The 53,554-nt window shown below is 36.4% G+C and carries 76 protein-coding genes; 17 read left to right on the forward strand and 59 right to left on the reverse strand.

The window, feature by feature from the left end; translation table 11 throughout:
* The first annotated feature begins 286 nt into the window (after positions 1–286).
* Positions 287–1,168, forward strand: a complete 882-nt coding sequence (locus tag OPU68_RS06450; protein ID WP_498473189.1) for a polysaccharide deacetylase family protein — start codon at positions 287–289, stop codon at positions 1,166–1,168.
* 388 nt (positions 1,169–1,556) lie between these two features.
* Here OPU68_RS06450 and OPU68_RS06455 read toward each other — a convergent pair whose 3' ends face one another.
* From OPU68_RS06455 to OPU68_RS06470, 4 genes are all read right to left on the reverse strand, one after another.
* Positions 1,557–2,327 carry a TIGR02757 family protein gene (locus tag OPU68_RS06455; protein WP_498473190.1) on the reverse strand — a complete coding sequence of 257 codons (771 nt, stop codon included), beginning with the start codon at positions 2,325–2,327 and terminating at the stop codon, positions 1,557–1,559.
* A 156-nt stretch (positions 2,328–2,483) separates the two neighbouring features.
* Complete coding sequence (pafA, locus tag OPU68_RS06460) at positions 2,484–4,130, reverse strand: alkaline phosphatase PafA (protein ID WP_498473191.1); 1,647 nt, start codon at positions 4,128–4,130, stop codon at positions 2,484–2,486.
* A gap of 71 nt (positions 4,131–4,201) precedes the next feature.
* A complete protein-coding gene (locus OPU68_RS06465; RefSeq protein ID WP_498473192.1) occupies positions 4,202–4,426 on the reverse strand; it encodes a hypothetical protein in 225 nt (74 codons plus the stop codon).
* Positions 4,395–6,587: an outer membrane beta-barrel protein gene (locus tag OPU68_RS06470; protein ID WP_498473193.1), complete on the reverse strand. Its 2,193-nt coding sequence runs from the start codon at positions 6,585–6,587 to the stop codon at positions 4,395–4,397. The genes OPU68_RS06465 and OPU68_RS06470 overlap by 32 nt, the downstream gene beginning before the upstream one ends.
* A 130-nt stretch (positions 6,588–6,717) precedes the next feature.
* Here OPU68_RS06470 and OPU68_RS06475 point away from each other — a divergent pair, with 130 nt between their 5' ends.
* Positions 6,718–7,275, forward strand: coding sequence for a DUF4256 domain-containing protein (locus OPU68_RS06475; RefSeq protein WP_498473194.1), 558 nt, complete (start codon positions 6,718–6,720; stop codon positions 7,273–7,275).
* A 3-nt stretch (positions 7,276–7,278) separates the two neighbouring features.
* Positions 7,279–7,656 (forward strand): hypothetical protein, encoded by a 378-nt coding sequence (locus OPU68_RS06480; protein ID WP_498473195.1) that lies wholly within the window; start codon positions 7,279–7,281, stop codon positions 7,654–7,656.
* Between the two features lie 4 nt (positions 7,657–7,660).
* Here OPU68_RS06480 and OPU68_RS06485 read toward each other — a convergent pair whose 3' ends face one another.
* Entirely contained in the window at positions 7,661–8,035 is a 375-nt protein-coding gene (locus tag OPU68_RS06485) for a Fur family transcriptional regulator (RefSeq protein ID WP_498473196.1), read from the reverse strand.
* 123 nt (positions 8,036–8,158) lie between these two features.
* Between OPU68_RS06485 and OPU68_RS06490 the strand changes: the two genes are divergently transcribed.
* Complete coding sequence (locus tag OPU68_RS06490) at positions 8,159–9,067, forward strand: NAD(P)/FAD-dependent oxidoreductase (protein ID WP_498473197.1); 909 nt, start codon at positions 8,159–8,161, stop codon at positions 9,065–9,067.
* 64 nt (positions 9,068–9,131) lie between these two features.
* Here OPU68_RS06490 and OPU68_RS06495 read toward each other — a convergent pair whose 3' ends face one another.
* Positions 9,132–10,058 (reverse strand): malate dehydrogenase, encoded by a 927-nt coding sequence (locus OPU68_RS06495; protein ID WP_498473198.1) that lies wholly within the window; start codon positions 10,056–10,058, stop codon positions 9,132–9,134.
* 249 nt (positions 10,059–10,307) lie between these two features.
* On the opposite strand from OPU68_RS06495, the gene pfkA reads away from it, so the two are divergent.
* The 4 genes from pfkA to recA all read left to right on the forward strand — a co-directional run bounded on the left by pfkA (position 10,308) and on the right by recA (position 14,763).
* Positions 10,308–11,294 (forward strand): 6-phosphofructokinase, encoded by a 987-nt coding sequence (gene pfkA, locus OPU68_RS06500; protein WP_498473199.1) that lies wholly within the window; start codon positions 10,308–10,310, stop codon positions 11,292–11,294.
* 57 nt (positions 11,295–11,351) lie between these two features.
* A complete protein-coding gene (gene gap / locus OPU68_RS06505) occupies positions 11,352–12,356 on the forward strand; it encodes a type I glyceraldehyde-3-phosphate dehydrogenase (RefSeq protein WP_498473200.1) in 1,005 nt (334 codons plus the stop codon).
* Positions 12,357–12,473: 117 nt separating this feature from the next.
* The gene (locus OPU68_RS06510; RefSeq protein ID WP_498473201.1) at positions 12,474–13,670 is read left to right on the forward strand and encodes an oxygenase MpaB family protein; all 1,197 of its coding nucleotides are present in this window, start codon (positions 12,474–12,476) and stop codon (positions 13,668–13,670) included.
* Positions 13,671–13,761: 91 nt separating this feature from the next.
* Positions 13,762–14,763: a recombinase RecA gene (gene recA / locus OPU68_RS06515; RefSeq protein ID WP_498473202.1), complete on the forward strand. Its 1,002-nt coding sequence runs from the start codon at positions 13,762–13,764 to the stop codon at positions 14,761–14,763.
* Between the two features lie 69 nt (positions 14,764–14,832).
* Here the strand turns inward: recA and OPU68_RS06520 are convergent, their stop codons facing one another.
* From OPU68_RS06520 to OPU68_RS06630, 23 genes are all read right to left on the reverse strand, one after another.
* A complete protein-coding gene (locus OPU68_RS06520) occupies positions 14,833–15,597 on the reverse strand; it encodes a TatD family hydrolase (protein WP_498473203.1) in 765 nt (254 codons plus the stop codon).
* 109 nt (positions 15,598–15,706) lie between these two features.
* Positions 15,707–16,084: a hypothetical protein gene (locus OPU68_RS06525; RefSeq protein ID WP_498473204.1), complete on the reverse strand. Its 378-nt coding sequence runs from the start codon at positions 16,082–16,084 to the stop codon at positions 15,707–15,709.
* Between the two features lie 9 nt (positions 16,085–16,093).
* Entirely contained in the window at positions 16,094–16,510 is a 417-nt protein-coding gene (locus OPU68_RS06530; RefSeq protein ID WP_498473205.1) for a hypothetical protein, read from the reverse strand.
* Between the two features lie 14 nt (positions 16,511–16,524).
* The gene (locus OPU68_RS06535; protein WP_498473206.1) at positions 16,525–17,553 is read right to left on the reverse strand and encodes a hypothetical protein; all 1,029 of its coding nucleotides are present in this window, start codon (positions 17,551–17,553) and stop codon (positions 16,525–16,527) included.
* Between the two features lies 1 nt (position 17,554).
* On the reverse strand, positions 17,555–19,144 hold the full coding sequence (locus tag OPU68_RS06540) for a hypothetical protein (RefSeq protein ID WP_498473207.1): 1,590 nt from the start codon (positions 19,142–19,144) through the stop codon (positions 17,555–17,557).
* Positions 19,145–19,153: 9 nt separating this feature from the next.
* Positions 19,154–19,945 carry a phage baseplate protein gene (locus tag OPU68_RS06545; RefSeq protein WP_498473208.1) on the reverse strand — a complete coding sequence of 264 codons (792 nt, stop codon included), beginning with the start codon at positions 19,943–19,945 and terminating at the stop codon, positions 19,154–19,156.
* Position 19,946: 1 nt separating this feature from the next.
* Entirely contained in the window at positions 19,947–20,408 is a 462-nt protein-coding gene (locus OPU68_RS06550; RefSeq protein ID WP_498473209.1) for a hypothetical protein, read from the reverse strand.
* Positions 20,398–21,240 (reverse strand): nucleotidyltransferase, encoded by an 843-nt coding sequence (locus tag OPU68_RS06555; RefSeq protein ID WP_498473210.1) that lies wholly within the window; start codon positions 21,238–21,240, stop codon positions 20,398–20,400. The genes OPU68_RS06550 and OPU68_RS06555 overlap by 11 nt, the downstream gene beginning before the upstream one ends.
* A gap of 2 nt (positions 21,241–21,242) precedes the next feature.
* Entirely contained in the window at positions 21,243–21,533 is a 291-nt protein-coding gene (locus OPU68_RS06560) for a LysM peptidoglycan-binding domain-containing protein (protein ID WP_498473211.1), read from the reverse strand.
* Positions 21,514–21,813 carry an oxidase gene (locus tag OPU68_RS06565; protein ID WP_498473212.1) on the reverse strand — a complete coding sequence of 100 codons (300 nt, stop codon included), beginning with the start codon at positions 21,811–21,813 and terminating at the stop codon, positions 21,514–21,516. The genes OPU68_RS06560 and OPU68_RS06565 overlap by 20 nt, the downstream gene beginning before the upstream one ends.
* Positions 21,810–22,025, reverse strand: a complete 216-nt coding sequence (locus OPU68_RS06570; protein ID WP_498473213.1) for a hypothetical protein — start codon at positions 22,023–22,025, stop codon at positions 21,810–21,812. The genes OPU68_RS06565 and OPU68_RS06570 overlap by 4 nt, the downstream gene beginning before the upstream one ends.
* A complete protein-coding gene (locus OPU68_RS06575) occupies positions 22,022–22,525 on the reverse strand; it encodes a hypothetical protein (protein ID WP_498473214.1) in 504 nt (167 codons plus the stop codon). Before OPU68_RS06575 ends, OPU68_RS06570 begins: the two co-directional genes overlap by 4 nt.
* Positions 22,522–23,562: a hypothetical protein gene (locus tag OPU68_RS06580; protein WP_498473215.1), complete on the reverse strand. Its 1,041-nt coding sequence runs from the start codon at positions 23,560–23,562 to the stop codon at positions 22,522–22,524. The genes OPU68_RS06575 and OPU68_RS06580 overlap by 4 nt, the downstream gene beginning before the upstream one ends.
* Entirely contained in the window at positions 23,546–24,235 is a 690-nt protein-coding gene (locus tag OPU68_RS06585; RefSeq protein ID WP_498473216.1) for a DUF6046 domain-containing protein, read from the reverse strand. Before OPU68_RS06585 ends, OPU68_RS06580 begins: the two co-directional genes overlap by 17 nt.
* Complete coding sequence (locus tag OPU68_RS06590) at positions 24,232–26,484, reverse strand: phage tail tape measure protein (protein ID WP_498473217.1); 2,253 nt, start codon at positions 26,482–26,484, stop codon at positions 24,232–24,234. The genes OPU68_RS06585 and OPU68_RS06590 overlap by 4 nt, the downstream gene beginning before the upstream one ends.
* Positions 26,485–26,653: 169 nt before the next feature.
* Entirely contained in the window at positions 26,654–26,977 is a 324-nt protein-coding gene (locus OPU68_RS06595) for a hypothetical protein (RefSeq protein ID WP_498473218.1), read from the reverse strand.
* Position 26,978: 1 nt separating this feature from the next.
* Positions 26,979–27,389: a hypothetical protein gene (locus tag OPU68_RS06600; RefSeq protein ID WP_498473219.1), complete on the reverse strand. Its 411-nt coding sequence runs from the start codon at positions 27,387–27,389 to the stop codon at positions 26,979–26,981.
* 1 nt (position 27,390) lies between these two features.
* Positions 27,391–28,608 (reverse strand): DUF2586 family protein, encoded by a 1,218-nt coding sequence (locus OPU68_RS06605; RefSeq protein ID WP_498473220.1) that lies wholly within the window; start codon positions 28,606–28,608, stop codon positions 27,391–27,393.
* A gap of 3 nt (positions 28,609–28,611) precedes the next feature.
* A complete protein-coding gene (locus tag OPU68_RS06610; protein ID WP_498473221.1) occupies positions 28,612–29,265 on the reverse strand; it encodes a hypothetical protein in 654 nt (217 codons plus the stop codon).
* A gap of 11 nt (positions 29,266–29,276) precedes the next feature.
* Complete coding sequence (locus OPU68_RS06615) at positions 29,277–29,765, reverse strand: hypothetical protein (protein ID WP_498473222.1); 489 nt, start codon at positions 29,763–29,765, stop codon at positions 29,277–29,279.
* A complete protein-coding gene (locus OPU68_RS06620; RefSeq protein WP_498473223.1) occupies positions 29,762–30,172 on the reverse strand; it encodes an N-acetylmuramoyl-L-alanine amidase in 411 nt (136 codons plus the stop codon). Before OPU68_RS06620 ends, OPU68_RS06615 begins: the two co-directional genes overlap by 4 nt.
* Before the next feature lie 3 nt (positions 30,173–30,175).
* Positions 30,176–31,099: a phage major capsid protein gene (locus OPU68_RS06625; RefSeq protein WP_498473224.1), complete on the reverse strand. Its 924-nt coding sequence runs from the start codon at positions 31,097–31,099 to the stop codon at positions 30,176–30,178.
* 18 nt (positions 31,100–31,117) lie between these two features.
* Positions 31,118–32,107 (reverse strand): HK97 family phage prohead protease, encoded by a 990-nt coding sequence (locus OPU68_RS06630; RefSeq protein ID WP_498473225.1) that lies wholly within the window; start codon positions 32,105–32,107, stop codon positions 31,118–31,120.
* A gap of 284 nt (positions 32,108–32,391) precedes the next feature.
* Here OPU68_RS06630 and OPU68_RS06635 point away from each other — a divergent pair, with 284 nt between their 5' ends.
* The 6 genes from OPU68_RS06635 (at position 32,392) to OPU68_RS06660 (ending at position 37,763) form a co-directional block, all read left to right on the forward strand.
* Entirely contained in the window at positions 32,392–32,682 is a 291-nt protein-coding gene (locus OPU68_RS06635; protein ID WP_498473226.1) for a hypothetical protein, read from the forward strand.
* The gene (locus OPU68_RS06640) at positions 32,664–32,957 is read left to right on the forward strand and encodes a hypothetical protein (RefSeq protein ID WP_498473227.1); all 294 of its coding nucleotides are present in this window, start codon (positions 32,664–32,666) and stop codon (positions 32,955–32,957) included. Before OPU68_RS06635 ends, OPU68_RS06640 begins: the two co-directional genes overlap by 19 nt.
* Positions 32,958–34,487: a hypothetical protein gene (locus OPU68_RS06645; RefSeq protein ID WP_498473228.1), complete on the forward strand. Its 1,530-nt coding sequence runs from the start codon at positions 32,958–32,960 to the stop codon at positions 34,485–34,487.
* Positions 34,488–34,491: 4 nt separating this feature from the next.
* Positions 34,492–34,953 carry a phage protein Gp36 family protein gene (locus tag OPU68_RS06650; RefSeq protein WP_498473229.1) on the forward strand — a complete coding sequence of 154 codons (462 nt, stop codon included), beginning with the start codon at positions 34,492–34,494 and terminating at the stop codon, positions 34,951–34,953.
* A 3-nt stretch (positions 34,954–34,956) separates the two neighbouring features.
* Positions 34,957–36,162, forward strand: a complete 1,206-nt coding sequence (locus OPU68_RS06655) for a phage portal protein family protein (RefSeq protein WP_498473230.1) — start codon at positions 34,957–34,959, stop codon at positions 36,160–36,162.
* 239 nt (positions 36,163–36,401) lie between these two features.
* Positions 36,402–37,763 carry a phage head morphogenesis protein gene (locus OPU68_RS06660; protein ID WP_498473231.1) on the forward strand — a complete coding sequence of 454 codons (1,362 nt, stop codon included), beginning with the start codon at positions 36,402–36,404 and terminating at the stop codon, positions 37,761–37,763.
* Here the strand turns inward: OPU68_RS06660 and OPU68_RS06665 are convergent.
* Positions 37,746–37,979: a hypothetical protein gene (locus OPU68_RS06665; protein ID WP_498473232.1), complete on the reverse strand. Its 234-nt coding sequence runs from the start codon at positions 37,977–37,979 to the stop codon at positions 37,746–37,748. The genes OPU68_RS06660 and OPU68_RS06665 overlap by 18 nt on opposite strands.
* Before the next feature lie 28 nt (positions 37,980–38,007).
* Between OPU68_RS06665 and OPU68_RS06670 the strand changes: the two genes are divergently transcribed.
* Together OPU68_RS06670 and OPU68_RS06675 are read left to right on the forward strand one after the other, a co-directional pair.
* Positions 38,008–38,499, forward strand: coding sequence for a phage virion morphogenesis family protein (locus tag OPU68_RS06670; protein ID WP_498473233.1), 492 nt, complete (start codon positions 38,008–38,010; stop codon positions 38,497–38,499).
* On the forward strand, positions 38,499–38,948 hold the full coding sequence (locus tag OPU68_RS06675; protein WP_498473234.1) for a hypothetical protein: 450 nt from the start codon (positions 38,499–38,501) through the stop codon (positions 38,946–38,948). Before OPU68_RS06670 ends, OPU68_RS06675 begins: the two co-directional genes overlap by 1 nt.
* Here the strand turns inward: OPU68_RS06675 and OPU68_RS06680 are convergent.
* From OPU68_RS06680 to OPU68_RS06805, 26 genes are all read right to left on the reverse strand, one after another.
* A complete protein-coding gene (locus OPU68_RS06680; protein ID WP_498473235.1) occupies positions 38,945–39,175 on the reverse strand; it encodes a hypothetical protein in 231 nt (76 codons plus the stop codon). The genes OPU68_RS06675 and OPU68_RS06680 overlap by 4 nt on opposite strands.
* Before the next feature lie 55 nt (positions 39,176–39,230).
* On the reverse strand, positions 39,231–39,635 hold the full coding sequence (locus OPU68_RS06685; protein ID WP_498473236.1) for a hypothetical protein: 405 nt from the start codon (positions 39,633–39,635) through the stop codon (positions 39,231–39,233).
* The gene (locus OPU68_RS06690; RefSeq protein WP_498473237.1) at positions 39,635–39,928 is read right to left on the reverse strand and encodes a hypothetical protein; all 294 of its coding nucleotides are present in this window, start codon (positions 39,926–39,928) and stop codon (positions 39,635–39,637) included. Before OPU68_RS06690 ends, OPU68_RS06685 begins: the two co-directional genes overlap by 1 nt.
* A 24-nt stretch (positions 39,929–39,952) precedes the next feature.
* A complete protein-coding gene (locus OPU68_RS06695; RefSeq protein WP_498473238.1) occupies positions 39,953–40,153 on the reverse strand; it encodes a hypothetical protein in 201 nt (66 codons plus the stop codon).
* 50 nt (positions 40,154–40,203) lie between these two features.
* On the reverse strand, positions 40,204–40,440 hold the full coding sequence (locus OPU68_RS06700) for a hypothetical protein (protein ID WP_498473239.1): 237 nt from the start codon (positions 40,438–40,440) through the stop codon (positions 40,204–40,206).
* Positions 40,441–40,472: 32 nt separating this feature from the next.
* The gene (locus OPU68_RS06705) at positions 40,473–40,616 is read right to left on the reverse strand and encodes a hypothetical protein (RefSeq protein WP_498473240.1); all 144 of its coding nucleotides are present in this window, start codon (positions 40,614–40,616) and stop codon (positions 40,473–40,475) included.
* A complete protein-coding gene (locus OPU68_RS06710) occupies positions 40,616–41,032 on the reverse strand; it encodes an LvrA C-terminal domain-related protein (protein WP_498473241.1) in 417 nt (138 codons plus the stop codon). Before OPU68_RS06710 ends, OPU68_RS06705 begins: the two co-directional genes overlap by 1 nt.
* Positions 41,029–41,238, reverse strand: a complete 210-nt coding sequence (locus OPU68_RS06715; protein WP_498473242.1) for a hypothetical protein — start codon at positions 41,236–41,238, stop codon at positions 41,029–41,031. The genes OPU68_RS06710 and OPU68_RS06715 overlap by 4 nt, the downstream gene beginning before the upstream one ends.
* Positions 41,239–41,260: 22 nt before the next feature.
* Positions 41,261–41,488: a hypothetical protein gene (locus OPU68_RS06720; protein ID WP_498473243.1), complete on the reverse strand. Its 228-nt coding sequence runs from the start codon at positions 41,486–41,488 to the stop codon at positions 41,261–41,263.
* A 1-nt stretch (position 41,489) separates the two neighbouring features.
* Positions 41,490–41,987 carry a hypothetical protein gene (locus OPU68_RS06725; RefSeq protein ID WP_498473244.1) on the reverse strand — a complete coding sequence of 166 codons (498 nt, stop codon included), beginning with the start codon at positions 41,985–41,987 and terminating at the stop codon, positions 41,490–41,492.
* Positions 41,984–42,265, reverse strand: a complete 282-nt coding sequence (locus OPU68_RS06730) for a hypothetical protein (protein WP_498473245.1) — start codon at positions 42,263–42,265, stop codon at positions 41,984–41,986. Before OPU68_RS06730 ends, OPU68_RS06725 begins: the two co-directional genes overlap by 4 nt.
* An 11-nt stretch (positions 42,266–42,276) precedes the next feature.
* The gene (locus tag OPU68_RS06735) at positions 42,277–42,693 is read right to left on the reverse strand and encodes a hypothetical protein (RefSeq protein WP_498473246.1); all 417 of its coding nucleotides are present in this window, start codon (positions 42,691–42,693) and stop codon (positions 42,277–42,279) included.
* A 1-nt stretch (position 42,694) separates the two neighbouring features.
* Positions 42,695–43,312, reverse strand: coding sequence for a DUF2786 domain-containing protein (locus tag OPU68_RS06740; protein WP_498473247.1), 618 nt, complete (start codon positions 43,310–43,312; stop codon positions 42,695–42,697).
* Between the two features lie 58 nt (positions 43,313–43,370).
* The gene (locus tag OPU68_RS06745) at positions 43,371–43,643 is read right to left on the reverse strand and encodes a hypothetical protein (RefSeq protein WP_498473248.1); all 273 of its coding nucleotides are present in this window, start codon (positions 43,641–43,643) and stop codon (positions 43,371–43,373) included.
* 4 nt (positions 43,644–43,647) lie between these two features.
* Positions 43,648–43,935 (reverse strand): hypothetical protein, encoded by a 288-nt coding sequence (locus tag OPU68_RS06750; RefSeq protein ID WP_498473249.1) that lies wholly within the window; start codon positions 43,933–43,935, stop codon positions 43,648–43,650.
* A 4-nt stretch (positions 43,936–43,939) separates the two neighbouring features.
* A complete protein-coding gene (locus OPU68_RS06755) occupies positions 43,940–44,638 on the reverse strand; it encodes a hypothetical protein (protein ID WP_498473250.1) in 699 nt (232 codons plus the stop codon).
* Complete coding sequence (locus OPU68_RS06760) at positions 44,635–44,802, reverse strand: hypothetical protein (protein ID WP_498473251.1); 168 nt, start codon at positions 44,800–44,802, stop codon at positions 44,635–44,637. The genes OPU68_RS06755 and OPU68_RS06760 overlap by 4 nt, the downstream gene beginning before the upstream one ends.
* The gene (locus tag OPU68_RS06765; protein WP_498473252.1) at positions 44,802–44,984 is read right to left on the reverse strand and encodes a hypothetical protein; all 183 of its coding nucleotides are present in this window, start codon (positions 44,982–44,984) and stop codon (positions 44,802–44,804) included. The genes OPU68_RS06760 and OPU68_RS06765 overlap by 1 nt, the downstream gene beginning before the upstream one ends.
* The gene (locus tag OPU68_RS06770) at positions 44,984–45,193 is read right to left on the reverse strand and encodes a hypothetical protein (protein WP_498473253.1); all 210 of its coding nucleotides are present in this window, start codon (positions 45,191–45,193) and stop codon (positions 44,984–44,986) included. The genes OPU68_RS06765 and OPU68_RS06770 overlap by 1 nt, the downstream gene beginning before the upstream one ends.
* A 19-nt stretch (positions 45,194–45,212) precedes the next feature.
* Positions 45,213–45,845, reverse strand: coding sequence for a hypothetical protein (locus tag OPU68_RS06775; protein ID WP_498473254.1), 633 nt, complete (start codon positions 45,843–45,845; stop codon positions 45,213–45,215).
* A gap of 1 nt (position 45,846) precedes the next feature.
* Entirely contained in the window at positions 45,847–46,278 is a 432-nt protein-coding gene (locus OPU68_RS06780; RefSeq protein ID WP_498473255.1) for a hypothetical protein, read from the reverse strand.
* Positions 46,278–47,138: an AAA family ATPase gene (locus tag OPU68_RS06785; RefSeq protein WP_498473256.1), complete on the reverse strand. Its 861-nt coding sequence runs from the start codon at positions 47,136–47,138 to the stop codon at positions 46,278–46,280. The genes OPU68_RS06780 and OPU68_RS06785 overlap by 1 nt, the downstream gene beginning before the upstream one ends.
* Positions 47,139–47,140: 2 nt before the next feature.
* Entirely contained in the window at positions 47,141–49,165 is a 2,025-nt protein-coding gene (locus OPU68_RS06790) for a transposase family protein (protein WP_498473257.1), read from the reverse strand.
* Positions 49,166–49,241: 76 nt separating this feature from the next.
* Entirely contained in the window at positions 49,242–49,490 is a 249-nt protein-coding gene (locus OPU68_RS06795; RefSeq protein WP_498473258.1) for a hypothetical protein, read from the reverse strand.
* Position 49,491: 1 nt separating this feature from the next.
* Complete coding sequence (locus tag OPU68_RS06800) at positions 49,492–49,626, reverse strand: hypothetical protein (protein WP_498473259.1); 135 nt, start codon at positions 49,624–49,626, stop codon at positions 49,492–49,494.
* Between the two features lie 2 nt (positions 49,627–49,628).
* A complete protein-coding gene (locus tag OPU68_RS06805; RefSeq protein WP_498473260.1) occupies positions 49,629–49,907 on the reverse strand; it encodes a hypothetical protein in 279 nt (92 codons plus the stop codon).
* Positions 49,908–50,004: 97 nt separating this feature from the next.
* On the opposite strand from OPU68_RS06805, the gene OPU68_RS06810 reads away from it, so the two are divergent.
* Positions 50,005–50,715 (forward strand): S24 family peptidase, encoded by a 711-nt coding sequence (locus OPU68_RS06810; protein ID WP_498473261.1) that lies wholly within the window; start codon positions 50,005–50,007, stop codon positions 50,713–50,715.
* 495 nt (positions 50,716–51,210) lie between these two features.
* On the opposite strand, the gene OPU68_RS06815 is transcribed toward OPU68_RS06810, so the two are convergent.
* The 3 genes from OPU68_RS06815 to OPU68_RS06825 are packed head-to-tail and all read right to left on the reverse strand — an operon-like array spanning position 51,211 to position 53,448.
* Positions 51,211–51,480: a hypothetical protein gene (locus OPU68_RS06815; RefSeq protein WP_498473262.1), complete on the reverse strand. Its 270-nt coding sequence runs from the start codon at positions 51,478–51,480 to the stop codon at positions 51,211–51,213.
* Complete coding sequence (locus tag OPU68_RS06820) at positions 51,477–52,433, reverse strand: GSCFA domain-containing protein (protein WP_498473263.1); 957 nt, start codon at positions 52,431–52,433, stop codon at positions 51,477–51,479. Before OPU68_RS06820 ends, OPU68_RS06815 begins: the two co-directional genes overlap by 4 nt.
* A gap of 43 nt (positions 52,434–52,476) precedes the next feature.
* Positions 52,477–53,448 (reverse strand): polyprenyl synthetase family protein, encoded by a 972-nt coding sequence (locus OPU68_RS06825; RefSeq protein WP_498473264.1) that lies wholly within the window; start codon positions 53,446–53,448, stop codon positions 52,477–52,479.
* Between the last annotated feature and the right edge of the window lie 106 nt (positions 53,449–53,554).

Below are 53,554 nucleotides of genomic sequence, written 5' to 3' on the forward strand. Positions count from 1 at the left end.
TGCGGTCATCAATTCGGGCAGACATTATGAAAAAAACTACCAAAATAATTTGGTTTGTCCATAGAAATCAAGTCGGGGCGCGTAAGATTCCACATGTTACAACACTTCAAATTTTAACACAATTTCAAAATATCAATAAAAAGTAAATACAAAAACATAAATAGTTGATTATCAATTAATATTTATTTTTAAAAACAGTCTAAACTAAAGGATTTCGGCATCGAGTTTGATTCTAAATTTTAACTTAATTAACATTTTTTAACAACTTTAAATTCCATTATTTACAATGAAAAAAACTTTTGCGGAAAAATCAAATCTGTTGGTTTTTCTTGGGACTGCTGCCTTTATCACAACAGCAGTATTTTTTTTGAAATCCTGTAACAAAAAATCAGAAAAAGAACAGGCACAACTTTCAAAAGACATCAATTCAGAAGAAATCGTCCCCAACTCAGCAAAAGTTATCTCCGCAAAACCTGACGTTCCCGACGACCCGAACAAACGTTATATTTACCTCACATTCGATGACGGACCAAACAGAGGAACGAGCAACCTTTTAAAAATCACCGAGAAATATCAAATTCCCATCACAGCTTTTGTCGTTGGAAAACATGCGTATGACAGCAAAACCCAGTCAAAAGAATTGAAGGAACTGGAAAACAACAGACTCGTTGAGATTGCCAATCACAGCTACACACACGCCTTGAACCGATATTCTGAATTCTACAAAAATCCCGAAAATGTAATTCACGATTTTGACAAAGCTAGAGACAGCCTGAAATTCAAAAACAAATACGCCAGAACACCCGGACGAAACATCTGGAGAACAGCAAACATCAATAATACCGACATCAAAACTTCAAAATTGGCGGCAGACGAATTACAACAAGCCGGCTATGTTTTGGTTGGCTGGGATTTGGAATGGAAACCAACTAATGCGATGAAACTGAAAGGCACTCACAAAGAAATGACAAAACGTGTGGACAGCATCTTCTTCAACGACTTAGAAAAGACTTCCCGGCATTTGGTTTTCCTGACGCACGACCAATATCTTCAGGACGATGATTCGGTTCGGGAACTAGATTTGTTCATTTCAGATTTGCAGAACAGAAACCGTTTTGAGTTCCGAAAAATCTCGGAATATCCTAATATTAATGATATTTTGAAGTAAGCAATAAAAAGCACTTCGACTCCGCTCAGTGTGACACCTCTCAAAAGACATAAAAATTTGTGCGATGTCAGTCTGAGCGGAGTCGAAGACCTAATTCATAATAAAAGAACTTTATATAAAAAATCTCCCAGTTTTAATGAACTAGGAGATTTTCACTTTTAACCTGAGTTTGACTATTTTAAATTTCAAAATCATAGATAATCCATACTGATTTGAAACTAATTCAATAGCGTTGGGCTTTAGCCCAATGATAGAATGAACGGAATCCTGGCTTTAGCCGAAAATTAGAGCAAATTTTGGCTAAAGCCAATTAGAAATTCATTTCTTCAGACGGGCTGAAGCCCGTCCCTATTGATATTTTAATAATTTATAAATCGAACTCAGGTTTTTAATCAAACTCTTTAGAAACACCCAATCCAAACAAAGCAAAATCGTAAATCGCAGGGTCAGCCGAATTATATTTTCGAAGTATCAAATCCAATTCTTCCACAGCTTTCCAGTCGTTTTGTTTTCGGGTTAATATTCCTAATTTTCTAGAGATATTCGCGGTATGAACATCCAATGGAACAGACAAGAATCTTGCATCGATATTTTGCCAAATCCCAAAATCAACACCTTTCTTATCTTTCCGAACCATCCAACGCAAAAACATTATCAATCGTTTTGAAGCCGAATTTTTGTAAGGTGAACTCACGTGTTTCTGCCCACGGTGTTGTTCGGAAACGAATTGGTTTCGGAAACGTTCAATCGAATGATAGAAATTGGTTTCATCTTCGTTGATGAGAAACGCGTCTTCGAGACTTTCAAACTGAAAATAAATACGTCTGAAATTCCTTAGAAAGAAAATAAAATCTTCGTGGTTGAAAGTCCTGTGAATTGCCTTCTGTGGAATTTTATCCAAATCACTTTCTGTGAAATTCATTACAAAATCGTACGGCGAATTTCCCATCAATTCCATCATTTTATTCGCGTCATTGATGATTGATTTTCGGTTTCCCCAAGCGATACTTGCGGATAAAAAACCAGCAATCTCAATATCCTGCTTCAAAGAAAAACGATGCGGAATCTGGATTGGGTCATCAGTTATAAAATCCGGTGAATTGTAGAGTTCTGCTTTTTCATTGAGCAAATCGAAGATGTCTTTTTCTTTCAAATTCATTCTACAAAAATACGGATTAGTTTTATCGCAAAGTCGTAAGAATTGATTGATAAAAACACAAAAAAAGTCGCAAACTTTCCGATTTGAAAACATTTGCGACTTAAAACAATACTTTTTAAAAATAAATGCGCCTTTGCGATAAATATTTAAACAAAATTATCTTCCAATCACTTCTGTAATAGGATTTCCGATGTTTCCACTTGAAAATTCGATGTGAAGTAAAGCAGAAATGGTTGGTGCAATATCGGTCATATTATAATCCTTGTTGCTTTCGCCGTGCTTGATTCCCCAACCCATAAAAATCAATGGAATGTGAGAATCGTAGGAATTCCAAACGCTGTGTGTGGTTCCTTTTTTGGCGTAAGTTGGTAGCATTCCGTCGTGCGAAACGATTTGGATATCGCCACTTCTTTGCCAGTTGTAACCATTGATTGCTCTCGATTTGATTGGCTCTGGTATTGCGGACGAACCGATTTTCTTCAAATCAACGGCGTACAAAACTCTTGGGTCTTTGTTCAGGCTGTTGATAATTGTGGTTTTGATATCGTCTTCATCTAGTTTTTTCTCCTTAATCAAACTTTGATTTAGGTAAATCTGATAATTATCAATACCCAAAATCACTTTAGAATTCGCATATTTCTTTTCTAATTCTGCACCAAGGTTTTTTTCCAATCCGTCATCATAGAAACCACCTAAGATTTTGTTGGCTCTCAGGAAACCTTCTGCATTGGCACCGCCGTGGTCAGCTGAAAGAAAAACCAGATAATTGTTTTTGCCCACTTTTTCATCCAACATTTTGAAAAATGCAGCCAAATCCTTATCCAATCTGATGTAAGTATCTTCCACCTCTATGGAATTTGGTCCGTAAGAATGTCCAACGTAATCCGTTGAAGCCAGATTAATGGCAAGGAAGTCCGTCTCAGTTCCTTTTCCTAAAGTATAATTATCCAAAGCCGCTTCAGCAAACTTCAAAGTCAAAGTATTTCCGAAAGGCGTAGTTCTGATGACACCCTTTTTCGTCGCATAATCAGTCAATAGATTTTTGTAAGGAAAAACCGGGTCTTTCGCTGTCCCAACAGGATATTCCCACTCTACATTATCTGCTGTGCTTTCTGTGTATTCAGAAATTGGTAGGCTGGTTTCCCAGCCGTTTGCCAACAGTTTCTCAGGAACTTTTTGACCATTAAAATCCGTAACCCATTTCGGAAGTTCATTCATATAATAAGAACTTGTAATGAAGTTCCCGGATGAATCATCAAACCAAAAAGCGCCCGTCGGATTGTGGCCAGCCGGCAAAATCGAAGCACGATCTTTCAAAGAAACGCCGACAACTTTTGATTTGAAGTTGCTTGCAATTCTCAATTGGTCTGTCATTGTGGTTGACCAAAGATTTTTCGGAGAATGGCTTCCGATTTTTTTATCCGTTGTTCCAACAGGATTCACGCTGTCATCTGATGTGCAATAGACATTTTTTCCGGTTTCTTTGTCGGTCCAATCGTTTCCGGCAATCCCGTGAATCGATGGAACCGAACCTGTATAAATGGAAGTATGTCCAATAGCAGTAACCGTCGGAATGTATGGAATATGAACATTATTAAGAGAATAACCTTCGCCCAAAAGTCTTTTGAATCCGCCTTTCCCGAATTTTTTCTCAAAGCGGTAAAGGTAATCCCAACGCATCTGGTCAACGACTAATCCGACAACCAGTTTTGGTCTTTCTCCTGAATTGATTTTTGTTTTCTGAGCATTTACATTTCCGAATGTAGCCACTGCCAAAACGAAAATCTGAATTTTTCTGAACATTGAATTTTACTTTTTATTGAGCCCAAATTTACGGCTTTCAAAAGTTTTGGGATGTGAAATTTTATTAAAGTTTAGTTATAAAAAATTTTGAAAGCAAAGCGCGCAAGGATTTTTTTGAGTTTATTGAAAATATCTTTAAGGTTCGCAAAGGCGTAAAACTCATCAAAGATTAAAATTTTAGTTATAAAAAAAGAACGAGCAATTGCCCGTTCTGATTTTAGAAAATATTTTAAAAAGCTAACTGCCAAAAGCCATTGCCAATCGCTATTTGCTTCCGCCGGAGTTTTTCTCGACATCGGTTTTGGTATTTTCTTTCACTTTTTGATTTCCGAAACGTTTTACGAATGTCAGAGAAACGCCGTACCAATCCCATTTGTTGTAGTTTTGGAATGTTCCAATCTGGCTGTAAGTGGTCGTGTTCATACTTGGTCTTTTGAAAATATTCATAAACTGCAAGCTGGTTTCGATTTGGGAAACAGGGAATATCTTGGTGATGGAAAGGTTATGGAAATAATTGTATTGATTTGCCACAGAGTTCCCATTGTTCTGATTATCAACACTCATCCACGCACTAAGATTGATGTTCTTATTAAACAAATTGGTGTAAGACAAGTTAGTAGAACCTGAAAAATAACTGATATAATTATTGTCCGGACTCAATTTGTTTCTTGAATTGAAATCGCTGTTATCAATATAATACCAGCCAACTCCGAAATTCACATTCAATTTATTTTTGAAAAGATTCTGATTGGTGTTGGCGAAAAGGTAAAACTTCTCCACTTTTCCTTTGAAGTTATCCGGGAAAACAATGGTTTTAATTCCTGTTTCTTCTGTTCCTTCCTGTTTATAATTTTCCCAATAATCCTGATCGGTAAACATATATCTTGCAGAGATGAAATATTTTTTATGGATCCCAAACTTCAGCACAATCCTGTCACTCGGATTTGGCAAAAGATCCATATTTCCGCGGTAATAGATTCCATTGTTATTCGGTACTTCGAACGGATTGAACTCGGAATACCAAGGTCTCCAAAGATTGTGGTTGTAAGTCAGGCTCAAATCATAGTTTGGCGAGAAAGAATATTTCACCAATAGATTGGGCAAAAACGTTCCGTAAGAATCGTTTCTTCCCTTGTTACTCACATTTTCCCTGATTTTATAATTGATGTATTCATAACGCAATCCTATTCTGGTTTCCAGCTTTTCAAAAAACGTCTTGCTGTAATTGAAATAAAGTGAATTGATATTCTCGGTATAATGGAAATCGCTGTTCAGATTGTTGTTAATATTAATCAAATCCAGATACGTGTTCGGAATGACATTGTTATTGAAATTCGCTTTTCCGCCAACTTCCAGATTTCCACCATTTTTCCCAAGTGGCGTTGTAAAGTCAACTTTTACAAAATAATTTCTGTTCTGAGTATCAGAATTAATGAGCGTTTGCTGAGAAACCGGAATACTTTTCCATTTTTCAGGATCTTCCAAAAGTTCTTTTGCCGAACTTTGAAGCGTTCTTCCAGTTGAACCTTTGTCCGTATCATAATTGACGCCGAGATTAATATCTAAGATTTTATTTTTCTCCTTGTCATAATATTTATAGAACAAATTAGTTCCCAAAACGCCGTTCGTATTGGAACTGTTCAATTTCTGAAAATTGTGTTTTAGGAAATTTCCATCATTGTAAAACCTTGTGAAAGAATCGGAATCAGAACCTCTTTTTCCATTAAAATATTCCATCACGAGACCGATGTTATTTTTGTCATTCAGTTCAAATTCTGAAGTTGACGAAAAAGACGGATTTTTGTTTGTGTAAGCACTGTTGGAGTTGATGAGCTGTCGATTTTTATTTTCATAATAAGAATAATCACTTGAGTTCTCCGTGATGAAAACATTATCGCTGTAACTTCCTGTGAAAGTCTGCGTGAAATTCTTTTTATGATAATTCAGGTTCAAACTTCCGTATTGGTTGTTCTTCGTATTTTGAGTATTTGTGAGCGAAATGCTTCCTTTCAGACCTTCGTCATCACGCTTTTTCAACACGATATTAATGACTGCTCCGGTTGCTTCATAACGAGAAGAAGGACTTGTGATGACCTCTATTTTCATTAGGTTGTCCGCCGGAATTGTTTTAAGATATTCCTTCAGTTCCTTACCTGTAAAAACCGATTTTCTGTCATTAATGTAAACCGTCACAGATTCACCTTCCGCTTTTACATTATCATTGTTATCGATGCTTACCAAAGGTGTCATTCTCACAATGTCCCAGGTAGTATTTCCCGCAAGGATGGAACTGTTTGCGACATTGAAAACCGTTCTGTCCGCTTTGCTTTCGACGGTTGGTTTTCTGGCAATTAATGTTACAGATTCTATTTCCTTGGACTTGATGGTGTCAGCTGTCGTTTGCGCGATAAATAAGGTTCCCGACAATAATCCCAATGAGGATAAGAGTAATTTCATTAGCTAGTTTTTATATAAGACAACTAAACGCTTACAATTGTTACATCCAAAATTTTATTTTTATCTGTGAGACTCTCATTTTTTATTAAATTTGAAAGAATGTTTTGAAAACTAAATCATTACCAATTTTATGAAAAACAAATTATCATCAGAACAGCAAGAGGAATTAATTAAAACTCTGAAAACACGCTTCGAAAAAAATCCAACCCGGCACGAAAATATCAAATGGGAAGATATTCAGAAAAAACTGGAATTTAATCCTGAAAAACTCTGGTCACTCCACGAAATGGAAAAAACCGAAGGCGAACCAGATGTTGTTGCTTATGATAAAAATACAGAAGAATATCTCTTCTTCGATTGTTCCGCAGAAAGCCCTAAAGGCAGAAGAAGCCTTTGCTATGACCGAAAAGCTTTGGATTCCAGAAAGGAAAATAAACCAGCGAACAGCGCCATAGATTTGGCCAACGAAATCGGAATCGAGATTTTGGATGAAGAACAATATCGACATTTGCAAACGCTCGGAAACTTCGATCTGAAGACATCAAGTTGGGTGAAAACGCCTGATGAAATCAGAAAGTTAGGTGGTGCAGTTTTTTGCGACAAACGCTACAATACGATTTTTCTTTATCACAACGGTGCAGAATCTTATTACGCTGCGAGAGGTTTTCGCGGTGTTTTGAAAGTTTGATTGATGAAAAAAGCAATCAATTTCAATTATTCCGATTTTGACTTCGTGAAGAATATTGCACTTTCATTTCCTGACACGGAGGAAAGTATTTCTCACGAAGAAACGCCCTCAGTAAAAGTCCGTGGAAAACTAATGTGCCGGCTTCACGACAATGGCGAATTTATCCCCATCAGAATTGGTATTGAATCGAGAGATTATTATTTGGAAAATTATCCTGAAGTTTTTCACTTACCAGACCATTTCAAAAATTATCCTTACATCTGTATGTGGAAAGATTGTCACGACCGAAAATTGGTGACAAAAGTTTTGGAAATAGCCTGGCGTTCTTTGGCGACGAAAAAGCAGATTAAGGATTTCGAGGCTCGAAATTATTTAGATTAAGTTACTAAGCGCAATCCTTGCAAACGCCCGTCAAAACACAATTCACACTTTCCACCCGATAACCTGTTGGAATAGAAAACTGAACCGGAACAGGCAGACATTCTATCGTTTGGCAAACTGTGCATCGGAAATGAAAATGATGGTCGGCTAATTTTTTCTCATCACATTTGATGCAAACGGCGAAGTACTGTTTTCCATCTTCCGCTACAATCCGGTGGAGAATTCCGTCTTCGCAAAACCTATTCAGAACACGATAAATCGTTGCTCTGTCCATTTCCAAGTTGATTTTTCCTTCGATGGCATCTTGGCTCATCGCTTTTCCAGTATTCGTCAATAGATTCAGAACGGCTTCTTTTGCGGGTGTGTTTCTTCTTTTCATTTTTATTAATGCGATTTTGTTGCAATAATAGAAATTAATATTAACTTTGGCAAGAATTAAATGGCTTTTAGCTATTGGCGTTTTGCGAATGGCCTTTAAACCAAGAATAAATAAAATTAAAATTTGAAAATGAAAAATAAATTTGATGCTATTATAATTGGAGGTAGTTACGCTGGACTTTCCTCAGCGATGTCACTTGGACGTTCACTCAGAAAAGTTTTGGTCATCGACAGCGGAAAACCCTGCAATGCACAAACGCCACATTCCCAAAACTTCCTAACGCAGGACGGAAAAACGCCGAAAGAAATTTCGACCATCGCAAGAGGGCAAGTTGAGAAATATAATACGGTCGAATTTTATGAAGGCTTTGCAAAATCAGGAAATAAAGCGGAAACTGGATTTGAAATCACAACAGAAAAAGGCGACAAATTTGAATCCAAAAAATTGATTTTTGCAACAGGAATTGTAGATAAAATTCCGAGTATCAAAGGTTTTGATAAATGTTGGGGAATCTCATTGATCCATTGTCCGTACTGTCACGGTTATGAATTTCAGAATAAGAAAACAGGAATCATTGCGAATGGCGAACGTGGTTTTCACATTGCTTCTTTGGTAAATAATCTAACCAAAGACCTCACAATTTTCACAAGAGGAAAAGCTGATTTCACGAAAGAGCAACTTGAAAAATTGGAAAGGAATAATATTGCAATCATAGAAACAGACATCTCCGAAATGAAACATCAAAACGGAATGGTTGAAAGCCTAATTCTGGATGATGGCAAAGTTTTGAATTTCGAAGCAGTTTATGGTGCATTTCCTTTCAGTCAGCATTCAGATATTCCGGAAAATTTAGGTGTAGAATTTACGGAATTTGGTCACATTAAAATTGACCAATTTCAGAAAACAAATGTTGCTGGATTGTTTGCTTGTGGCGACAACTCCAGTCCGATGCGTTCTGTTGCCAATGCCGTTTATACCGGAAGTTTTGCTGGAGCAATGGTAAATGCGGAGTTGACAACAGAAAATTTTTAATAAAAATAAAAAAACCATCCCGAAAAATTTCAGGATGGTTTCATTTTATATCAAAATCTAAAGCTTAAAACTTCAAATCTCCATTCACGTCTCTTACCGCTTTTGCTGCTTCTGCAAACTTCGCTTTTTCTTCTTCTGTCAAAGTGATGCCTACTATCTTCTCAACACCATCTTTGCCGATGATTGCCGGAACGCCAAGACAGATGTCGCTTTCGCCATATTCGCCGTCCAGCATTAATGAACAAGGAATCATTTTTTTCTGGTCGCAAAGGATAGATTGAACCATTACAGAAACAGCTGCGCCCGGTGCATACCAAGCAGAAGTCCCCAATAATTTGGTCAAAGTTGCACCACCAACTTTAGTTTCTTCAATTACAGAAGCCTTTTGGTCTTCACTCAAGAATTCAGAAACCGGGACACCATTTCTGGTTGCTTTGCTGAAAAGTGGTAACATTCCTGTATCAGAGTGTGCTGCGATTACCATTCCGTCCACGTCAGAGATTGGAGATTCCAATGCTTCAGCCAATCTATATTTGAATCTTGCAGAGTCCAAAGCGCCACCCATTCCGATGATTCTTTCTTTCGGAAGTCCAGATGTTTTGTGAACCAAATATGCCATTGTATCCATCGGGTTGGAAACCACAATGATAATCACATCCGGCGAATGTTTTACCAAGTTTTGAGTCACTTCTTTCACGATTCCAGCGTTGATGCCGATCAATTCTTCTCTCGTCATTCCCGGTTTTCTTGGGATTCCGGAAGTGATCACTGCAACTTTGGAACCTGCCGTTTTGAAGTAATCTCCAGTTGTTCCGGTGATTTTGGTGTCAAAACCGTTCAAAGATGCAGTCTGCATCAGATCCATTGCTTTCCCTTCTGCAAAACCTTCTTTGATATCTACCAAAACAACTTCTGCTGCGAAGTCCTTCATTGCAATGTATTCTGCACAACTGGCTCCTACTGCGCCTGCGCCAACTACGGTAACTTTCATAATATATTTGTTTATTGTTTTTAAATATTACGAAACAATTTGTTTCATAATTTATTGTTGGTTTAAAATTTTATTTTGTATTGCCGTAAATATAATAAAACTTAGAAAACCGTAGAAAAAATTAATTCTAACATTTGTCATATTTTGTTTTTATGGAATTGATCTATGATAGAATTTGCAGCATAATAATAAAGTCATTCTTTAATCTGATTCCTATTTCGTAAATTTGCTCTGAAAAAAATTGAAAATATGTCAGAAAACAACATAAAATCTATTGCGGTTTTCACTTCCGGAGGCGATGCTCCCGGGATGAATGCTGCACTTAGAGCTGTTGTACGAACAGCAAACTATTACAATATAGAATGTTACGGAATACGTGAAGGTTACAATGGTCTGATCGCAGGAGATGTTACCAAAATGGGACCTCGTTCCGTTAAAAATATTATTAATCAAGGCGGAACAATTCTGAAATCTGCAAGATCAAAAGAATTTATGACACCGGAAGGCAGAAAAAAAGCTTTTGAACAGTGTCAGAAATTAGGTATTGATGCTTTGGTTTGTATCGGTGGAGACGGAAGTTTTACCGGCGCAAAAATATTCAACGAAGAATTTGGAATCAAAGTAATAGGTGTTCCGGGAACCATTGACAACGATATTTTCGGGACAGACAAAACCATTGGTTACGACACTGCACTTAACACAGCAATGGACGCGATTGATAAAATCCGTGACACCGCAACTTCTCACAACCGTGTTTTCTTTGTAGAGGTAATGGGTCGTGATGCAGGTTTCATCGCACTTAACAGTGGAATCGCAACTGGTGCTTTGGACATTCTTATCCCAGAAAGAAAAGACAGTTTGGAGGATCTTTTCAGCACATTCAGAACAGCAGAAAAAGTTGGTAAATCATCAAGCATCGTCGTTGTGGCAGAAGGTGAAGAATTAGCAAGTATTTATGACTTGGCAAAAGCTACCAAAGAAGAATTCCCTAACTATGATATCCGCGTAACCATTCTTGGTCACATCCAGAGAGGTGGATCGCCAAGCTGTGCAGACAGAGTGCTTGCAAGCAATCTTGGTTACGGCGCAGTCGTAGGATTGATGGAAGGGAGAAACAAAGTGATGGTGGGGATGCAATCCAACAAAATCGTTTACACACCAATTGAAGAAGCCATCAAAAAACACAACGAAATCGACAAGGATTTACTCAAAATAGCAGAGATTCTTGCTATGTAATCCGTCAATTTTTCGTAAATTTATAGTACAAAATAAAACCTTAATATTTTAAATAATATGTCAACAATTAAAGTAGGAATCAACGGATTCGGGAGAATCGGACGTTTAGTTTTCAGAGCAATGACTGAAAGAGAAAACATCGAAGTTGTAGGGATCAATGACCTTATCGATGCAGAATACATGGCTTATATGCTAAAGTACGATTCAGTTCACGGAACGTTTAAAGGAGAAGTATCAGTTCAAGGTAACAACCTTGTGGTAAACGGGAAAACTATCCGTGTAACTGCTGAGAAAGATCCTAACAACCTAAAATGGAATGAAGTAGGTGCAGAATATATCGTAGAATCTACAGGTTTATTCCTTTCTAAAGAAACTGCACAAGCTCATATCAACGCTGGTGCTAAGAAAGTAATCCTTTCTGCTCCGCCAAAAGATGATACGCCAATGTTTGTAATGGGTGTAAACCACAAAGAATTGACGAACGATATCGCTATCTTCTCAAACGCATCTTGTACAACCAACTGTCTTGCACCTCTTGCAAAAGTAATCCACGATAACTTTGGAATTGCTGAAGGTCTTATGACAACTGTACACGCAACTACTGCAACTCAAAAAACTGTAGATGGACCATCTGCAAAAGACTGGAGAGGTGGTAGATCTGCACTTAACAACATTATCCCTTCTTCTACAGGGGCTGCAAAAGCTGTAGGAAAAGTAATCCCTTCTCTTAACGGGAAATTGACCGGTATGTCTTTCAGAGTTCCAACTGCTGATGTTTCTGTAGTGGATCTTACTGTAAAATTAGACAAACCAACTTCTTACGAAGAAATCTGTGCAGCTATCAAAACTGCATCTGAAGGCGAATTGAAAGGTATCCTTGGATATACTGAAGATGCTGTAGTTTCTCAGGATTTCGTAAGCGATTCCAGAACTTCAATCTTTGATAAAGAGGCTGGAATTATGTTGAACCCAACTTTCGTGAAATTGGTATCTTGGTACGATAACGAATGGGGATATTCTAACAAATTGGCAGATATGCTTGTACATTCAGCTTCTTTGTAATCTGAATTATTCAATAAAAACTGAAACCTTTCAATTCATTTTGAAAGGTTTTTTTAGGTTCATTAATGATAAAACTCACAATCAAATTATGGAGCAATAATTGTAACTTTATCTTAGATGGAAAAACCAAATTTACAGCCTCGATATAAGAATTCAAGTCATTTCAAAAACTTTTGGGAAACCGGAAATGGTAAAAAACTGAAAGAATTTTCTGGTGCAAATGTTAGTTTTAATGATTTTGATAAATTTTCTAAATACTATTATCACGTTGATGAAATTGGAGATGAAGTCGTAAAAGATATTTATTTTACACAATCATTTCCTGAAGCTTCAAAACAAATTGAAAATTATATTAGAAATGGCATTTCTGAAAACGATAATATTCCTGAAAGTACCAAAACGCTCTTTGGACAAACTCAATCGGTTCCGGAATGGGTAGATTTTGAATTAATAAAAAGAGGCGCCGAGCTTTGCATGCGATGCAACGTGGATTCTTTGATTTCGCTGAGAGATTATTGTTTAATCGGCGGATACGATTATGCATATCTCAACAAACCATTGATCGTTACAGAAGCTTTGAAAAAAGGTGCTGTCAAACGCTTATCGGAAACTTTGGATTTTTGGGTCAATGTTACCAGAACCAATTCTCTTTTAACCCATCAAAGAGGTTACGAATTCGCCATTAAAACAAGATTGATCCATTCCTACGCAAGACTTTCCATCAAAAAACATTATAAAAACTGGGACACCAGAAACTGGGGAGAACCGATCAATTCCTGGGATATGATGGCCACTTACATTGGTTTCAGTCTCGTGTTTTCATACAGTCTGCACAAATTAGGAAACTCATTTTCTGGGCAAGAAGAAAAAGGACTTTTTCACCTCTGGAAATATGTTGGTTATCTATTAGGAATTCCGGAAGAACTTCTGCCCGATGACAAAAAACAAGCGACAGAATATTTCTATTTATGGACTTCTGTTCAACCGCCAGCAGATAAAGATTCTGTTTTATTAGCGCATTCTTTATTAAATGAATCTTTGGAAAATCCGATTCTCAAATTTAATTTTCAAAGGAGAAATCTTCGGTACTTGCACATTTGCTGTACCTGGTTCTTGCTGGACGATGAAGTTTGTGAAAGATTAGAAATTCCTAAAGTGAAAAACAGAAATCTATTTCCATTATCCAAGAAAGTTTTCAATAAAATTTATGAAAAAACAATCAGCAGAGAAGCACGGATAAAGAAGGGAAATAAGGATCAAATGAAAGTCCTGAGCGATTATCTAAACATTACAAAAAATTCAAACTTTCACTAAATTTTAATTAATAAATTTAACGTCTCGCAACAAAATAATATTGGATTTTGATTGTAAAATTCCGTATTTTTGAGAATAATTTTTTGACATAATGAGTACAAACGAAGATAAGAAAAAAGCACTACAACTGGTGCTGGAAAAACTAGATAAAACCTACGGAAAAGGAACTGTAATGACTTTGGGAGAAGATTCTGTGGACCATACGATAGAAGTAATCCCATCAGGGTCTTTAGGAATTGACCTCGCTTTAGGCGTTGGCGGTTATCCAAGAGGAAGAGTTATTGAAATCTACGGACCTGAATCTTCAGGTAAAACCACATTGACATTACACGCCATTGCAGAAGCTCAAAAAACGGGCGGAATTGCAGCATTCATAGATGCGGAGCACGCCTTTGACAGAAGCTATGCTGCAAAACTGGGAGTAGATCTTGAAAACTTAATCATCTCTCAACCGGATAATGGTGAACAGGCTTTGGAAATTGCAGACAACTTAATTAGATCCGGCGCAATTGACATTGTAGTAATCGATTCTGTGGCGGCATTGACGCCAAAGGCAGAGATCGAAGGCGAAATGGGAGATTCCAAAATGGGTCTTCACGCAAGATTGATGTCTCAGGCTTTGAGAAAACTGACTGGTTCAATCTCAAGAACGAAGTGTACAGTGATCTTTATCAATCAGCTTCGTGAAAAAATTGGTGTGATGTTCGGAAATCCTGAAACCACAACTGGTGGAAATGCACTTAAATTCTACGCTTCTGTTAGAATAGACATTAGAAAAGCAAGTGCACCGATCAAAAACGGTGATGAAGCTGTTGGAAGCCGTGTGAAAGTTAAAATTGTGAAAAACAAAGTTGCTCCACCTTTCAAAATGGCTGAATTTGACATTATGTACGGTGAAGGAATTTCAAAATCCGGAGAAATACTGGATACGGCTGTAGATCTTGCTGTTGTTAAGAAAAGTGGATCTTGGTTCAGTTATGAGGACACAAAATTAGGACAAGGTAGAGATGCCGTAAAAGATTTATTAAAAGACAACCCCGAATTATCTGAGGAAATCGAAGGTAAAATCAGAGAGATCATTAAGAATAAATAATAAAAATTAAAGGCTGTGAAAATTTCACAGCCTTTAATTTTTATTTTGAAAATATGTGGATAACGAGATTTATATACCAAACAGTTTCAACGCATTTTTTGTGGTAACTCTATCGATTTCAGAAAAGTCTTTCCCATAAATATCTACCAATTTTCCAGCGACCAATTCTACATAAGCACTTTCATTTCGTTTTCCGCGGAAAGGAACTGGAGCTAAATAAGGTGAATCTGTTTCCAGAACGATTTTATCTAATGGAATTTGATTTAAAAACTGATCAATCTTCCCATTTTTGAAAGTCACTACGCCGCCGATTCCCAAAACAAAATTGAGGTCGATTGCCTGATTTGCCTGTTCTAGATTTCCGGAAAAACAATGGAAAATCCCACGTAATTTCGGATGTTTTTTTCTTTCCAGAACTTCAAAAGTTTCATCAAAGCTTTCTCTCGAATGGATCACGATCGGAATATCTTTTTCAATCGCCCAATCAATCTGCTGTTCAAAAGCTTTTACCTGAATATCCAACGTAGTTTTGTCCCAATAAAGATCAATTCCAATTTCGCCGATCGCTACAAAATCTCTTTGATCCAGATAATTTTGAACTAACTGCAATTCGTTTTCCCAACTTTCCGGCTGAACGGAACAAGGATGCAATCCCATCATCGAGAATATTTTGCCGGGATATTCGGTTTCCAAAAGGAGCATTTTCTCGTGAGTTTCGGAGTCGATTGCAGGAAGGAAGAATTTCTCCACGCCTTTGTCCAAAGCCCGCTGAATCATCTCTCTGCGGTCTTCATCAAACTGTTCGGAGTATAAATGTGTGTGTGTATCTATCATTTTATTCAGACCAATATATAAACGCCAAATCAAAAAGTCAAAATTACTAAAACAAAAGGTCAAAAAAACCATTTAAAACACCTTTTAAATGGTTTTTAAATGTATTAAATTAAATATTGAGAATAATGCCGTTGTCTTTAATTTTTGATCTAAGCATTGAATTTTCTTCCTTTAATTGTGCAATTATACGCTTATGCAGGTTAATTTCATCTTCTAATAGCTTCACCTTAGATTCATACATGTTGGTTATTTCCTTAAATTTAACCTCATATCGGCCTCCTAAATCATCGATGGCATCTTTATATAGTTTCACGATTTTATCCGAGTTTTCGATCTCTTTGCCTTCCGCATCCGCATCTAAGCCTTTAACTTCAGCTTTCATTTTTTGTCCGCCAAATACATAGCCTGCAAACCCAACTAATATAGCGCTGAGAAAAGTTCCTATATGTGGTGCAACGTTTTCTGTAAAAAAGTTTATAAGTGTCATAATTAATTTTTATATGTTATCAAACCATCCATCAGCCCAATTTTCCATAATATAGCCAGATAGAAAAATCCAAATGAGTTCTGGATGTTCTGTGAAAATCTGTGTGATATAATCATAGGCAGGGGCTTCTAAATATTGAAGTGTCGTTGGTGTACTTTCAACGTCGACAAAGTCAGGATTTGGCACTTTTGAAAAGTCAGCCAGATTCCTTTGGTAAACTGTCATATCGTTATGAATGCGGATTGGTCGGACTTCTTTATTCAAAGCCTGAGTGATGTCAACACCATTTTTTATGTACTTAATTTTATAATTAACATACATTTCCTTCGTTTGATCTGCCCATATTAAACCGCTGATGCTTACAATTCTTTCCACATCATTCATCGGAGCGTTCATATTTGCTATTGGTATTGCTAATATTGCCATTACTATTGTTTTTATTAAGCCATTGTGAGACCTGTGAATATCACGCCCCAGGTGACAGTTATTTTATTATATGCCGCTATTACAGCTGCATTATTACTATATTTTGATCCATTCCAGTTCCACGTTACGCCCGCCTGCATAAATGGAAGATTAGCCCACCCTAAAAGTGTAGCATCAACATTGGCTTGTGGCATTACGCTGTTAAGCCATTGATTTGTATTCGTCACATTTCTTACGTCGATTTTTCCGGCGTGACATCTTGTCCTTACTTCTCCATTCCAGATAACCCGAAACATCGTTGTTAGATTAGGCGTTTGGCATATTAATTCGATATTTCCGGTGTTTTGAAAAATTATGTTATTCCACGGCTGCGATAATGTTACTACGCTATTGGATATTATTTCTATTTTGTTGACAGCCGGTGTAAAAGTTAGATCTTGATAAAGTTGTAATACAATATTTAATGATTGAAAAAACGGATTAAAAGTTGACGACAAGGGTGTTGCAATAAAATACACCGATCTATCCATATCAGTCGCTTTGGTAGTGTCAATCAGATTTAAGCTACTTCTAATTTCTTTGATCTGCTGAAAACACCAACTGGGAACAACAGGTAATACCAAAACATTAGGTGCGTCTATAACAAGATTCGCACACTGATAAAAAAAGCGAGTTCCTAATATCATCACATTCGACCACTGAGAAATTAAAATAATTTTCAAGCGATCATAAGGCATATTAACAGTATTATAAAAACTGAAGTCAACAAACTTCCCAAACAACGTGATCGTATATATTCCGGCAGTCGCAAAAGTCAAATTAAAAGCTGTTGAAGGCGTTGAGGAATTCACAGAAATATCGGCTCTACCATCAGAAACTCTTATAATGCCGGACTGATCACTTCTTTGTCTCAAAGGAATTCTGAACGTTAACGGATTCTCACTTCCATCTGTAGCACCTGCAACAATGTTGCGAGTGTCGATCTGAAATACCATGGGCGTATCATCGTCATCCAACATCAAAAAATAAGGTATTATATTCACGTTAATTATTTTTAATTTTCACGTAGTCTTTATCCATCAGTATAAAAGCACAGTAAGATGATTGATTTCCGTTAAGAATTGTAATAGAACTAACACCTGAATCTAACGTTCGGATTGATGCAAAACTTAAAGACCCTGTTCCGGATCTTAATATCACTCCAGAAGTATTGGTATTTGATGCGCCAATATCAATGGTGCATGTGTAGTTATTACTTCCCAGATTTACATAGATGACTATGCTATTAAAAATCATACCTACAGCCTCAACCGCTGTTTTTAACGCAGACATTGTGAAATTTCCAGTCGGTGTATAAACAAATCTACTTCCGGCTGAATAATACCTTAAAACTCCGCTTGCATCTGCTGCACATAATAACCCTGATTTTCGCCCCAATTCATTTGGTACAGCTGTACCTATATCAGAACCTAAAACAATAGAATTTGATTTAATTCTACCATTAACCTCAAGCATTTCTGCTGGAGATGTTGTTCCGATTCCTATTTTTGAAGATAGATAGTAAATTCCGGCGCTTAACCATTTTGTAGTTGTTGCGTCCCAATAGTGCAGCATCTTATCTACAGCAGAAGATTTTTGATTATTAATTGAGGTAATCTGAGTTTGAAGATTGCTATCTGCTGCCGCACGGTTTACAATTTCAGCGTCCAAACCTGCTTGTGTAGCATAACCGGAAAGATCAACTGTACTGCCTGCTTTCAAAATCTCGACAATATTTCGGACGTGGTTATATTTTGCAAAAACAGTTCCTTTGCTCGGTATTGTGAATGGTGTATTATCTACGAAACCTTTCAAAAGACCGTCAGAAGCCAAAGCAGGAATAACCACCGATCCTAATGTATTATTTTTGATTGTAAACTGAACATCTCGTGTTGTTTCAACTCCAAAATTTACTAATTGTAGCGTTTTAGTTGTAGCAGATGGAGTTTGTGTTTCAAGTGAAAAACAAGTTCTTTCATCCGTATAATTAAGTGCAAAATTCCCAAGTTTGTTCGGAAATTCAGTTTTCCAAGTGTCTTCAGATTTTGTTTTAAAACCGTTCAGCAATTGCGGATCGATGTAAGAACCGTCAGGAGTTACCAAAATCAATCGGACGTGGATTTCTCCTGCACCCAATGTCGGTTCTTGTGGTTCATCAGATTCTGCACTTTGCTTTAGGAAAAAAAGACCGGGTTCATTTCGTGCAACAATTCTTAAAAATTTATTACCTTCACTTACAGCCGTGAATGGTAGGTTATTCACAAACGATCTTTCAATAATTTGTCCATTAATTCTGACTTTATTTGATCCGCTTTCGTGAACATTTATTTTTACATTATTGGCTGTAACTTCTATTAATCCAATGTTTATTACCTCATTGGTATTGACTGTAAAAGGCAATTGGTTTTCCGGAACTACACCGTTTACCAAATCGGCTTTTTTGTTCAAAGCATCCTGAAGGCCTGTAATGCCATCAATAGCGATACCTTCCAATTTGTGGTAGAAACTATCAAGCCAAGACCAAAACTGATCTTGGTCGGGTTTTTTCAGGTTTCGAAACCATTCTTTTATAATATTTTTTTCTACAGTTGGCATAATTTAATTTTAGAATCCTACAAAGATCATGTGATCTGCAATTAATGAAGGTTGGATATTACTGTGAGACTGACCGCCTCCTTTATTTTTAAGCCTTACTACATTCTGTCTGTTGATACCTGTAATTTCACGCCAAGATGTTACAACCGCTGATCCGTTACCATCACTATCTACATCATCACCGGATGAGTTAATTTCACTATCGTGATTGTGTGAAGGTATCTGATCAACCGTTAGTGTAACTTGTGCAGCACCAACATAACCTCCTAAATTTGCAAAGTTGGGATCTCCTGCTTTTCTACCTACTATTACACAGCCTGCTGCGATATCCCACGGCAACCAACCTTCCGGAACATCTTCAGCAAATTTGCCCCAAACCGCAACCAAACCAATTGGTACTGTTTTCTCGACTTTCAACAGACGATCTTCCAACTGAAATAAGGTTAAAGGTCTTCTGAAGCTTGACCACGGATAACTTACAGTTGCTTCACCGAATGTTGCATATCTTGTATAGATTACAGGCTTTACAGAACCATCTTCAAAACCTCGTGCATCAGCCGTTTCAACTATTGCAACATTGTTCGAAATCTGACCGCCCTGGAATGGCAACAATTCGCCATAAATTGAGACAAAGCCGGATGTAACGTTTCCGCCGCCTCCAACTTCACAGCCTGCAATAATTGCTAAATCTCCGGCGTAATTTCCGTAAGCATTAAAAGTTTTATATGCTTCCTGAGCAGCGTCCAAAATCTGTGTGGAAAAAGGAAAACCGCCTGGCTGATTATAATCTACTTTATTCATTTTAAAATCTTATAATTTTGTATCGCTTTGCAGCGAGTTTGTAATAATCTATTAAGGCCGTCATAGCATAAATACTGAAGTAAATATCGATCGGGACTTTGACAATAAAATCGACCCCTGTATCTTCGTAATCTGCATCATCATACAGATACATCACTCCGAGAAACTTTGGTTTTTCTTCACCATCGGTATAAATATATTGTCTTGTGAAAGCGTTTCCGGATGAAATTGTAATCCTTCTTAAACTTGGATCAAAGCGATCATTCAGGGCGGCTCTCAGATAACAGATTTGGCTGTTATGTGCCAGATTATAAATGTTAGCCTTCCGAACCTGCAACCACTGATAATGCACGACCTCAATACCATCAACCAACAACGAAAGCCAGGCTTTCATAAATTCTGATCTCAGAAAAGTTGGTATCAGAATCATTACCAAACGAACCCAATCAACATTAAACCACATAACTTATATTTTCAAAGTTTTCGATTTGGAAATAACCGGAAGTTGGTATTTTCTTAACCGCAATATTTTCATAGTTCCCATACGTGATGCCATTGGTTGCAATCCATTTTGATTGAGCGTTAACCAAATGTGGAATTTTAACGCCTTCCGTTGCCTGAAGCTTATCAACCAATGATGCGAGAATCAATTCTCCATTGAAAGGCAATTCCTTCATAAATTCTTTTAAAGAATCTTCAACCGGCTTTCTCCCTGTTAGGATCGAAACGCCTTCAGCAGTCAGCAATAATGGATCATAATAGATCTGCATTTGAAGCTTCAGAATATCCGGCAGATAATTGATAACCGTAATTTTCACGCCTGCATCTTTGATCTCTTCAAGATATGCAACCAATGATGTATAAACCGGTGATGGAATAGGTGCGAGAATGCCGTTTTCGTCCTCTGTAGCCACTTTTACAATTAACCTGGATTCTGTTGTACTTTCTGTAACCGCTGCGTATTTGATAATCTTACTGGCTTCGATTGTTTCTTCACTCTCAGAACCATTATCGAAAACATCTGTGTCATCGATCAAATCAAAGCCATATTGAAATGCTTTTACTTTATTTCTATACCACCGCAATGTGTGCGGTTTCAGTTCCGTAAGAATGTCAGAGACCTCAGATTTATGAGTATCAAACAAAACTTCCATCACATAACAGGCGTACGCAATGACATAAAGCCAAAGTCTCCAAATCGCTACTTTTGATGTAGAACTTAGAGCATTTAGATTTTCGTCAGCTTCTTTTTTCGCCACTAAATCTGCATATATTGTTTCGACTGATCTTACCATTTTTATTGAACTATAAAGTTTTTGTTTAATATCCAGTAAGAAATTCCTTCCGGCGTTTCTCCTGGTTCTCCAGTTTGTGTGATATCGGTTGCAGGTTGGTTTTTGGGATCAAACAAAGCCACAATATTTTTTTTTGTTACATCAGGTACTATTAATTTTTGGCCTGCTGTCAAAACATCAGTTATTGACAATTCGTTTAATTTTGCTATTTCAAAACCTATTACTGCATCCCCTGTGTAGATGATTGCAATGTCTAAAATGCTTTGCCCCTGTTTAACTATTACTGTTTGCATATTCAGCATCTATTTTTAAATTACCAATTTCGTAAAGTTCCAAATCGTTAATTTTCAAACCATCCATTGCATACTGATTCCGGATTTTATGACGATATTCTAAAAGTTCTTCACCTAAAAGCAAATCAGTAATTCCGATACCTGTTTCCGGCGTTTGCTTAAATTCTACCTGGTGTGCAACTAACAATACTGATTGTTGCTGTCCCAGGCTTTCACCAATAACAAAATCACCATCTGGAATCATCATGCTGCCATCGTCGTTAAGTAAAAAATCCTTCATTTTAATTCTCCTATAAAAGTTCCAGTAACCGGATTTGCTCCGGCCACTAATCCTGTATTATATTTTATTTCAGCTTTTGCAATCCATTTTTCGAGAAGATCGATTAATCTATTTGCATATTCTTCGTCTGAAATCTCTTCCCTGGTTCGCATATCGCTTAATAAAGTTTTCAACTCTGTTTTAGCTGTTTCTTTTTCTGCACTTAAACTCATTTTAAAAGCTTTTTAAATTCAGTTTCAAACCCAATTATTTTTTGCATTACAGTTTGTATCGGGACACCGCTGACACCTGATGGCGTATAAACTTGAAAAACCTTCAATAGATTAACGAGATCTTGAAAAAGTTTTTTTAAGTCAGTTTCCTGATTTCCTATTTGTAATTTTCCGTCTTCACTGTCAATGAAAATATCTAATCCATTACTCGAAAATTCAAAGTTTTCTATTTCATCAATCTTAATAATTACTAAATCATCAAGACTACCGGTAACACTTAACAGCATTACTTTACTGCCTATTTTTGGACGTTGAATAAAATAATTTTCATCACCGCCGATTGTAGCCTTTAACCTCACATCATTTAATTCAATACCGGAAGCTAAAACAACAGAACAGGTATCATCTTCGAGACTTGAAACCGTTGCCTGTATTGGCAAATTAGAATTAGCAGCCACAATGTCCCGTAATAATGCCTTTATCTCTTTTCCTTGGCTCATGCTTCTGCTGTTTTTAATGCCGGCGTTATTGTTCTTACACCGCCGGCAGAACTTATTTTTGTTGTAACTGCCTTTATATAATAAATACCTCTTTGATCCGGATAATCAAGATCCACAACTTTTGCGGAATATGTCGGTTTACAAAAAGGAATTAACCATGCATCAAATGTTCCCTCGTATGTGTCCCGGGCATATTGTTCAAATTCATTATGCGCTCTTATTTTTAAACTTTTGGCATCCAATGAACCAATTCTAATGGTTTTGGAATCACCGCCAGTTGTACCAATTTTTTCGACTTTTACGGTGCCGTCCTTTTGTATGCTTTCAATTGTCAGTTCAAATTTTCTGTCAATTGCTTTTTTATATTCAAGTGAAGACTTTTCAATATTTTTTTGAAAACAATAAATTGCATAACCTCCTTTTTCGGTGAACGGCGCTCTTATATGCAACTCTTTTTTTTCTGTGACGAAATAAATATTCGCCTTTGTTTCTTCCTGTAATTTTTTTAATACGTCATATCCTGTCGCCTGGTGAATAATAAATTTTTCATAAGCTATATCGAAGTCACAAACCACTTTATAAGTCGGATCGATGTGCCGGCAAACATATTCTGCTATTTTTTTTACAGATGTTAAGACCTTTGGTTTTTCAGGTTCTACAGGTTCACCCTTTTTTTTCTTTTTTGCTTTTTTCTTTGGTTGTTGTATTGCCAAGTCCGGAACAGTTTTCCGGAAGAGAAACAAAGCATCTTCACATAATATTTTTAACGATCCATCGGTTGTGATATCCCGAACATAACCGGTAAATTCAGTTTTCAAATTTCCATCATAACCGAATTTAATTGTTACTTCAGATCCTCTACCAATTTTGTCTTTTACTTTCAGAACTTGATTTAAAACCGTTTCCGGCAGTGTGATTGTTGCGATATCTGACAGATTTTCTACATTTTCTTCAATCTCGCATTCGACAAGCATCAGCAAATTGTGTGTTTTGCCGTTGGTTTTAAATTTTATTTCCCAATCAAGATTGTAGTACATCCTCTTCTGTTAATAGTAAATCAAAATCAAAATCACTTGTTACCGAAATTTCATAAGCCTGAACATTTTCGCCTTTCGTAAATGGAAAACCCATATCTTCAACAACAAGTTTATTAATATCCAACAACTGCAAAGGTTCACAATACACTCCCCAGGCTTGACGGCTTTGTAATATTTTTTTTAGTTCCATAAAATCAGATCTCGGAAAACATTTACTGACATCACCAGTCAAAATAGATCCAATCAAAACGCCAGTGATTTTTATCTCATAATCATCTCTGCTCCATCTTTCTTTGACCGTTCCCTGCCTTCTGATATCATCACCTGATTTTGCAACTGTTCTTTTAGCAATAACATTTTTTGAACTGATACTGATCATTGGCTCGTATGGCAATAAATATTCTTGACGAGTAGAAAGGTCTACAAACGTGAAAGGAAAAAACTGTTCTTCAGCTTTCTTCGGTTTGTCAGCCCGCCAAAGTGTATCTTCATCTTGTAAGGTATAATCCGGATAGCCAACATTAACAGGTTTGTTATTTATTGGCAAAAATGGTATTGGAGGTAAAACGTGTTTTCCTAATTCGTTTTGAACAGTTTCGAAACGTGGAATTTGTTGCGTCACCTTCGCCCCTAATAGGGATGAAAATAATATAGTTTCGTTAGTTAGTTTCATATTCCTGCTGTTGTTGCCATTGCCAAAACTCTAACCAGTGCATCTTCTGTCTGCTGTTGCATCTGATTTGCACCATCTTTAAAGTCTTTCCCTGTGATATTCAAAATACCGATCAGATCTTTCAAATGAATGGTTATGTAATTATTTCGCTGTCCGCCGGTTGCAATTGCTTCGTTGGATTTTGTTTTCTTTTTGTCATCATCAGGTAATGCAGAATTATCCAATACGCCTGGTACTTTTGGTTTTGTTATTCCGCCTTCCGGAATTCCTATTTTCTTTTTAAGACCTCCTACCAAATCACCTAAACTTCGATCGCTATTCCATTTTAAAGATTGTCCTGCTTTTACAAATTCTGAAGCTGCTCCAATTCCATTTTTAGCAACTTCTTTCCAGGAATTTTTGACAACTTCTTTTCTGTTTTCAACATCCTGATTAAGTCCTTCGATCATTGCATTATTCGCATTTTTGTCTCCGAGACCCATTGAGTTTTTGAACTTATACCAACCGATTTGAATTTTATCAATTCCCATCATCAATCCATTGACCAACGTTTCCCATTGCGCTTTTACATAAGAAACATACGTCTGCCAAAGTAATTTAGCACCGTTAACCGTATGTTTCCAAGCATTGCCCCAACCGTCAGTTTTGTAAATCACATATCCAATCAAAGCAATTAAAGCGATTATACCAGCCGCAATCCAGGTGACAGGATTTGCGAGAAGAGAAGAATTTAAAAGCCATTGAGCAGCTGCCCAACCTTGTGTAGCGATCGTAACTATTCCCTGCCAAATAGCCTGTGCCTTTGTCCAGACGTAAGCAATTGCCAATCCTCCGGCTAAGGCACCCAATGCTACAGTTGCACCCCAAACCCATTCGTTACCTTCTTGTAAAGACGTTTTCCAACCGGAAAATAAATTGATACCACTATCAATTAGCCAGTTCAGACCATCTAATGCAGGTGATAAAACAAAACCGATGGCATCGCCTAATTTTAAACCGAGAAATTGAATTTTAGTCCAAAGTTTCTCTAATTTCATCATTGGATTTTGTGCATTCTCAAAAGCCGTATCAGTTTCGCCGGCAGCATTATTGGTAGCATTCAGAGATTCCTTCAATTTGTCTGAATCTGCCGTAAGCGCCATAAATGCAGATTTTGCCTGTGCATCTTTTAACCCGATACTTTCCAGGAATTTTGATTTTTTATTATCTGAAAACTTTGAAATCTTTTTCCCTAAATCTTTGAAAATTTCGTCAGCACCTCGCAACATTCCCTTTTTATCAAAAACATTGATTCCTGCACCTTTCAAACCTTCCTGTATATCAGATTTTCCGAGTGCGGTGTAAGCATTTTCTAATAGAACCGCTGATTTTTCGGCTGAAAAACCTTTTCCGGTCATATATGCGAAAAGTCCGGCCGTATTTTTAAATGTTACTCCCAACGCCTGTCCGGAAGCGATCAGATTTGGCATGTAGTTAGCAAAATCTTTAAACTCACCGGCACCAACTCTTTTCGCAGCAAAGAAAGTGTCCAAAACTTCTTTGGCATTGGTGTTTTCTTTTCCAACTAATGAAAGTGATTGAGCCAAAGCATCAGCCACAACTGCCTGATCAGTGAAACCGGCCTTTGATCCTTTAATTGAAGCTGTCAAGATATCTTGTGACTGTGCTACGTCTCCTGTTTGGGAAATAATTTTTTCAAATGCTTCCGGGATTTTATATAAATCTGCACCTCCGTCAAGACCAACATCTATTAAATCAGATCTTAATTGTTGTAATTGTGGACTTGTAAGTTGTGCCGTGGTATTAATAGCCGCCATGCCTGCATCAAACTCAAATGAGGCCTTTGTACCGGCTGCCATAGCTGTCGCTGCTAAGACATAAGGATTCGTTACTAAATCAGCCCCTGGAATAGCTGAAAAAGCATCAGCCATATTAGACCTGAATGATCGCCCCGTGCTTTCCAATGAACGGATATTTCTTTCAAGTCGATCAATCTCCGAATTAATCCGACGTAGATCGTTAAGATTGCTGATGGGAATAATTTCCCTTTGCGCTCTTAATTGATCTAATTTTGATTTTAAAGAACCTAACGATGTAGAAGTTTTATCAAATACTTTTTGAGCATCCAACGTCTGTTTTGCCAACTTCTGAATTTTAGAAGTTGTTGCGCCTGATGCGTTCCCGATTTTATTGATTTTATCGGTAATTCCATCTTTCAGATTTAAGATATATTCTAAAACGTTTGACATTATTGCGGTTGGTTCCTATTTGCTTCTAACTTTCTTACATGTTCAAGTTCTCGTATTCTTGCTGCCCATTCTTCGTCTGTTAAAGCATCAGGATCAGGAATATGAAAATAATACCTAAGTTGGGCGTTGCTTATTCTCAAAAAATCCTGATCCTTTACTTCTGATGCTTTTAGAGCTTTACCAGTTCAGCTTCCTTAATTTCAATCAAATCGACAACTTTTGCGGATGCTGCCAGGAATAATGAATCATCAGTTTTGATCTCTGTATCACCGCCGACAAAGCAGTTTTCCAAAATGATTTCATTAAATTTCATTGGATCTTTTTGGCCGGCAATGGATGCAAAACTTAGTGTTTTTCTGTCCGGTTTTTTTAGAAAGGCAACTTTGTCACCGATAATGACTGCCTGAATTTCTCCGTATTCTTTTTTCCATTTGGCAATATCATCGCCATATTTTTTGGTAATTTCCTGAATTGTTAAATTTGGTTTGTCCATTTTATTTTACACTTAGCGCCAGGTATGGCATTTTTATTTCTTGAAATTTATCTCCTTGTTTCCATTCTTCACCCTCTTCTGTGAAGCGTACACTACCAATTCTTTTGGTAGTCATTGCGTTTCCTTCAGATGGATTTCCGTAAGAAAGCATAAGATCGATGTTAAGCCCTAAAATAGAACCACCCCCTGCTAATGCAAGTTTATCATAACCTGATTTTAGAGCCGTAATTTCTCCTGAAACCGCAATATTACCTGATCCGATATACTGTGCATCCCTTCCTTTGGCATAGACCCCTTCACGCTCTATTGTTCTTTTCCAGGAGAAACCTCGAAATTCGATCATATCACGTCCGCCGGCCATAAGCGTCAAATCTGCCCACTCGTATTCCCTGCCGTTAATTATATATCCCATTTTAGTTTGTTTGAAGTGAATAAGAAAGTTCAGTTTCCATCATTCTGATGTAGCCCCACGGTTTTACTTTGATGGCCGTTTTCAGTTTAGAAGTTGTAGCAACATTTTGTGTCGGATCAATGAAAACCTTTACAGGTAATTCAGCGTCACCGATACGATATTGCAATTGTTCTCCCATATTGGCCATAATGTAGCTTTCGATACGACCTTCTAAATCCTTTGCCCAAATCGCATCAGGTGTACCGTCTGCGTTGATCCAGGATTCGTCTAAGATCTCATCTACCTGTACCAGATACGTCAATCTGTAAGCTTTATCGATAACATCACCACGAGCATTGCTATGGTAATCATCAACAACCGAACAGGCTTGAGGATCATCGGAAAAATAATATCCGGATTTTCCTGTATGCTGTCTGAAGGTGATATAACTCTTATCGTGAAGAGCAGCTACATCATAAAGTTCTGCAGGCGTATCACCAATGTACATTTGCAAAGGTTGTAAACTTCCATTTTTGACCTTCCCGATGTTGTTATGAATTGGATATGCTGCCATTCTTCCGGCTAAAACTCCCATTGCGGCACCGTAATTTGTGACAGTACCGGTTTTCGGTTGCGTATCACCAATTAAAACAGAAACTCTGTTATATTGCTTTGTTTCCAATGTTGCCAAAGTCACTTTGTCACCATCAAAAGCAAATCCTTCAATTGCAATTCTTATAGGTGCATATTTTTGGGCTGTGTAATTGTCGGCAAACAATTGCGCTTTTTGCATTGCTAACCAAACATCAGTTTCCAGACCTGTTAAAATTGTCGGAACAAAAGAACCAAGCGGATTGTAAACAGTGTACAATCGTCTGATTTTTCCATTTGAAGCATTCAAAAGATCTTGTGCCGGTACTTTACCGGTTTGTGCATCAGCTGTAAACCAGTCACTAACTTTTGTCGTTTTAGCAAAAGCAAAAATCCAAAGTTCTGTACCTTCGCCGGCCTCTTCATAGAATTCTACACAAAACTTATAAAGTTTACCGTTATCTACGCTATTAACAATTCCAAGATTGGCAACATCAACCATACCTTTGACGGTGTAGGCTTTGTTTAATTCAAACTTACCCGCTACTGCTGCCGCTCCTGTAATCACTCCGGAAGTTCTGTCTTCATTTGGAAGTGCAGTGCCGATTTGGCCATTGCCTAATTTTATATCAATTTTTGGTAAGCTCATTTTTTAGTCGTTGTTTATTTCAGCAACTAATTTTTCACCGTTTGCAACGGCTGCCAAAAGTTGCTTTGTTGTAAAATCTTCAGCAGGGATTTCACCGAATTTGTCTGTATAGTCTTTTTGCGCTTGCTGTTTTCCTGTTAATTTTACTTCTGTTACAGGCTCATTTACTTTCGGATCTGAATTAGTCACTAAGTTTTCAGTAAGCCAGGGTTTTGCAGATTCTTCAGAGCCTTTTTCATCATCATTATCAACATCATCGACAATAATTACATTAGGCCTGTTTTCGTCATTTCTCACGCCTGTTGGTGTGTCTGTTCCTTCAGTTTTGAAAGCAGCTTCAAAAAGTTCTTTTGCCTTTTCTCTGTCAGTTTCAAGTGCAAAACTTACAGCAGCTTCGACCGTCATTGCTTTGATTTCGTCTGTGTCGATTTCAGCAGTAAACTCCAGTTCTGTTGAACCTTCATTATTTTCTTCAACCTGAACAAAAGGCTCAGATACGGCCACTTTTTGACTGGGATTGATAACATGTTCAATCTTTTTATCAGCAAGTTTTTTCGCTTCAACTTCTGCATCGTGTTTTTGATAAAACACTTCACCGTTAGAAGTAATAAATGCTTCCGGTAAATTTGGATTGTCTTTAAAGATATTTTTTGACATTGTTGTAATTTTTAAGATTTAATAGTGAATTTTAAAACCAGTCCGATTGCCGACAACACGAGAAAAATACCGCCAATCCACATCAGGACTTTGTGATACCATTTAAAAGGCTTTTCAACATAGACCGGAACTTCTTTTTTCTCGCTTTCAGAAATATAGGTTTCACGCCATTGCTTGAATAATCTTTGCGCTTCCTGGTAACATCCGACGGTTAAAACATTTCCGTTAATAGTGGCCGTTGGGACGTGCAAAGCCTTGCCCGGTTTGTTCTTTGGTAGATCTTTATACTTCGATGGTTCCTTCAGTACAGGTTTGCCATTTATACACTCTACATAGGCATAGTAAAAGGAACTGTCGGCCGAAACCTGATAAACTGTGTCTTTTACAATGACTGTTTTGGTTTTTTCGATAGTCACCGGCGGTGATGGTTTCCTACTAAGGCAGGAAACCATTGCCAGTGAAAAAATCAAAATAAATATGAATGAAAAAAGTGCTTTCATAGGTTCTTATATTCTGTTTTTGCGTCAAAAGATGGACAGGCTTTTTTCACACCTGGGAAATCTCTATGACCTTGTATTTTTGCTTTTGGGAAAAGAACTTTAAGTTCCTTCAGCTTTGTTAATATTGCTTTTTTTTGCGCCTCTGTTCTGTTGTCTGTTGGTTTTCCCGATCCATCAACACCGCCGATGTAGGAGATATTAATAAGTTTTGAATTCCAACCGCCAACACCGTTAGAAACTTGTGAAATGTCCAAAAGTTGAACTATTTCGCCGTCCGGCTTTACAATGAAATGATAGCCGGGCATTTTCCAACCAAGAGTTGTTTTCCAATAGTTACTTATTGAACTAATAGATGTCGTCTGTGGTGTAGCAGTGCAATGCACGGCTATATATTCAATGTTTCTCATAGCCTATATAATTGCTGCGCAATCTCTGTTTTGGAAACGTGTTGCCACAAAATAATGACGGTAGTTCATTCTGTTTGTTTGGTTTTCAGGATCATTTTCTGCCTTAGCAAAATATTGTTTTGTAGATCCTGTCTTTTTAGCAATGTTGGTTTTCACGAACATAATCGAAGCCTGTCGATCTCCTGCACCTGGTACAGAACCGTAAGCCTTTTTTACTTTCGTTGCGACGGTGTAGTAAGGATTTGCACCATATTTGTGTAATTCAAAACCTGCAATCATTGGATTTGGTTTTCCTTTCACATAATCAATCAATTGATTTCCGAAATTTTTACGATCCAATAAAAGATCATTCCAGTGATTTTCGCACAATACCAAACGTCTGTCATCATCAGCAACGCCAGCAGTGTCGGCAGCGGATTTCAAAGCGACAAGATCTTCATAAGTTAGTCTTAACCTGCCTGAAGGATCTGCCAAGGCATCAGCGCCACCGGTTGCCAAAATAATTGGCATTTTTGCGTTGGTATTGTCAGCCGGTGCAATTGAGTGGATGGCTTTTTTGTATTTTGCTTTGGAAATAGAATTGGTGTGTGCTTTTGTTACACTATCAATTTTATCGTAAGAAGATCCTTTTACGGCATCATCAGATACGGTAACAACTTTTGTCTGTAGTTTATCCAAAGTAAGTTCTATTGTACTATCATTATAGACCTGAGCGGCTATAGGATAGGTTGTATTGTTGATCAAAACGTCAACATCAAATTCACTTACTGCAACATAAATTTTATTCATTTCAGTTGCATCACCTTCGTTGATGGCGCTTACATCAACATCAAGTTCCGGAATTCCATCCAGGAAGGTTGCAGTTGTATTTTTATCGATGTTGGTTTTAACACGTTTTAACCATATTTCGGGAAAATTCTGTGGCATTTGTAATTAGGTTTAAGGTTAAGAAAATAATTTTTTGTACTGGTCAGGATTAGCAGTTTTCCAGGCTAATTGAGCATTCAGATCCAGTGTTTGCCACTTTTCTTCTGTCATTGCCTCATTGCTTCCGCCAGGTGTTTGGATTCCGGCAGTCAAATCGATTTTTACCTCGAAACTGTCTAATGTTGATTTTGCCAAATCAAAATTGACAGCTGCTAAATCGACATAAGTTTGTTTTTTGTCCGCTGTAATTTTTCCTTGTTGAATAGCAAGCGTTACCATTGTTTCGATATCATTTGCTTTTTTCAGTTTATCAGCTTCCTGGAAGGCCTTTAATTCCTTTTTTACTTTTTCAAGTTCCAAAGTGTTCTTGTCGTTCTCATTTTTAAGAGAAAGAATTGCTTTGTCAAGTTCCGGCTCTTCTACAGTCTGTGTGTTTTGAGCAAATCCTAAGGCTGATAATGCCAATAGTGATAATTGGATTTTTTTCATTTTTGAATCGTTATTGTTAGTTGTAAATTTTGTTGGATCAGATTCCGGATTTCCTAATGACAGGCAAAGTGTTTTCACTTCGTTTTCTGACATCTTATTTCCGCTCTTATCGTAAAGAGTAACTGAATTGGCGTTGCTTGGAACTGCTACCAGGGAAACTTCAAAAAGTTCACATTTTGTAAGTAGAAGATCACCGTTTTCTAATTTGACAAAATCGGCTTCGTCAAAAGAAATTCCCATCGAACAACCTTTGATAAATCCGGCTTTTGCTTTTCGGATCGTCTCTTTATTTTCAAGGTTTTCGGTTGCTTCATCATAAACCGGTTCACCGGAAAGAATACCGTTTTCAGTGGATATATCAATCCAATTACCGATAACCGCTTCCGTCCAATTCAAATGATTGTTAAGACAAACAGGGTTTTGGGTAAATCTTTCAAGATCAATTCCCATAGTTTGTATAGAGAAACCGTAGGAATTCTTTTTCTTTTCGTCGTTAAAAACAAATTTTTTCTTTGACATTTATTAAATAGGTATTGCAACAAGTTTTAAAAAAACCGCCCGATCATTGAGCGGTTTTTTATTAATAATTCTAAACCGTGTGATAATTGCTTACTTCATTTTTTAAAGTTTTTGTTGCTTATTGTGATGACAAAATTGCGTGCGTTTTTGTCGAAAAAAAAGAAGTTGTCAGATGTTCGGACGGTTATGTCAGAGCGTTTTACAAATGTGTCCGACCGTTTTACAATTGTTTTTTTTAAGCGCTTCCGAATTGGAATTTTGTTCATAAAATTTCCAAAAAAGCGATGGCAAGAAATACCCGAGAAGAAGAAAAAAGACTGCAAAACCTTGCAGAAACTATATACCTGTCAGACGATACACTTTCGCAAAAAGATGTTGCCGAAAAAGTTGGTATTACTGAAAAGACACTCGGAAAATGGATTGTAAAATTTGGTTGGGCTGATAAAAGGAAATCACTGTTAGTGACAAAAAAGAACCAATTGGTTATGATGTATAACCAATTGGAGCAAATCAATGAGGAAATAAAAACACGTAAGATTGTTTATGATGTTCCATTATGGTTGCAGAACCTGTAAAATTGAAAGATGCTGAAGGAGCAGAATATTTAGAATTTCAAAAATATAATGAATCTGATTATCCTGTAAAAATTGGAAATACACCAACTTCCAAAGAAGCTGATATCATTTCTAAAATAACATCTTCCATTAAAAAACTGGAGACTGAAACAAACACCGGTGAAATGATTGAAACCGGTATTGCTTTTTTAGGTTTTATCAAACCTCACAATCTCGAATTTGCAAAACAGTTTTCAGGATATTTCACAAGTTTTATCGAAACCAAAATCAAATAAATGGACAAAAAAACTGGCCAATTATTCGAGGTTTGGAAACAGCATTCTGATAATCTTTTCCGGGAGGATGCAATCCATTTGGATGAAACGCCACTGGAGAAGAAAAAAAGAATTGCGTGGTTAGAAGCGCATCCGGAAGAGTGGAAAAAAGAGTATTTTTCAAAGTTTTGTACCGCTGATCCTGCACCTTTCCATTTGGCACATGACAAACGAGTGCTGAATAATCCGGAATGGTACGAAGTCATTTCCTGGTCGAGAGAATTGGCGAAATCTACAAGAACAATGATGAACATCATTTATCTTGTAATGACCAAAAAAAAGAAAAACGTTCTACTGGTTTCTTATTCGTCAGATAACGCTGAAATGTTGCTGAAACCATATCGAAACGTTTTTGAACAAAACGAAAGGCTTAAAAGCGATTACGGTGATCAATTCAACTATGGAAATTGGAAAGATGAAAAATTTGTCCTGGCAAATGGTGCATCGTTTAGGGCTATTGGTAAAGGCCAATCTCCGAGGGGTGCCAAAAATGATGAAGCGAGACCCGATACAATTTTAATTGATGATATTGATACTGACGAAGAATGTCGAAATCCGGACAGAATAAAAGAATCAGTCAACTGGATCGAACAGGCTTTGATACCGACACGATCTATTTCTGCATCGTTATTATTAATTGCTTGTGGAAATATTATTTCTTCATATTGCTGTATCACAGAAATGGCTAAAAAAGCTGATTATCATGATATCGTAAACATCAGGAACAAAAACGGTTTTTCCAGTTGGCCTCAAAAAAACTCAGAGGCGCAAATTGATAGAGTTTTAAGTACGATATCATGGGCATCCTACCAAAAGGAATATTTTAATAATCCAGTCATTGAAGGAAGTGTATTCAAAGAGATCCTTTGGGGCACAGTACCACGGTTAGAAGATTGCGACGAAGTTTTAGTTTACGCTGATCCTGCAACATCTAATAAAGATAAGTCAACAACTAAAAAAAACCAGGCTTCAACAAAATTTGTCGGTGTAATTGGACGGAAGGGATTAAAATATTATGTCTATACCTGTTGGTTGGATGTAATGAATAATTCACAGTTTATTGACTGTCTTTTTGAAGCGCATAAATACGTCAGTCAAAGAGATATTGTACATAAAATTTACATCGAAAATAACTCATTACAAGATCCCTTTTACGAACAGGTACTTTCGCCGCTAATACGGCAAAAGGCTATTGAAACCGGTATAATGATTCCGATTACACCGGACACCAGGAAAAAACCGGAAAAATACTTTAGAATTGAAGGTACACTGGAACCAATTGTCAGATTGATGAATTTGATTTTCAACATTGCTGAAGATAAAAATCCAAACATGAGAAGATTGGAATCTCAGTTTTTAGGTGTTTCGCCGAATGCACAGGTTATGGATGGTCCGGATGGTGTAGAAGGCGGTGTTTGGATTTTACAAAATAGAAGTTTTAACCACGGCAATGATTATCGAAGTGGTAATCGTGCAAGTAGAAAATATTAATTATATGGCATTTTTAGAAGAGGCCGACATGGGTACGGCAATTTACGATTATCAAACGGATCAAATCGCTGATGGTAACGATGAGGCAATGCCTGATGCGATTTCAGCAGCAATCGAAGAGGTGAAATCATATCTCACGCAAAATGAAAGAAAGGAATACAACGACGGCCGTCCACATTATGACGTGCAAACAATTTTTTCAAAAACCGGATCTGCACGTAATTCTGTTTTACTTCAGAAAACTAAGACTATTGCGAAATTTCACTTTATCGAATTATGTAACGCTGATATTCTTTATGAAAGAGCGCAAAAGAACTATGACCGGGCTGTAACTTATTTGAAAGATTTGGCAAAAGGAATTGTGACTTTATCGGATCTTGAAATAATTGTCGAAGACGACAGCACCACAACAGACGAACCATTGCCGTACAGAAGCGGATCACGTATCAAATTTAATCACGAGTAATTTATGAAATTCCCTTCCTGGTTAGCGCTTAAAAATAAGCCTGTCACCACACAAACAACAAAACCGGTTTTTGAAACTGCACCGAAATCTATTTCGAGAGCGAGAAAAGATATTTCAGACTGGAGCAAAGTTCTACAAATGGCAATGTTAGATGAAAATCCAACTTTTTGGGGCTTATACAATTTATTGGATGAAGTTTCACAAGATCCGTTATTAAAATCTCAGACAGAAAACAGACGAAACAAATCATTATCTCAAAGCTTTTCCATTACTGGAAAAGACGGCAAAGTCAATCAGGAAATCACAGATCTACTGCAAAATCAGATTTTCGTTAATGAGGTTAATTCTGAGGTTTTAAATACTAAATTTTTAAAACATTCACTTGGTCAATGGGTATTTGAAGACGAACGTCTAAAATTCAAATTAATTCCAAGACAGAACGTAAATCCTTATTCCGGCTTAGTTTATCAGGATTACACAGAAGATAAATTTATAAAATACCGTGAAGTCAAAGAGTACGGGATTTGGGTTTTAGAGTTTGGAGATACCAATTTAAATGCCGATTTCGGTTTGATAAATGCCGTTGTTCCGCAAGTTTTGTTCAAACGCTTTGCTCAATCCTGTTGGTCAGAGTTATGCGAAATATACGGCATTCCGCCTCGTGTAATGAAAACCAACACACAAGATAAAAGAATGCTGAACCGTGCCGAAAATATGATGAAGGACATGGGAGCAGCCGCCTGGTTTATTATTGATGAAAATGAAAAATTCGAGTGGGCGGAAGGTGTGGCCACAAATGGGGATGTTTATAAAAATCTGATACAACTTTGTAACAACGAAATTTCAATGCCTATTTCAGGCGCTATTATCGGTCAGGACACTGTGAACGGCTCCAATTCAAAGGAGAAAACTTCACAAAATATGCTTGATGATTTGGTGCAATCTGATCTGTCATTAATTGAGCAGGAATGGAACAGTAAGATTTTAAAATCTTTGCAATTGATTGGTTTTATACCACAAGGTGAATGGTTCTACAAGTATGACAAAGCTGATGACCTGGATAAGCTTTTTGGATATACCAAAGATTTACTGAATGCAGGAAAAGAAGTTGACGACAAATGGATATCAGATAAATTTGGTGTTCCAATCACCGGCGAAAGACAGAACCAACCAACCGGACAAAAACTTTCAGCCGATTTTTTTTATTAAGGGCTGGAATTAAGAAACCAGGCGTTGCCTATTTTTCAGCCCTGAATGAAAGCCTTCAGGAACAATACAAACCCTGCAATTGTGAATATTGCAGTTCGCTCAATCTTGCTAACGATCCGGAAGAAAACAGACCGAAATTTAAAAAGGTATTAAACGCCGCTGAAAAGGCATTTAAAAAACTTCATCAATTAGGTGACTACAAGCCGGAAGATCTCGAAAAAGTCAAGGAATACAAAACCTTGATAAAAGAGACCGCCAAAGTTTTTGAATTAGGAATTTCGCACGATGTTCCGGAAGAAATGAAAGAATATCTTAAAAAAGATGCTTTCATTTTCTCCGGGTTAAAAACTAATGCACAATTACAGGAAGCGAGAAGTTTATTAAGAGACGAAAACGGACACATCCGGCCATATTACCTTTTTGAGAAGGATATTTTAAAACTTAATGAAAAGTATAATCTTAACTATCTTGATGCAGAATATCAGTTTGCACAGTCTTCATCACAAAGCGCCGCCAATTGGGCTAATTTAAGCGATAGCGACAGATATAACCTACAGTATAGAACTGCCGGTGATGAAAAAGTAAGAGAAAGCCATGTCGGTCTGAATGGCACAACACTGCCGAAAAGTTCAGCGTTTTGGATCTCATATTATCCGCCAAATGGATGGCGCTGCCGTTGTATTGCGGTTTTGGTTTTGGCTTCAAAATATCCGGCAAGTGATGTGGATAAAGCTACAGCAGCGGCCGAAAAAGCCACCACACACATCGGGAAAAATGGAAAAAATAAACTAGAGATGTTCAGGTTTAATCCTGGGATGCAGGAAAAAATATTTCCGCCAAATAATTCTTATACAAAGGTGATCGGAGCAAAGGAAACTAAAAAAATTGTTTCAAAAGTAAATACTTTAAAAACAACAAAAGACCTGAGTAATCATATCTCTGAATTTGCTGAAGAAAATAAAGAATTTTTCCATAGAGGTTTTAAAGAAGTCAAAACCACTTCACAGCGTGGAGTAAACGGCTTTACAGATATGAACGGTAGCATTTCTTTGAAAAAAGAAATCGTCGATCACATCAATGCCGGTATCAATAATATTAAAAACAAAATTCCTACAACATTTGAGCAGGAAAGGGCAATTTCAACTCTACACCACGAAATGTGGCATAATGCCAATATTCCTGGAAATATGCGAATGACAACCGAAATGACAAAAACAATGGAGTTAGCAAATGAGTTTGTAAGTAGAAAAACGCTGCCGGAATTTATGGAAAAATTAGGCGGTAAACTTGAAAATATTTCTCTTGTAAATGATAGAAACAATACTGCTTACAATAGAATGGTAGTTAATTATGATAATTTGATAAAGTGGAGTGGATCAAACCAAAAGAAAGTTTTAGAAACTGTAAAGAAAAGTTTGGTAAATGATAAATATACTGATCAGATCACCGGACTTGCAAAAGCGATTTTTGAAAACAGCACTTATGAAATTGAAGAAAGATCAGTGAGAGCGTTAATTTCTTACGCTACGAAAAACGATTATACAGAAGAAAAATTCTTGGAACTATTGGAAAAAAATAAAAATTTATTGAAAGATAGATAGTAACTGATCTTTGTACAATTCGTTCAGTTTTTCTTCAAGGTCAGTGATGTTATAAGATTCTGCATAAGTGATTAAAGCGAAAATTCTTTCGTCATCATTGTTTAATTCAGTTTCAGGATCTATAATAATTGCAGGATATTCCGGCAGAACTTCAGCTATATCGTAGATAGTAGCTGTCCGCAAATCAACACCTTTAAAATTATATAAGTCACTCATAATTAGCAAATATATAAAAAAATTACAAATGAAAAATTTTTACAAACAAATTTTGGATGATGTGGCCATAGAACTCACAGATGAGTTTGACCAAAATTTTCAGAGAAAAGCTTTTTTTAATAAAAAATGGAGGCAAACAAAATTGATCAATAGGCGTGGAAGCCTGATGATGAGAACGGCACAATTGAGGCGGTCTATTCAAATGAGACAAGGCAGCCAATCAGTTAGCTGGTCAAGTTCCAGGATTGACGCTTCAATGCATAATGAAGGCGGTAAGATTACGGTAACGGCCAAAATGAAAAAATACTTTTGGGCAATGTATATGCGAGAAGGTAAAACAGGGATAGAAGCCGAACAATTCAAAGCAATGGCATTAAAAAAAGTCGGTTCAAAAATGACAATTCCGCAACGGCAATTCATTGGCGATCATCCGGAAGTAAGAAAAGCTATAGAACGGTGTGCAGATCAAACCTTTCAGGAAATAGACGAATACATGAAAGAAATACTTAGACAAAGATAATGGACGAAATTTTATTGAAAATTCAGGCACGGATTTTGGAATCAGGAATCAAATATGTTGATGAAGACTGGGGGCAAATTAATATGTTTCCTGGTGATACACCGGTTGCATTCCCTTGCTGTCTTTTTGACGTGAAAAATGGAGATTTTGACAATATTGGCAATGATAGAAAAGCAACGCCACAACAACGCCAATTAGCACGCTTTACGCTCGAATTGTGTATTGCTAAACAGAAGCTAACAAACACGTCAGGAAGAGCGCCTTTGACACAAAAAACAAAAGCCTGGGAAATTCACAGCATTATAGAATCGGTTCACGAAAAAGTACAGGGTTTTTCACCTGGTGAAAACTGCTCAAAACTGATCAGAAAATCACAGCAAAGGATTAGAAGGGATGACGGCATTCAGGAATATAGAGTAACCTATGATTTTGAAGTCGGAAATGTTTAATCAAATAAAGAAGGTAAAGTGACTTTTTCCAGTTCTTCATCAATTGCACAATTCAGGATGCGATAAAGTGTATCACGGGAAATCCCGAACTTTGGAAAAATGTATTCTCTGTGTATAACAGTGATTGGTGTGATCCGGCAGTCGTATTTGTTGAATTCTTCCATCACTAATTTGTAGCGATGTAGAAGATTTCTTTTTCGTCCGATAGTCTGTTGAGTTACTGCCATATATACACAAAAATAGAATAAAAAAAAACACCAAACAAGTGGTGTTTTTTTTTATTTAATTTCGACAGGAATATTTTTGTATATAAAATTGATTTTGTGATTCTTGAAGCCGTACATCGCCGCCGTTTTGTTTTAGAATGGTATTTGAATAAGCTTCACTGGTTTTTGAATAACCTGGATTAAAAAAAAACGTCCAAATATTTTCAACAATCTGATTGTTTCCAGTAATATTATACAAAGAATATTTTCCGCCGTCATTTGTAAATGTGACTTTCAAATTATCATCAAACTTCACCACAAAACCGAGATTCGTTTTTTTGGTGTTGGAAATTTTGATTCCGGAACCTGAAGCAATCTTTTCTGAAAAAGGTTGCAAATCATTTTCTGAAAGATTGCAGATGTTAATTTGTTGGCCATAGGCGAAACCGGAAAATAGTATTAGTAATAGTAGTTTTTTCATTATTTAAGAGGTTTTAAAAATCCGAAATAATCATTCAGATAATCGATTAGTTTTATTGTTAGTTCTCTGATCTCATGATGCGAATTAGGATCTCTAAATTCAAATTTTCGCCAGTCGAATGGATCTTCAAAGTCTGAAAGCAATTTTTTGTATCTGATAACAACCTTAAACACTTTCACATCATCAGTTTGTTCCAATCTATCAACGATCTGCTGTAAGTTCCGATAAAAATGACGATCAGGTTTATTATCTACAATTGTCTGTAGTTCATTAACTATTGCCTTGTAATCCATTTTCAAAGCTTTTACAATGCTAAATTACTGATTTGTCAAATATCCAAACCAAAAAATTACAGAAAGGTCAACTTTTCCATTTTCTTTGAGTGTAAAATATAAAGTATTTCCTTTTCGTACGTAGTTCCAATTATTAGCAAAAGCCATTCCCATGTGACCGTTTTTAATGTGTGATAAAATATCATCAATGATATAACTCTGAGCATTGATTTTAAATTCTTCCATAGTGTAAAATTAATTTAGTTAAATAAAAAAAGGTTACGGAAATCCGTAACCTATGATAATTTTAAAGTTTCCTTCATTTCCTTGTGAAAAACTGTGAGATATAAATTTTCCCTGCATTGTTCTTCGTTTCCTTTTGTAGCGGTGAAAGTCATTTCGGTACTCGCAGGCTCGTAGATCAGAAAGCCATCACATTCCGGATGATCTATTGAAAAAGCTTTTACCTCATAGCCTCTTTTTTGGAGAAATTCAAAGATTTCAGTTTGTGGTATATGAAGTTTTATTTCCATTTTTATTATGTCATTTATTTCTGTTAATGTGATCATTTTCGTTTATCTTTTTCGGCTGTTAAGACTGCTATAACTTCCGGAATATCTTCCTGTACTTTTATCAATTCGTCCAGGACAAAATCCGCCAAATAAGGTGCAAGATCTCGGAGATATTTTACTAAAATTTCAATTTCCATTATCTCCAGTATTTTCTATATAAATAAGTTGCAGGATAAGGAAATGCAGTTCCGTCACCTTTGAGTTTTATTAGTTCCGAGATAAAAAGAATTGCATCCATTTTGTCGGCATCGCTCAATTTGTTGTACTGCTTTTCTGTTTCGCCTTTCGGACCGACTTTTCTCGGATATCTTTTGTAAAAAGCTTCAAAAGAAATGTCAGTTACTTCAGAAAAAATCCATTTGCTTTGCGGATTTTGATTTGCAATGTCAATCAAAATAGTCTCAGTATTCAAAGGCACTTTCTGTGTAATGATTTGCACCTGTTGTTGTGTCCAGTCACCATCAAAGTCCAATGCTCTTAAAACGCCGTTTAAATCATATTTAAAAACCGCTTTCAGACCTGTAACCTGATGTTTTGAAATAAATATTCTCATTGTAATTGTTGGTGTAATTGGTTTTTGAACATATCCAGTTTGTTCGCCTCGTAGATTCCGCCATAAGACTTTTTTAAATCGCTCAAAATATCAAAAACCAAATCGACCAGGTGATATTTTAAAGTAAGATTCAGCTTTTTTCCGTTCGGATTCAGGCTGTAGCTGATGCACCTTTTGCTGATGATTTCAAAAAGTTCTATTCTCATAGATTTGCCGGATCTCTGAGGCCTATTCTGTGCAATCATTTGGCATTGATCCATTATAATCTTGTGTAGCAGGAAGAGCGTTTCCGGATCTACTTTTATTTGCATTCTCATAATCGTTTATGATTGATTGTTTATACTTTTCTACAAGTTCTTCCATATTCAAAAGGCTTGGTTTTTCTTCCAATATTCCATCTATGAAATACTGGAAGAAAAATTCCTTTGATGCCTGTATGAATTGGATATCTGTCATTTTAATATTTAAAATCTGTCCAATGAATGATAATTCCTTCGAAATCTTCACTGAAATAAGCTGCGAAATCTGCAAAAGCTTCAAATCCATCGTTTTGAGCCAAATGTAAAAGTGCATCCTTTTCCCAAAGACTTTTATCATCAATATCTACCCTCATGTGATCGAAATAATCAGGATCATTTTTAATATGCTTGATTTTAATTTTCTGAATAGAAACAACCGGAATCCTGGGTGCAAATCGAAACATGTTTTTCTGCCTTGCATTGATAAAAAAATCAATCATTATTCCTAACTTCCAACGGTTCTTTTCATCCTTTCGGATTGTGTGAAGCTTTGGTTTAATTACTCCGAATCCTACAACATCACTTGGTTTTAAATTGTAATTAGAAATAATTTCAGTGTAACCAGGGATAATGTTATTTTCAATTAAGCCAATCCAAATTTTATTTACAAAATTTGTAGGCTTTCCGGAAATCTGTGTTTTGAATGATAGTATCATAATAGAGCAGCTATTTTCTTAACCAAATCAATATTATCTTTATCAAGCCTATCTTTTAGATTCTGTTCTTTATCCAGGCTATAAAGAGCATTTGATAAGTCAATGTTGATTCCTTCCCAATATTCATCCTCTTCGATTTCTTCCGTTTCTTTTTCAAAGCAACTTTTACATATAACTATGTTCGTGTGCCATTTTTCTGAGCCATATCCGTCATTCAAATCGAATATATCACCGCAATGTTCGCAAGGTGTTGGCATTTCCATTTCTTCAAAATCCATATTCTAATTTTTTAATTGTAAGATTGTTGTTCATTGATAAATCCTTCGACCATTTTTGCGGTGAAATTCAGGTCTTTTTGAGCGTTTTTGAAAGCGTTGTAAAGACTTACCAGGCGAGTGGCTGATATCTGATTGAATTTGTCAACTTTGGCGGCTCTACAGGCAATTCCTTTGACGTAATCAATTGAAACCTGTTTGTTCATCAGTTTAAACATTCCGAAAATTGAAGCGATCAAACGTTTTCTTTTGATGTCCATTTCTTCGATGCTGTTTTTCTCTAGGACTACACACATTGCGTGGATCTCTGATTCTGTAAGTTTGGCAGCAGAAGTAGTTCTGCCGTTTGTCCATTCTCTGATAATATCTGCTCTATTTTCCAAAAGTCCTTCTTTGGAAAGAAGCGTCATAAGTTTTTTCAGTGTTGCCATTTTATCCGATTTTTAAAGTTTCTTTTGCTACTTGTGTGTGATATTGTCCGCCTTCGATATTTGCTAAAACATTGTCTCGTTTGAAAGTGGATTCACGTTCTTTATCACTCATTTTTGAATAATCAATTTGTATAAGTTGTTCCGGATGATAGATTTTAGAAGCCATCACATATTTTGAGAAAAAAGCTTCCTGTAATTCGGCTCTTTTAGCATTTTTTGTTTTGGTAGTTCTGCATCTTTTGATGTGTGGTAAACAGAATGCTTTAAATTGTGTTGCTGCGTGTCCTCTGAAGTATTCATAAGAACAGGAAAGCGTGACATAGTCTAAATATTCCATTTCGATTTGAAAGTCTTTTCCGTTATTGTTATTTTGAAAAATTCGGAAACTTTGACCTTTAAAAAAATATTCTATTAATTGTAAAAAAAGCATCTTATCAATATTAGTTTTGTACTTGAAAAAATATTTTTGAAACTTAATTTTACTAAGGTCTTCATCAGAAAGATTGTACTTTTTCATCAGGCGGTTTAAGGCGGTTTTTGCCGCTTCTTTTTCGCCGTCAATTCCACGATTGGCCAATTCTAATACTTTGGCGATTTTGTCTTTAATTTCTGTATTCATATTTAAATTTTTTTGCTCCCATCAGCGGAATCGAACCGCTGATAAAAACCGTTTGGGATTAATTGATTTTGAACGTCACCCAGATATAGTGATCTGATTGACTGGAAATAAATTCAATTGATACGGGTTCATAAATCCCATACTCTATGCATTTTTTTGTTCCGTCTTTGGTAATACCATCTTTTGTGATATTGCTGAAAACAGCATAATTAGAATCTCCAATTTTCCTTACATCTGCTGTATAATGTTCTTCACCTTCGATAGTAGCACTTACAACAATAATCTCATTTTCAATAGGCTTTTTATAACCCTGTAAATTCTCTATGCTCATTGTTTTAAGCATTAAAAAATGACAGGAAAACACTTTCCGGAATCTCCATTTCTGTCTCAGATTTGAAATGTTTCATAAAATTCTCGACCACTTCCATATTTTTACTGGTAGTGTATTCTACATATTTTACTTGCTTTTCGTTATCATAATCGATGTCATCCCAGGGCTGATAAGGATCTTCCATTTCCAAAAGATGTGGAGTTGCACTATCACAGTAAAAAAACACAAATGCACCGATGAAAAACCCAACCACAAAGGCAACTGCTAACAGTATCAAAATTGTTGCTTCCATATCATTAATCTTTTGGCAGTAAGAAAGTAAGATCCATATCTTTTGGCAGATCCACACTGGTGATAGAAAGCGGAATACTTTTTTCGATGCCGGTACCGTCTTTATAAACAGCCTCAACAAACCATCTTGATACTTTTGGTTTGTACTCACTTTGGATCAGTTCTACACCCCTTTGAAAATCTGTGTCCGGGAAATCTTTGTCGGCAATCTGACGAAGTTCTAAAACCTTTTTGCTGTCCAAATCACCATTTCCATTGCGTTGCAATAATCTGTAAGCGATTGAAAGCACTTTTTTAGAATTTTCGTCTTTTCCGAGTGATCCTAAAAACTTGTGAACCATTGCAATTCCATAAGCGGCATTTTCGCCATAGCCGTCTGTAATCCTGTAACCTAACTTGATGCTTTCACCTCCTACAGTTATTGTGTGTGTTTGTTGATTGGAACGAACACCGATTGTTTCAATCTTTTGTTTTAGGTAAAGTTCAAAATCCTGGAAAACTTTTGCTTTTGCTATCTCCAAAGCTTCTGAAGCTTTACGCAGAATTTTAATTGATTCAGGCATTGTTTCGGCCGCCAATTCTTCCAGGGCTTGCAGATCTGCTGCTCTTTTTTCTTTCTCCTGTTTTTTCTGATCTGAAAGCTGTTTTGCAAGATCTCTTTTTTGTTCAGCTGACAATGTGCTGATGTCGATTGTATTTGTCATAGTGCGTTATTTTGTATTATTAATTTTTGTAATTCCTGCTCTTTTTCTTTCAGTAATTCGTGAGTTTCTTTCCATAAATCCTGATGCTCTTCATTTTCTAATATTGCTTTTAGATTTTTTATTATTTCTTCAAGCTCCTTTTCTGTTGGTGGAAAAAAACTCATTATTCTGGTTCTTGTGATTTAAAAAAATAGGCTTTGCGGTTTGTGTCGTACACAAATTTTCCATTCCTTGATTTCTCCTGTGCTTTGGCAGTTTCCAACGCTTTTAATGAATCCTGCCGGCTCTTGTCTCGCTCGTTGGCTTTGGCCAGTTCGTGACCTGCTAAATCTCCCGATTGTTTCATCAATTATTTTTGATTTGATTATTCAATTTGTCTTTTTCAAATTTTTCAGAAGCTTCATTGAAGCCTTTTTGATATTCAGTTTCCCCAAAATCTTTTATAATTTTCACTGCTCTTTCTTGAGCTTTTACAGTTTCAGAAAATTTCGCATTAGATGGTAATTTTTGAAATTGCTCTAAAATTGTGTCCAATATTTCTGTTGGTGTTTTCATATTATTTTTGATATTTTAATTATTCTATTTTGCCCCAATATTTGGCTGCTCTCTCGTGATTAATAATGAAAGGTTCACCGCCTCCGTTCAATCGTTTTTTCGGCATTGCTCTGAATCCTTTGACCGGTACCTGGATATCTACATCATACCAGATACTTTTTGCCAAAGCGCCTTTTACAGCGTCTAAATCTTTTCCATCCACGTGACTGATATAAATGATTCCCTTCTTTGGATAAAACTCCTTTTTGAACTCGAAATACTCTTCTTTGGTCGCTTGCAGATACTGTACGGAATCTATGATGATGAAATCCGGTGAACGTTGTTTTCTGAGCCGTTCTGATAGTTCTGTGAGATTCTCACCGCTGATGATCTGGAATTTATCAGCAACCATATCCATATTATTCCGTGCAACAGTCATCTGTAATGTGTGAGAATCGCCCTCTTCTATAGAGTTGTAGGCTACTTTTCCATATTGTGTCAGTTCCTTTCCGATTTGCATTGCCAATTCTGTTTTGCCTTCACCGGAACTGCCGTAGATAATCATACTAAATTGCTTGCAAGGCTCTCCAAATGAATTTTTCCAAACGCCTTTAAGTGGTAGTAATTCAAATTTTTTGGTTAAAAAAGTTTTTACATTTAGCGTTTTGGCCATCTTATTCCGCTTGTTTATTTTTCATTTGATAGATTGCGCCTCGAGTAACTCCGTATTCTTTGGCTAATGAATAGCCGGACTGTCCGGCCTCCAATTTTTCAAATATTTCTGTTTTCTGCTCTTTGGTCAGCTTTTGAGGAAATTTTGTGTTTCCTGCCTTCAGACCCCATTTCAGATTTTTATAATGGTAATCTGTGTGATCATTGTTCTTGTGAATTGCTCTTTGGTTTGGTTCCGGCGCCAGTCCTTCCCAACATTCCAACACCAATTTTGCAAGGCCTATCTGCTTATTCTTGTAGTAAAAAAATCTTGAAAGGTGATTTCCTTTGTCTCGGACTTTGATGATTACAGGATTTTCATTTAGGAAAACTTCAGAACCATTCTCATTCACTTTCAGACCTTCTATTTCCGGATGATATCTGAAATCTTTCATTAGGCAACCAGTTTTTCTTTTTCGTCAATTCTTTCAGCTATCACAGCGTTGTAAACTTTTCGCAAGTCGCCTTTTGAAGTCACAGAAACTTTGTTGATTTTAGGTTCATTACTCAAGCCATTGCCAACACAAACTAATTTGATGTCACTTGCAGAAGTATCTTCCAGTTCAATGAAAGAACCGTAACGGCTTTTAATTTCCTCATAACCTTTCTTTCTCAATCTGATACCGTCTTCAATCCTTTTTTTAAGAAAATGAGTACCTAAAATGATAATTGAGCAATGTTGGAATAGTTCGTTGTAAAGTGTGATCAGAAACAAAAACACATCATCAGGCACTTTGTCGATTTCATCCAGGATCAATTGTGGATTTTCCATATCTTTCAATCTTCTTACTATTTCTCGCATCATACTGGAGATTTTTGGTGTAAAATCCCTTGAACCCAACTGCATAAGAATTTCTGAAAGAAAGAAACTGCGATCCCAATACTGACCACATTCTACACGGAAAACATTTTTATTTTCAGCAGCTATTTTTTTTGTGGTAGCAGATTTGCCGGCACCGGCGTTACCAATAAAACTCAAAACAAGATGATTGGCTTTTGCGTCTGCAATGCTCGAAAGCATTATTTTGGAATTGGTAGTTTCTACAAATTGCCATTCGTTAGAATTGTGGCCGACCTGTGCGCCAACACGGCGAAACATATCATCTGAATACGGATCCCAATGTCCACTTAACAAATGTGAAACGACAGCCGATGAAACACCTTTCAATGATGCAGCTGCTTTATTTTGACTTCCTTTTTGTTCAACGTAGTTTCTTAGAAGGTCTACGATTGCAATTTTTTCTTTTTGATTCATATCTAATTACTTGTTATTTGATCGAATAATGATCTTTTGTTTGTTTTGATTTGCTCTTCTTTTGTGCCGTATGCAAGCATTTTTGCATCAAGTTCCCAATTATCAACAATCATTGAATTTTGTTCATCAATTAGAGATTCTCGAGTGATTCCGGTACGTTCCGCAATTTCCTGGTACTTCGTCCAGTCTCTGTGCATTTCTCTGTCTCGGACTTCCATATCTTTGATCATTTGCGCCTTGCTGTCTTCTGTAGAGAACTTCATCATTTGGCTGTGTTCTCGTTTTTTCTGGGCGTAAGCGACAAACACTTTTTGTCCTTTCTCGTTAAGTTCATAGAGTTTCACATACTGATCAAGATATTCAGGATCGTAAGCGACAATTAATTTTGTGTTGACATATTTCTCTCTGAAAACTTCATCAATCTGATTGTCGTTATCGTAAACCTCAAAATCGTAATCAACACCGGAAACTGTTAGTTTCATACCTTCACGCTTGTAAAGCTTTGGTTTGGTTTCGTCGAGCCAAAACATTGAGATTTGTTCGAAGGCATCAAGTTCCTGAGTATGCTCTGTCTGCGTTGCAAAAACCTCATTCCTGGATTTGTTGAAACGTGGGTGTTTCATATTGTTCCACTCATTGACCATTACAATAAAATGTCTGTACAGTTCATCTTTGGTCGGTAGTGCATCCTTGAACTCTTTGATGAAATCAACATTCACCTGGGAGCGACTTTGCTTAGCTTTTATAGACTGTTTATCCGAAAACCAACGCTTACCAATCACCTGCTGTTGAAAGCGGTTAAAAACCTGCTCTATGGGATTTGATTTTCTACCTACTTTGTGGTGATAATGAGAATTGGCAACTTTACTGTACAATTCCTGCATTTTCTTTGTCCGGTGGCCGGACTGTGCATCATAGGTAAATAGATAAGGCTTTGCACAAGCGGTGTTGACTGCCATCTTCAACGCTTTGAAGTGATCAACGTGGGTTTCAGATTCTGAAAGGCTCCAACCGAGAATTTTTTCACTGTAAACATCGATTACAACATCGATATTCATATCTGCACCCATCTTATTTTTATTATCCTTGATGTGGATGGTGTCGAGTTTAGTTCCATCGATCGCCCAATGTGCATTAGGGAAAAGTGTCTCTTTATTTTTCTTAATTGTGTGGCCGAAACGATTGATGTATGCATCTTTGCCGTCACGTGGTCTTAACCAAATTCGTTCATTTTCAGGCTTCATTATAAAGTTCTGGATTGCGCTTTCTGAAAGGCGCGGAAATCCAGTGATAGATCTTTTGTTTTCATAGACCGCCCAAAGTTCCGGAATAGAACATTTTATCGGAAGGGAATAATAAGCGATTAGCCACTCACCAACTTCCTGAGATATTTTCAGTGAGTTATTGTTACAATAGTTGCTATGTATTAATCCTTCAAGCCCTGTTCTCTGATATCGCTTATTTGATTTTTTGAGAATACAAGATTCAAATTTCGCACGAAGTGCCTGGGGATTTTCCGGAAGATCAAAAGGATATCTGAATCTGAGATCATCGCTAATGTTATGCACTGAATCTGCGATACTTTTCCAAAGTTCCGCTTTATTGATTTTTGGATTAGCATTCGTCACTTTACTGATAACTTTACTGATAGCGTTAAAAACCGCCACGTTTGCCGTGTATTGCTCAACAGCATCAGCATTGGCCTCTGATAGATATCTTCCATCTTCAAGTTCATAATTGGCGAAATAAGCAGCAGCAGTTTCATCGGAGGTTAGAAACTCAGAAAAATGAATCGTGCTTTTTTGCTGATGTGGATTGATACCAAGGTCATGCTCAATCACATTTTTAAAACGCTCTGGAATAGAGTTGTAAATGTACAGGGCTGAATTGCCAAGACCGCCGCCATTGCGAGCCTTTTTTATTTTGCCTTTGCTTGCCAGTTGCTTCAAGTTATTGAAAGAAATAACGCCTGTCTCATTGAGCCAGTTTGCTTGTACGCAAAGAGTGTTATTGTAGTATTCAAACATAGATTTAAACGGTGTTTAAATGGTTTTTAATTTGTTCCCAGGAGCGGAATCGAACCGCTCAAGAACCGTTTGGGATTTATATTTCTTCTAACTGGCTGATTGCATCATCAAGTAGATTTATAACTTCTTGTAATGAATCCAGGTTATCTTGTAGTTCTTCAGTTCTTTCGAAATATTCGCCACCTTTATTTGATTCCTTCCAATTGTCTGTTTTTTCATCGTAAAAATCTTCTCTCTTTGAAATGGTCTCTTCTAAAGTTTCAAGTTTTGTACTTAGCTGTTCCCTGTTTTTTTCAAGTGAGTTTTGTTGTGTAGTAAAGTTCATTTTAAGCGGTTTTATAGTTGATATTTATTGAAAGGCCTAAAAGCATTACGTAAGTTGCTTTTTGTTTTTCACCGGTGGTTGCATCGATCACATCAATAGTTTTATGTGAAAAGATTGTTTGAAATAGTTTTTTCATATCTATTGTTTTAAAAGTTTTTTACGGTTTTCAATAACAGCTTTCAAAGCGGCAACAGCCTCAGTGTGATTTTTAGAATACACTCTCAAAAAAGCTTTTTCTACAGAGTGTCTTGGTAGTCCGGATTTTTCAGCAGCTAAATCCCAGTCTCCATATCTCTTTTGAGAAAGTAAAGCCTGTAATACTTGGAGGTATTCGACCTCTTCTGGTGTTTGTGGATCAAAATATATTTTTGGGTTTTTATCCACATTTACGGTTTTCCGTACTCTCTGTATTTTCATTTTGTCGTAGTTTTGTCTTAATTGTCCGACAAATATAAATAGAAATTTTTCTATCAACCAAATTAAAATAGAAAAAAATCTAATATTTTTTTAAAATATGAGAAACATTGTAGAGAAACTTAAAGAATATTTAGACTTTAAAAATATTGAGATTGCAGTTGCAGAAAGGGAATTAGGAGTATCAAATGCAAGCCTAAGTAAACCTTTTAAAGCAGGAACAAACATTAAAACCTCTACGTTAGAAAAATTTCTATTTACTTACAAAGACTTAAATCCTTTATGGGTCTTAGATGAATCTCCTAATATGTTAAGAAAGGGAAATAGCAGTCAGATTAATGAATCTTTGCAAGTTTACGAGACCAAAAAGACAAAAGATGCCCTAATAGAAATGCAAGAAGTACCATTGTATGACTTGGAGGCTACAGCAGGGCTGCAAGAATTGTTTGATAGCGGAAAATCACAAAGAATTTTAGATACTATTAAGATTCCTAATCTGCCAAAATGTGACGGGGCTTTGCGCATTACTGGAGACAGTATGTATTCACTATTAAAATCAGGAGATATTATTCTTTTCAAACAAACCTCCGTGGAAAATATTTTTTATGGTGAAATGTACCTTCTTAGCATTAAAATTGACCATTGGGAGGAGTATGTAACCGTTAAATTTGTTCAGAAATCTGACAAAGGAGACGACTTCGTCAAATTAGTTAGTCAGAACCAGCATCATCAACCAAAAGATGTTGATATTAAACATATTCAAGCCATAGCTATGATAAAAGCAAGCATAAGATACAATACAATGTTTTAAATATTTGATTATAAGCGGTTTATATGATTTTATTGACGTTTTAAAACTATCATAACCCTGTTAACTCAATAACTTTTTACGCTATTTGACCAATTAGGAATATCTTTTTTAGGTATTCTCATTAATTATTTATTGCAATTTTATAACCCCAAACGTAACCCCTATGATAACCGCATTCGTTAATTTTAGTTTAGTACAACTTTCTATGCAGAATATTGTTTCAGACTCATTAAATACTGTTTAAACACTTTTTTAAACACCAAAAAAACGCCCGAAAAACCTTTTATTACTGGTTTTCGGGCGTTTTATCGTGAGAAAGGTATTTACAGGTTAAAAGATGGTAGTTAAAGTATTAACCGGTAGTTATTAAATGGTAGTTAAATGTAGTTAATTTTACTTTTTGTTCAGAAATTATTTTTTACTGAAACCCTGCCAAAGCCTTTTAATAAAGCATTTGCGAGATTTTTTACTTTTTTTATTTTTGACCTTTTATTATCAATGCCCTAAATAATTTTGCATTTCTTCCATAAATATCTTGTCAGATATTGGATATTTTTCTGATAAAATTGAATCTACTCCACATTTTGGACATATAGCAGTTTCTTTTTTATCAGATTCTTCAATCCATTCAATAAGTTCTTTTGTTTTGAAAATATTTAAGCAAAGAAAACATCCACAATTTTCATAATTTAAGAGCTCTTCTTTATTTTTAAAACTTCCTTTATGAGAATTTTTTAGAACATCTAATGAATGCTGATTTTTCATTCTGAAAAAATCTTATGTTTTACTTTCCCTTGCTGTTCAAGGATTTTTTGATTGATTTTTTCCAAAAATTGTTGATATTTTGGATTCTTGTCGTCGGCTGTTCTGTGGTTGAGCGCAGTTAGGATCTTATTATTTTCATTAATGAAAACCTTTGTTTCATCTTTAAAATAAGCATTTCCGAATTTTTCCCAAATGTACTGAACAGCTTGAGAATTTGGGTGAATCATATCTTCTTTGTAAAATCTGTAATCACGGAGATCATCCATCATCAATTCATAAATTGGAAGATAATGGCAATTTTCTTTTCCGGAAATGGATTCGTGGATTGCATTGATTAATTTAGATTTACTTAATTGATTTTCTACAATACCGTCTTTGGTGTGACGAACAGGCGAAACCGTGAACAGGATCTGAACATCAGTTTTACAAATATCTTTTAGAATTTCAATTGTTTTATTAATTGATTCCGATAATTCATGATTTGATAAGAATCGTTTTTCAAAAAACTTTTGTGGGATTTTGTGACAGTTTGCAACCAACTTGTTCTTCGGTAGAAATTCATAAATATATGATGTTCCGAATGTGATGATCACAAAACTCGTGTTCTGCAAAAACTGATTCGCATCTTCTATATTTTTATTGATTTTCTCTAAAGATTGATGTACAAATCTGGAATCGAAAGACGAATGATGATCCAGACTGATGTAACTTTCATTAGCTAAAATCAAATCACTTTCCTGATATTCCTTAGCATCATAAATCTGCTGTATCGCATTATGAATCGAATACGGATTGAAAACCGTCCCAAACGGATTATTCAAAGACTGGATCTGACCTTCAGAAAATTTCTCGTGCATCTCCGTTGCAAAACACGATCCGATGGAAAAGATGCAGTCATCCATTCCAATTTTTTTCTCACTTACATTAATATCTACTTCTGTTCTGAATTTCAAAATTTTATCTTTTATCTTTTTACTTTAATCTTGTTTATTATTGTTAGCTTTCTCTTCTCAAAAGATAATTTGCTAATTCCCGGAATGGTAATTTGCTCTCGTCGGAAAGGTTGATTTTATCGAGGTAACTTTGACCAATCTCGTTGTGTTTTTGAATCAATCTTAAAACTTTATCGTCCACTTTTGTTCTTCTGAAAATCTTTTCGACGCTGTAAACTTTATCAACATTGTCAGTTTTCTTGGAGTACCAATAATTCAGTTCAGATAATTCCTCTGGATTGGCGTGTTCCAAAGCTAAAAGGTAAAGAATTGTTTTTTTATTCTCATAAATATCGCCGGCGTGTTTCTTACCAAACTGTTCCTGATTTCCGAAAACATCCAGATAATCATCCATAATTTGAAATGCAATTCCTATATGTTTCCCGAAGTTGTACATTGCTTCCGCATCTTCTTCTGATGCACCAGCAATCAACGCTCCAATTTGAAAGGAAGAAGCACTGAGAACACCCGTTTTAAATGTAATCATCTGAATATAGTCATCATAACTTACATCGGTTCTGTTTTCGAAATTGATATCAAACTGCTGACCTTCGCAAAGAACTGCACCAGTTTCAGAAAATATTTTAATACATTTTTTAAACAATTCCGGTTCCAGATCTTCAAAAAACTGATAAGCTTTAATCAATAATGCATCGCCAGAAAGAATCCCAACATTGATTCCGTGAAGGGTGTGGATTGTTGGTTTATTTCTCCTTAATGGCGCTTCGTCCATTATATCATCATGGATTAAGGTAAAATTGTGGAAAAACTCGATGGCCAAAGAAGGTTTTAAAGCTTTATCCAAATCGCCTTTGAAAAGATCGCAGGCCATTAATAACATAATCGGACGAAGCCTCTTTCCACCGTGAGAAATGATGTAATTCATCGGTTGGTACAATTCGTCCGGTTTATTTGTAAAAGTATGTTTTTCGATAGCGTCTGCTACAATTTTCTGATACTGGTCTAAGAATTCCATTTAAAAACTTGTTTGAGGCAAAAATACGATTTTTAAACACTTTTCAAATAAAATACTCCGACAAACTGCCAGAGTATTTCCTGAATAATGAATTTGATATTTATTC

This window comes from Chryseobacterium sp. TB1-D10 (assembly GCF_059803555.1).

What these genes read in the sequence shown, in the direction of transcription:
- OPU68_RS06610 (WP_498473221.1), bottom strand. Translation starts at nt 29,265, where the DNA reads ATGTCAAAAAATATCTTTAAAGACAATCCAAATTTACCGGAAGCATTT.
- OPU68_RS06455 (WP_498473190.1), bottom strand. Translation starts at nt 2,327, where the DNA reads ATGAATTTGAAAGAAAAAGACATCTTCGATTTGCTCAATGAAAAAGCA.
- OPU68_RS06565 (WP_498473212.1), bottom strand. Translation starts at nt 21,813, where the DNA reads ATGAAGGATTTTTTACTTAACGACGATGGCAGCATGATGATTCCAGAT.
- OPU68_RS06540 (WP_498473207.1), bottom strand. Translation starts at nt 19,144, where the DNA reads ATGCCAACTGTAGAAAAAAATATTATAAAAGAATGGTTTCGAAACCTG.
- OPU68_RS06640 (WP_498473227.1), top strand. Translation starts at nt 32,664, where the DNA reads ATGGTTGCAGAACCTGTAAAATTGAAAGATGCTGAAGGAGCAGAATAT.
- OPU68_RS06625 (WP_498473224.1), bottom strand. Translation starts at nt 31,099, where the DNA reads ATGCCACAGAATTTTCCCGAAATATGGTTAAAACGTGTTAAAACCAAC.
- OPU68_RS06605 (WP_498473220.1), bottom strand. Translation starts at nt 28,608, where the DNA reads ATGAGCTTACCAAAAATTGATATAAAATTAGGCAATGGCCAAATCGGC.
- OPU68_RS06545 (WP_498473208.1), bottom strand. Translation starts at nt 19,945, where the DNA reads ATGAATAAAGTAGATTATAATCAGCCAGGCGGTTTTCCTTTTTCCACA.
- OPU68_RS06765 (WP_498473252.1), bottom strand. Translation starts at nt 44,984, where the DNA reads ATGAAACAATCGGGAGATTTAGCAGGTCACGAACTGGCCAAAGCCAAC.
- OPU68_RS06675 (WP_498473234.1), top strand. Translation starts at nt 38,499, where the DNA reads ATGGACGAAATTTTATTGAAAATTCAGGCACGGATTTTGGAATCAGGA.
- OPU68_RS06465 (WP_498473192.1), bottom strand. Translation starts at nt 4,426, where the DNA reads ATGTCGAGAAAAACTCCGGCGGAAGCAAATAGCGATTGGCAATGGCTT.
- OPU68_RS06665 (WP_498473232.1), bottom strand. Translation starts at nt 37,979, where the DNA reads ATGAGTGACTTATATAATTTTAAAGGTGTTGATTTGCGGACAGCTACT.
- OPU68_RS06745 (WP_498473248.1), bottom strand. Translation starts at nt 43,643, where the DNA reads ATGAGCATAGAGAATTTACAGGGTTATAAAAAGCCTATTGAAAATGAG.
- OPU68_RS06715 (WP_498473242.1), bottom strand. Translation starts at nt 41,238, where the DNA reads ATGAGAATAGAACTTTTTGAAATCATCAGCAAAAGGTGCATCAGCTAC.
- OPU68_RS06780 (WP_498473255.1), bottom strand. Translation starts at nt 46,278, where the DNA reads ATGAAAGATTTCAGATATCATCCGGAAATAGAAGGTCTGAAAGTGAAT.
- pfkA (WP_498473199.1), top strand. Translation starts at nt 10,308, where the DNA reads ATGTCAGAAAACAACATAAAATCTATTGCGGTTTTCACTTCCGGAGGC.
- OPU68_RS06805 (WP_498473260.1), bottom strand. Translation starts at nt 49,907, where the DNA reads ATGAAAATACAGAGAGTACGGAAAACCGTAAATGTGGATAAAAACCCA.
- OPU68_RS06690 (WP_498473237.1), bottom strand. Translation starts at nt 39,928, where the DNA reads ATGGATTACAAGGCAATAGTTAATGAACTACAGACAATTGTAGATAAT.
- OPU68_RS06580 (WP_498473215.1), bottom strand. Translation starts at nt 23,562, where the DNA reads ATGTACTACAATCTTGATTGGGAAATAAAATTTAAAACCAACGGCAAA.
- OPU68_RS06485 (WP_498473196.1), bottom strand. Translation starts at nt 8,035, where the DNA reads ATGAAAAGAAGAAACACACCCGCAAAAGAAGCCGTTCTGAATCTATTG.
- pafA (WP_498473191.1), bottom strand. Translation starts at nt 4,130, where the DNA reads ATGTTCAGAAAAATTCAGATTTTCGTTTTGGCAGTGGCTACATTCGGA.
- OPU68_RS06750 (WP_498473249.1), bottom strand. Translation starts at nt 43,935, where the DNA reads ATGGAAGCAACAATTTTGATACTGTTAGCAGTTGCCTTTGTGGTTGGG.
- OPU68_RS06800 (WP_498473259.1), bottom strand. Translation starts at nt 49,626, where the DNA reads ATGAAAAAACTATTTCAAACAATCTTTTCACATAAAACTATTGATGTG.
- OPU68_RS06785 (WP_498473256.1), bottom strand. Translation starts at nt 47,138, where the DNA reads ATGAATCAAAAAGAAAAAATTGCAATCGTAGACCTTCTAAGAAACTAC.
- OPU68_RS06525 (WP_498473204.1), bottom strand. Translation starts at nt 16,084, where the DNA reads ATGACACTTATAAACTTTTTTACAGAAAACGTTGCACCACATATAGGA.
- OPU68_RS06595 (WP_498473218.1), bottom strand. Translation starts at nt 26,977, where the DNA reads ATGGACAAACCAAATTTAACAATTCAGGAAATTACCAAAAAATATGGC.
- OPU68_RS06705 (WP_498473240.1), bottom strand. Translation starts at nt 40,616, where the DNA reads ATGGAAATTGAAATTTTAGTAAAATATCTCCGAGATCTTGCACCTTAT.
- OPU68_RS06510 (WP_498473201.1), top strand. Translation starts at nt 12,474, where the DNA reads ATGGAAAAACCAAATTTACAGCCTCGATATAAGAATTCAAGTCATTTC.
- OPU68_RS06520 (WP_498473203.1), bottom strand. Translation starts at nt 15,597, where the DNA reads ATGATAGATACACACACACATTTATACTCCGAACAGTTTGATGAAGAC.
- recA (WP_498473202.1), top strand. Translation starts at nt 13,762, where the DNA reads ATGAGTACAAACGAAGATAAGAAAAAAGCACTACAACTGGTGCTGGAA.
- OPU68_RS06475 (WP_498473194.1), top strand. Translation starts at nt 6,718, where the DNA reads ATGAAAAACAAATTATCATCAGAACAGCAAGAGGAATTAATTAAAACT.
- OPU68_RS06495 (WP_498473198.1), bottom strand. Translation starts at nt 10,058, where the DNA reads ATGAAAGTTACCGTAGTTGGCGCAGGCGCAGTAGGAGCCAGTTGTGCA.
- OPU68_RS06725 (WP_498473244.1), bottom strand. Translation starts at nt 41,987, where the DNA reads ATGATACTATCATTCAAAACACAGATTTCCGGAAAGCCTACAAATTTT.
- OPU68_RS06650 (WP_498473229.1), top strand. Translation starts at nt 34,492, where the DNA reads ATGGCATTTTTAGAAGAGGCCGACATGGGTACGGCAATTTACGATTAT.
- OPU68_RS06590 (WP_498473217.1), bottom strand. Translation starts at nt 26,484, where the DNA reads ATGTCAAACGTTTTAGAATATATCTTAAATCTGAAAGATGGAATTACC.
- OPU68_RS06530 (WP_498473205.1), bottom strand. Translation starts at nt 16,510, where the DNA reads ATGGCAATATTAGCAATACCAATAGCAAATATGAACGCTCCGATGAAT.
- OPU68_RS06630 (WP_498473225.1), bottom strand. Translation starts at nt 32,107, where the DNA reads ATGTCAAAGAAAAAATTTGTTTTTAACGACGAAAAGAAAAAGAATTCC.
- OPU68_RS06470 (WP_498473193.1), bottom strand. Translation starts at nt 6,587, where the DNA reads ATGAAATTACTCTTATCCTCATTGGGATTATTGTCGGGAACCTTATTT.
- OPU68_RS06575 (WP_498473214.1), bottom strand. Translation starts at nt 22,525, where the DNA reads ATGAGCCAAGGAAAAGAGATAAAGGCATTATTACGGGACATTGTGGCT.
- OPU68_RS06680 (WP_498473235.1), bottom strand. Translation starts at nt 39,175, where the DNA reads ATGGCAGTAACTCAACAGACTATCGGACGAAAAAGAAATCTTCTACAT.
- OPU68_RS06645 (WP_498473228.1), top strand. Translation starts at nt 32,958, where the DNA reads ATGGACAAAAAAACTGGCCAATTATTCGAGGTTTGGAAACAGCATTCT.
- OPU68_RS06730 (WP_498473245.1), bottom strand. Translation starts at nt 42,265, where the DNA reads ATGGATTTTGAAGAAATGGAAATGCCAACACCTTGCGAACATTGCGGT.
- OPU68_RS06615 (WP_498473222.1), bottom strand. Translation starts at nt 29,765, where the DNA reads ATGAAAGCACTTTTTTCATTCATATTTATTTTGATTTTTTCACTGGCA.
- OPU68_RS06760 (WP_498473251.1), bottom strand. Translation starts at nt 44,802, where the DNA reads ATGAGTTTTTTTCCACCAACAGAAAAGGAGCTTGAAGAAATAATAAAA.
- OPU68_RS06560 (WP_498473211.1), bottom strand. Translation starts at nt 21,533, where the DNA reads ATGCAAACAGTAATAGTTAAACAGGGGCAAAGCATTTTAGACATTGCA.
- OPU68_RS06550 (WP_498473209.1), bottom strand. Translation starts at nt 20,408, where the DNA reads ATGTGGTTTAATGTTGATTGGGTTCGTTTGGTAATGATTCTGATACCA.
- OPU68_RS06480 (WP_498473195.1), top strand. Translation starts at nt 7,279, where the DNA reads ATGAAAAAAGCAATCAATTTCAATTATTCCGATTTTGACTTCGTGAAG.
- OPU68_RS06755 (WP_498473250.1), bottom strand. Translation starts at nt 44,638, where the DNA reads ATGACAAATACAATCGACATCAGCACATTGTCAGCTGAACAAAAAAGA.
- OPU68_RS06775 (WP_498473254.1), bottom strand. Translation starts at nt 45,845, where the DNA reads ATGGCCAAAACGCTAAATGTAAAAACTTTTTTAACCAAAAAATTTGAA.
- OPU68_RS06815 (WP_498473262.1), bottom strand. Translation starts at nt 51,480, where the DNA reads ATGAAAAATCAGCATTCATTAGATGTTCTAAAAAATTCTCATAAAGGA.
- OPU68_RS06695 (WP_498473238.1), bottom strand. Translation starts at nt 40,153, where the DNA reads ATGGAAGAATTTAAAATCAATGCTCAGAGTTATATCATTGATGATATT.
- OPU68_RS06655 (WP_498473230.1), top strand. Translation starts at nt 34,957, where the DNA reads ATGAAATTCCCTTCCTGGTTAGCGCTTAAAAATAAGCCTGTCACCACA.
- gap (WP_498473200.1), top strand. Translation starts at nt 11,352, where the DNA reads ATGTCAACAATTAAAGTAGGAATCAACGGATTCGGGAGAATCGGACGT.
- OPU68_RS06635 (WP_498473226.1), top strand. Translation starts at nt 32,392, where the DNA reads ATGGCAAGAAATACCCGAGAAGAAGAAAAAAGACTGCAAAACCTTGCA.
- OPU68_RS06450 (WP_498473189.1), top strand. Translation starts at nt 287, where the DNA reads ATGAAAAAAACTTTTGCGGAAAAATCAAATCTGTTGGTTTTTCTTGGG.
- OPU68_RS06620 (WP_498473223.1), bottom strand. Translation starts at nt 30,172, where the DNA reads ATGAGAAACATTGAATATATAGCCGTGCATTGCACTGCTACACCACAG.
- OPU68_RS06720 (WP_498473243.1), bottom strand. Translation starts at nt 41,488, where the DNA reads ATGACAGATATCCAATTCATACAGGCATCAAAGGAATTTTTCTTCCAG.
- OPU68_RS06770 (WP_498473253.1), bottom strand. Translation starts at nt 45,193, where the DNA reads ATGAAAACACCAACAGAAATATTGGACACAATTTTAGAGCAATTTCAA.
- OPU68_RS06710 (WP_498473241.1), bottom strand. Translation starts at nt 41,032, where the DNA reads ATGAGAATATTTATTTCAAAACATCAGGTTACAGGTCTGAAAGCGGTT.
- OPU68_RS06600 (WP_498473219.1), bottom strand. Translation starts at nt 27,389, where the DNA reads ATGGGATATATAATTAACGGCAGGGAATACGAGTGGGCAGATTTGACG.
- OPU68_RS06555 (WP_498473210.1), bottom strand. Translation starts at nt 21,240, where the DNA reads ATGGTAAGATCAGTCGAAACAATATATGCAGATTTAGTGGCGAAAAAA.
- OPU68_RS06735 (WP_498473246.1), bottom strand. Translation starts at nt 42,693, where the DNA reads ATGGCAACACTGAAAAAACTTATGACGCTTCTTTCCAAAGAAGGACTT.
- OPU68_RS06700 (WP_498473239.1), bottom strand. Translation starts at nt 40,440, where the DNA reads ATGGAAATAAAACTTCATATACCACAAACTGAAATCTTTGAATTTCTC.
- OPU68_RS06585 (WP_498473216.1), bottom strand. Translation starts at nt 24,235, where the DNA reads ATGAAACTAACTAACGAAACTATATTATTTTCATCCCTATTAGGGGCG.
- OPU68_RS06570 (WP_498473213.1), bottom strand. Translation starts at nt 22,025, where the DNA reads ATGAGTTTAAGTGCAGAAAAAGAAACAGCTAAAACAGAGTTGAAAACT.
- OPU68_RS06795 (WP_498473258.1), bottom strand. Translation starts at nt 49,490, where the DNA reads ATGAACTTTACTACACAACAAAACTCACTTGAAAAAAACAGGGAACAG.
- OPU68_RS06790 (WP_498473257.1), bottom strand. Translation starts at nt 49,165, where the DNA reads ATGTTTGAATACTACAATAACACTCTTTGCGTACAAGCAAACTGGCTC.
- OPU68_RS06810 (WP_498473261.1), top strand. Translation starts at nt 50,005, where the DNA reads ATGAGAAACATTGTAGAGAAACTTAAAGAATATTTAGACTTTAAAAAT.
- OPU68_RS06825 (WP_498473264.1), bottom strand. Translation starts at nt 53,448, where the DNA reads ATGGAATTCTTAGACCAGTATCAGAAAATTGTAGCAGACGCTATCGAA.
- OPU68_RS06685 (WP_498473236.1), bottom strand. Translation starts at nt 39,635, where the DNA reads ATGAAAAAACTACTATTACTAATACTATTTTCCGGTTTCGCCTATGGC.
- OPU68_RS06670 (WP_498473233.1), top strand. Translation starts at nt 38,008, where the DNA reads ATGAAAAATTTTTACAAACAAATTTTGGATGATGTGGCCATAGAACTC.
- OPU68_RS06740 (WP_498473247.1), bottom strand. Translation starts at nt 43,312, where the DNA reads ATGAATACAGAAATTAAAGACAAAATCGCCAAAGTATTAGAATTGGCC.